General features: G+C 65.8%; 45 protein-coding genes, 1 tRNA gene and 5 pseudogenes (2 of these 51 running past the window's edge). 16 read left to right on the top strand and 35 right to left on the bottom strand.

The features are described from left to right. Positions 1-604, top strand: partial view of an HAD-IIB family hydrolase gene (locus OR16_RS09765; RefSeq protein ID WP_006157796.1) — the 3' portion only. 188 nt of this gene lie to the left of the window's left edge; only the last 604 of its 792 coding nucleotides appear in the window; the start codon falls outside the window, past its left edge; its stop codon occupies positions 602-604. A gap of 78 nt (positions 605-682) precedes the next feature. On the opposite strand, the gene ntrC is transcribed toward OR16_RS09765, so the two are convergent. The 4 genes from ntrC to OR16_RS09745 all read right to left on the bottom strand — a co-directional run bounded on the left by ntrC (position 683) and on the right by OR16_RS09745 (position 5,605). After that, positions 683-2,221, bottom strand: coding sequence for a nitrogen regulation protein NR(I) (gene ntrC / locus OR16_RS09760; RefSeq protein ID WP_006157795.1), 1,539 nt, complete (start codon positions 2,219-2,221; stop codon positions 683-685). Between the two features lie 115 nt (positions 2,222-2,336). Continuing rightward, entirely contained in the window at positions 2,337-3,488 is a 1,152-nt protein-coding gene (gene glnL, locus OR16_RS09755) for a nitrogen regulation protein NR(II) (RefSeq protein ID WP_006157794.1), read from the bottom strand. A gap of 4 nt (positions 3,489-3,492) precedes the next feature. Further along, positions 3,493-4,056, bottom strand: coding sequence for a hypothetical protein (locus OR16_RS09750; RefSeq protein ID WP_043419088.1), 564 nt, complete (start codon positions 4,054-4,056; stop codon positions 3,493-3,495). 133 nt (positions 4,057-4,189) lie between these two features. After that, the gene (locus OR16_RS09745; RefSeq protein WP_006157792.1) at positions 4,190-5,605 is read right to left on the bottom strand and encodes a 3-hydroxylaminophenol mutase; all 1,416 of its coding nucleotides are present in this window, start codon (positions 5,603-5,605) and stop codon (positions 4,190-4,192) included. Between the two features lie 560 nt (positions 5,606-6,165). Between OR16_RS09745 and OR16_RS09740 the strand changes: the two genes are divergently transcribed. Next, positions 6,166-6,630, top strand: coding sequence for a rhodanese-like domain-containing protein (locus OR16_RS09740; RefSeq protein ID WP_043419085.1), 465 nt, complete (start codon positions 6,166-6,168; stop codon positions 6,628-6,630). 74 nt (positions 6,631-6,704) lie between these two features. Here the strand turns inward: OR16_RS09740 and OR16_RS09735 are convergent, their stop codons facing one another. The 6 genes and pseudogenes from OR16_RS09735 to hrpA all read right to left on the bottom strand — a co-directional run bounded on the left by OR16_RS09735 (position 6,705) and on the right by hrpA (position 15,865). Beyond that, positions 6,705-7,538 (bottom strand): competence/damage-inducible protein A, encoded by an 834-nt coding sequence (locus OR16_RS09735; RefSeq protein ID WP_006157790.1) that lies wholly within the window; start codon positions 7,536-7,538, stop codon positions 6,705-6,707. 12 nt (positions 7,539-7,550) lie between these two features. After that, complete coding sequence (locus OR16_RS09730; protein WP_006157789.1) at positions 7,551-8,426, bottom strand: EI24 domain-containing protein; 876 nt, start codon at positions 8,424-8,426, stop codon at positions 7,551-7,553. Positions 8,427-8,587: 161 nt separating this feature from the next. After that, positions 8,588-9,578 (bottom strand): annotated as a pseudogene (locus OR16_RS09725) (sterol desaturase family protein). Further along, the gene (locus tag OR16_RS09720) at positions 9,578-10,459 is read right to left on the bottom strand and encodes a polysaccharide deacetylase family protein (protein ID WP_006157787.1); all 882 of its coding nucleotides are present in this window, start codon (positions 10,457-10,459) and stop codon (positions 9,578-9,580) included. The pseudogene OR16_RS09725 and the gene OR16_RS09720 overlap by 1 nt, the downstream one beginning before the upstream one ends. 98 nt (positions 10,460-10,557) lie before the next feature. Continuing rightward, positions 10,558-11,546 (bottom strand): annotated as a pseudogene (locus OR16_RS09715) (cytochrome D1 domain-containing protein). Positions 11,547-11,683: 137 nt separating this feature from the next. Beyond that, the gene (gene hrpA, locus OR16_RS09710; protein WP_043419081.1) at positions 11,684-15,865 is read right to left on the bottom strand and encodes an ATP-dependent RNA helicase HrpA; all 4,182 of its coding nucleotides are present in this window, start codon (positions 15,863-15,865) and stop codon (positions 11,684-11,686) included. Positions 15,866-15,888: 23 nt separating this feature from the next. Between hrpA and argA the strand changes: the two genes are divergently transcribed. Together argA and OR16_RS09700 are read left to right on the top strand one after the other, a co-directional pair. Further along, a complete protein-coding gene (gene argA / locus OR16_RS09705) occupies positions 15,889-17,325 on the top strand; it encodes an amino-acid N-acetyltransferase (protein WP_006157785.1) in 1,437 nt (478 codons plus the stop codon). Between the two features lie 111 nt (positions 17,326-17,436). Then, a complete protein-coding gene (locus OR16_RS09700) occupies positions 17,437-17,712 on the top strand; it encodes an oxidative damage protection protein (RefSeq protein WP_006157784.1) in 276 nt (91 codons plus the stop codon). A 288-nt stretch (positions 17,713-18,000) separates the two neighbouring features. Here OR16_RS09700 and rpiA read toward each other — a convergent pair whose 3' ends face one another. Continuing rightward, entirely contained in the window at positions 18,001-18,687 is a 687-nt protein-coding gene (gene rpiA, locus OR16_RS09695; RefSeq protein WP_006157783.1) for a ribose-5-phosphate isomerase RpiA, read from the bottom strand. A gap of 174 nt (positions 18,688-18,861) precedes the next feature. Here rpiA and tal point away from each other — a divergent pair, with 174 nt between their 5' ends. After that, entirely contained in the window at positions 18,862-19,800 is a 939-nt protein-coding gene (gene tal, locus OR16_RS09690) for a transaldolase (RefSeq protein ID WP_006157782.1), read from the top strand. A 36-nt stretch (positions 19,801-19,836) separates the two neighbouring features. Here the strand turns inward: tal and OR16_RS09685 are convergent, their stop codons facing one another. The 4 genes from OR16_RS09685 to OR16_RS09670 form a co-directional block, all read right to left on the bottom strand. Further along, complete coding sequence (locus tag OR16_RS09685) at positions 19,837-20,247, bottom strand: type II toxin-antitoxin system VapC family toxin (RefSeq protein ID WP_006157781.1); 411 nt, start codon at positions 20,245-20,247, stop codon at positions 19,837-19,839. After that, the gene (locus OR16_RS09680; protein ID WP_006157780.1) at positions 20,247-20,483 is read right to left on the bottom strand and encodes an antitoxin; all 237 of its coding nucleotides are present in this window, start codon (positions 20,481-20,483) and stop codon (positions 20,247-20,249) included. Before OR16_RS09680 ends, OR16_RS09685 begins: the two co-directional genes overlap by 1 nt. 247 nt (positions 20,484-20,730) lie before the next feature. Further along, the gene (locus OR16_RS09675; RefSeq protein WP_006157779.1) at positions 20,731-22,068 is read right to left on the bottom strand and encodes an MFS transporter; all 1,338 of its coding nucleotides are present in this window, start codon (positions 22,066-22,068) and stop codon (positions 20,731-20,733) included. 63 nt (positions 22,069-22,131) lie between these two features. Then, entirely contained in the window at positions 22,132-23,211 is a 1,080-nt protein-coding gene (locus OR16_RS09670) for a porin (protein WP_043419080.1), read from the bottom strand. A 291-nt stretch (positions 23,212-23,502) separates the two neighbouring features. On the opposite strand from OR16_RS09670, the gene paaN reads away from it, so the two are divergent. From paaN to OR16_RS09635, 7 genes are all read left to right on the top strand, one after another. Beyond that, on the top strand, positions 23,503-25,212 hold the full coding sequence (paaN, locus tag OR16_RS09665) for a phenylacetic acid degradation protein PaaN (protein WP_050982926.1): 1,710 nt from the start codon (positions 23,503-23,505) through the stop codon (positions 25,210-25,212). A gap of 52 nt (positions 25,213-25,264) precedes the next feature. Then, complete coding sequence (locus tag OR16_RS09660; RefSeq protein ID WP_006157776.1) at positions 25,265-26,710, top strand: carotenoid oxygenase family protein; 1,446 nt, start codon at positions 25,265-25,267, stop codon at positions 26,708-26,710. A 71-nt stretch (positions 26,711-26,781) separates the two neighbouring features. Next, on the top strand, positions 26,782-28,494 hold the full coding sequence (locus OR16_RS09655; protein ID WP_006157775.1) for a class I adenylate-forming enzyme family protein: 1,713 nt from the start codon (positions 26,782-26,784) through the stop codon (positions 28,492-28,494). Continuing rightward, entirely contained in the window at positions 28,491-29,021 is a 531-nt protein-coding gene (locus tag OR16_RS43465; protein WP_006157774.1) for an alpha/beta fold hydrolase, read from the top strand. Before OR16_RS09655 ends, OR16_RS43465 begins: the two co-directional genes overlap by 4 nt. After that, positions 29,018-29,776 (top strand): Bug family tripartite tricarboxylate transporter substrate binding protein, encoded by a 759-nt coding sequence (locus tag OR16_RS09645; protein ID WP_006157773.1) that lies wholly within the window; start codon positions 29,018-29,020, stop codon positions 29,774-29,776. The genes OR16_RS43465 and OR16_RS09645 overlap by 4 nt, the downstream gene beginning before the upstream one ends. A 52-nt stretch (positions 29,777-29,828) precedes the next feature. Further along, positions 29,829-30,857, top strand: coding sequence for an NAD(P)H-dependent flavin oxidoreductase (locus OR16_RS09640; RefSeq protein WP_006157772.1), 1,029 nt, complete (start codon positions 29,829-29,831; stop codon positions 30,855-30,857). Then, positions 30,854-32,089: an acetyl-CoA acetyltransferase gene (locus OR16_RS09635; RefSeq protein WP_006157771.1), complete on the top strand. Its 1,236-nt coding sequence runs from the start codon at positions 30,854-30,856 to the stop codon at positions 32,087-32,089. Before OR16_RS09640 ends, OR16_RS09635 begins: the two co-directional genes overlap by 4 nt. A 19-nt stretch (positions 32,090-32,108) precedes the next feature. Here the strand turns inward: OR16_RS09635 and OR16_RS09630 are convergent, their stop codons facing one another. The 4 genes and pseudogenes from OR16_RS09630 to rnr form a co-directional block, all read right to left on the bottom strand. Then, positions 32,109-33,092 carry a winged helix-turn-helix transcriptional regulator gene (locus tag OR16_RS09630; RefSeq protein ID WP_006157770.1) on the bottom strand — a complete coding sequence of 328 codons (984 nt, stop codon included), beginning with the start codon at positions 33,090-33,092 and terminating at the stop codon, positions 32,109-32,111. Between the two features lie 141 nt (positions 33,093-33,233). Then, positions 33,234-33,980 carry an SIR2 family NAD-dependent protein deacylase gene (locus tag OR16_RS09625; RefSeq protein ID WP_006157769.1) on the bottom strand — a complete coding sequence of 249 codons (747 nt, stop codon included), beginning with the start codon at positions 33,978-33,980 and terminating at the stop codon, positions 33,234-33,236. Positions 33,981-34,000: 20 nt separating this feature from the next. After that, positions 34,001-34,743 (bottom strand): annotated as a pseudogene (rlmB, locus tag OR16_RS09620) (23S rRNA (guanosine(2251)-2'-O)-methyltransferase RlmB). 88 nt (positions 34,744-34,831) lie between these two features. Beyond that, positions 34,832-37,425: pseudogene (rnr, locus tag OR16_RS09615) on the bottom strand (ribonuclease R). 69 nt (positions 37,426-37,494) lie between these two features. Between rnr and OR16_RS09610 the strand changes: the two are divergent. The 3 genes from OR16_RS09610 (at position 37,495) to OR16_RS09600 (ending at position 39,154) form a co-directional block, all read left to right on the top strand. After that, positions 37,495-37,581 (top strand) — tRNA-Leu (locus OR16_RS09610). A 458-nt stretch (positions 37,582-38,039) separates the two neighbouring features. After that, on the top strand, positions 38,040-38,474 hold the full coding sequence (locus OR16_RS09605; RefSeq protein WP_006157768.1) for an Rrf2 family transcriptional regulator: 435 nt from the start codon (positions 38,040-38,042) through the stop codon (positions 38,472-38,474). 68 nt (positions 38,475-38,542) lie between these two features. Then, positions 38,543-39,154, top strand: coding sequence for an NAD(P)-dependent oxidoreductase (locus tag OR16_RS09600; protein WP_006157767.1), 612 nt, complete (start codon positions 38,543-38,545; stop codon positions 39,152-39,154). 249 nt (positions 39,155-39,403) lie between these two features. On the opposite strand, the gene OR16_RS09595 is transcribed toward OR16_RS09600, so the two are convergent. The 16 genes and pseudogenes from OR16_RS09595 to ndk all read right to left on the bottom strand — a co-directional run bounded on the left by OR16_RS09595 (position 39,404) and on the right by ndk (position 57,213). After that, the gene (locus tag OR16_RS09595; RefSeq protein WP_006157765.1) at positions 39,404-39,964 is read right to left on the bottom strand and encodes a phosphoribosyltransferase; all 561 of its coding nucleotides are present in this window, start codon (positions 39,962-39,964) and stop codon (positions 39,404-39,406) included. Between the two features lie 158 nt (positions 39,965-40,122). Continuing rightward, the gene (locus OR16_RS09590) at positions 40,123-41,490 is read right to left on the bottom strand and encodes an adenylosuccinate synthase (RefSeq protein WP_006157764.1); all 1,368 of its coding nucleotides are present in this window, start codon (positions 41,488-41,490) and stop codon (positions 40,123-40,125) included. Positions 41,491-41,604: 114 nt separating this feature from the next. Next, a complete protein-coding gene (locus OR16_RS09585; RefSeq protein ID WP_006157763.1) occupies positions 41,605-42,768 on the bottom strand; it encodes an ATP phosphoribosyltransferase regulatory subunit in 1,164 nt (387 codons plus the stop codon). A gap of 236 nt (positions 42,769-43,004) precedes the next feature. After that, positions 43,005-43,913: a protease modulator HflC gene (gene hflC / locus OR16_RS09580; RefSeq protein ID WP_006157762.1), complete on the bottom strand. Its 909-nt coding sequence runs from the start codon at positions 43,911-43,913 to the stop codon at positions 43,005-43,007. 11 nt (positions 43,914-43,924) lie between these two features. Beyond that, a complete protein-coding gene (hflK, locus tag OR16_RS09575) occupies positions 43,925-45,331 on the bottom strand; it encodes an FtsH protease activity modulator HflK (RefSeq protein WP_006157761.1) in 1,407 nt (468 codons plus the stop codon). A gap of 104 nt (positions 45,332-45,435) precedes the next feature. Beyond that, a complete protein-coding gene (gene hflX, locus OR16_RS09570) occupies positions 45,436-46,695 on the bottom strand; it encodes a GTPase HflX (protein ID WP_006157759.1) in 1,260 nt (419 codons plus the stop codon). A gap of 296 nt (positions 46,696-46,991) precedes the next feature. Continuing rightward, positions 46,992-47,231 (bottom strand): RNA chaperone Hfq, encoded by a 240-nt coding sequence (hfq, locus tag OR16_RS09565; protein WP_006157757.1) that lies wholly within the window; start codon positions 47,229-47,231, stop codon positions 46,992-46,994. A gap of 207 nt (positions 47,232-47,438) precedes the next feature. Beyond that, the gene (der, locus tag OR16_RS09560; protein ID WP_006157756.1) at positions 47,439-48,782 is read right to left on the bottom strand and encodes a ribosome biogenesis GTPase Der; all 1,344 of its coding nucleotides are present in this window, start codon (positions 48,780-48,782) and stop codon (positions 47,439-47,441) included. Between the two features lie 224 nt (positions 48,783-49,006). Continuing rightward, positions 49,007-50,194 carry an outer membrane protein assembly factor BamB gene (bamB, locus tag OR16_RS09555; protein WP_006157755.1) on the bottom strand — a complete coding sequence of 396 codons (1,188 nt, stop codon included), beginning with the start codon at positions 50,192-50,194 and terminating at the stop codon, positions 49,007-49,009. Between the two features lie 104 nt (positions 50,195-50,298). Then, the gene (locus OR16_RS09550; RefSeq protein ID WP_006157754.1) at positions 50,299-50,931 is read right to left on the bottom strand and encodes a YfgM family protein; all 633 of its coding nucleotides are present in this window, start codon (positions 50,929-50,931) and stop codon (positions 50,299-50,301) included. Between the two features lie 97 nt (positions 50,932-51,028). Further along, complete coding sequence (hisS, locus tag OR16_RS09545; RefSeq protein WP_085961282.1) at positions 51,029-52,336, bottom strand: histidine--tRNA ligase; 1,308 nt, start codon at positions 52,334-52,336, stop codon at positions 51,029-51,031. Positions 52,337-52,456: 120 nt separating this feature from the next. Next, positions 52,457-53,771: pseudogene (ispG, locus tag OR16_RS09540) on the bottom strand (flavodoxin-dependent (E)-4-hydroxy-3-methylbut-2-enyl-diphosphate synthase). 50 nt (positions 53,772-53,821) lie between these two features. Continuing rightward, on the bottom strand, positions 53,822-54,811 hold the full coding sequence (locus OR16_RS09535; protein ID WP_006157750.1) for a RodZ domain-containing protein: 990 nt from the start codon (positions 54,809-54,811) through the stop codon (positions 53,822-53,824). Then, positions 54,804-55,583, bottom strand: coding sequence for a type IV pilus biogenesis/stability protein PilW (gene pilW / locus OR16_RS09530; protein ID WP_006157749.1), 780 nt, complete (start codon positions 55,581-55,583; stop codon positions 54,804-54,806). Before pilW ends, OR16_RS09535 begins: the two co-directional genes overlap by 8 nt. After that, complete coding sequence (gene rlmN, locus OR16_RS09525; protein ID WP_006157748.1) at positions 55,580-56,734, bottom strand: 23S rRNA (adenine(2503)-C(2))-methyltransferase RlmN; 1,155 nt, start codon at positions 56,732-56,734, stop codon at positions 55,580-55,582. The genes pilW and rlmN overlap by 4 nt, the downstream gene beginning before the upstream one ends. A gap of 53 nt (positions 56,735-56,787) precedes the next feature. Next, entirely contained in the window at positions 56,788-57,213 is a 426-nt protein-coding gene (ndk, locus tag OR16_RS09520) for a nucleoside-diphosphate kinase (protein ID WP_006157747.1), read from the bottom strand. Positions 57,214-57,552: 339 nt separating this feature from the next. On the opposite strand from ndk, the gene OR16_RS09515 reads away from it, so the two are divergent. Next, positions 57,553-57,671 carry the 5' end (the start) of a Bax inhibitor-1/YccA family protein gene (locus OR16_RS09515; RefSeq protein ID WP_006157746.1) on the top strand. 583 nt of this gene lie beyond the right edge of the window, so the window shows 119 of its 702 coding nt (coding positions 1-119); the start codon lies at positions 57,553-57,555; the stop codon falls past the right edge of the window.

Below are 57,671 nucleotides of genomic sequence, written 5' to 3'. Positions count from 1 at the left end.
CCTGACGCGGCTATGGCCGGTGGACGCCATCATCGGCGAGAACGGCGCCTTCTACTCGCACCTGCGCGCGGGCAAGCTGGTGACCCGATACCTGGACGATGCCGCCACCCGGGCCGACAACCTGTCGCGCATCCACGCCCTTGGCGAGCGCATCGTGAAAGAAGTGCCGGGCTGCGCACTGGCCTCGGACCAAGCCTGGCACGCCGCCGACCTGGCCGTCGACCATGCCGAGGACGTCGCGCCCTTGCCGCCCGCCGCGGTCGAGCGCATCGCCGGCCTGATGCGGGAAGCCGGCATGACCGCCACGGTCTCGTCCATCCACGTCAACGGCTGGTTCGGGGAGCACGACAAGCTCAGCATGAGCCGTTTGTGCGCCGCGGAATTGCTGGGCGCCGACCTGGATGCCGAGCGGGAGGCGTGGTTGTTTATCGGCGACTCCGCGAACGACGCCAGCATGTTTGCCCATTTTCCGCTGTCGGTCGGGGTTGCCAATATCCGCGACATCCTGCCGCAGCTGCCGGCAAAGCCCGCCTATATCACCGAGGCGGCCTGCGGCGAGGGCTTTGCGGAAATGGCGGCGCTGCTGCTTGCCGCGCGCGGCTGACCCCCAGCGGGCGCGCGGCCAATAAGAAAACAGCCGGGACAAGCCCGGCTGTTTTCTTGCGCGCTGCAACGGCCCGCATCAATCGAAGCCCAGCTCCTGCAGCTTGCGGGTAATGGTGTTGCGGCCGATGCCGAGGCGGGTGGCCGCCTCGACGCGACGCCCGCGGGTGACGCCCAGCGCGGCCTCCAGCACCGCCTTCTCGAAACGCCGCGTCAGCGCGTCCATGACTTCCGGCTGGCCGGACTCCAGCATGGCGCGGGCTTCCCCGGCCAACAGGTGTTCCCAGCCGGCCAGCGCGCTGGCCGCGGCCGAGCGGCCAGCGTAAGCCAGCGCGGTGTCTGGCTCCCCGCCCAGGGCGGAAGGCGCGGCGCCGTAGTCGACGGCGTCATGGCCGTCCGCATCGTCCGCCCTGCCCTCTGCCCGGAACTCCGCCTGGCGCGGCACATTGCCGCCGCGCGACGTACCGGTACCGGTCATCTCGGCCGGCATGTCCTTGACCTCGATGGTCTGCGCGGGCGCCATCACGGTCAGCCAGTTGCAGAGGTTTTCCAGTTGGCGCACGTTACCGGGGAACGGCAGCGTGCTGACATAGGCCAGGGCCTCGTCCGACATGCGCTTGGGCTCCACGCCCAGTTCCTTGGCACTCTTCTGCAGGAAATGACGAGCCAGCAGCGTGATGTCTTCCGGCCGTTCGCGCAGCGGCGGCAGGCGCAGGCGGATCACGTTGAGGCGGTGGAACAAGTCCTCGCGGAACAGCCCTTCCTTGACGCGCGTTTCCAGGTTCTGGTGGGTGGCGGCAATCACGCGCACATTGGCGCGCAGCGGGTTGTGGCCGCCCACGCGGTAGAAGTTGCCATCCGACAGCACGCGCAGCAAGCGCGTTTGCAGGTCGAACGGCATATCGCCGATTTCGTCGAGGAACAACGTGCCGCCCTCGGCCTGCTCGAAGCGGCCGCGGCGCATGGTCTGCGCGCCGGTAAAAGCGCCGCGCTCATGGCCGAACAGCTCCGACTCCAGCAAGTCCTTCGGAATGGCCGCGGTATTCAGCGCAATAAAGGGCCCATTGGCGCGCGGGCTATGCTTGTGCAGGGCCTGCGCCACCAACTCCTTGCCGGTACCGGACTCGCCGGTAATCAGCACCGTCACGTTCGATTGCGACAGGCGGCCGATGGCGCGGAACACGTCCTGCATGGCCGGTGCCTGGCCGAGGATCTCCGGGGCGTCGACCAGGCGGTCTTCGAGCTCCTCCTCGCGCAGGCTTTCCTGCAGCGCGCGGCGGATCAACTCGACCGCCTTGTCCACATCGAACGGCTTGGCCAGGTATTCGAAGGCACCGCCCTGGAAGGCCGCTACCGCGCTATCCAGGTCGGAGTACGCCGTCATCACGATGACGGGCAGCCCCGGGTGCCGCGCCTTGAGCGCTTGCAGCAAGTCCAGGCCCGAGCCGCCCGGCATGCGGATATCCGATATCAGGACCTGCGGCTCATCGTCTTCCAGCGCGGCCAGTACGTCGCGCACGTTGGTAAAGCTGCGTGAGAGCAGGCTTTCGCGGGCGAGAGCCTTCTCAAGAACCCAGCGGATTGATTGATCGTCGTCGACTATCCAGATCGGCTTCATGTGCGTCGCTTGTCTGCTCGGTGTCATTTGGTCTTCCGTGAACCTGGCCGCACACCGCCGGCAAGCCGGTCGGCAGCAATCATTGGGGCAGTTCCAATTGCTGTCGCCGATGCGATCAATGCAGGGGCAGCAGGATACGGAAGTCGGTACAGCCCGGCCGGCTCTCACATTCGATCAAGCCCTCGTGCTGCTGCACGAAGGTTTGAGCGAGTGTGAGACCGAGGCCGCTACCGCCGTCCCTGCCCGACACCAGCGGGTAGAAGATGCGTTCGCGAATATCCTCGGGGATGCCCGGACCGTTATCGATGACATGCAAGTCCAATGCCAGCTTGAATAATCGCTTCGCAATGGTGACCTGGCGGGCCACCCGGGTACGCAGGATGATCTGCGCATCGCCCCGCGCCACGCGCTCCGCGAGTGCCTGGGCAGCGTTGTGGACGATGTTGAGCACGGCCTGGATCAACTGCTCCATGTCGCCGCGCAGGTCGGGCAGGCTCGCGTCGTAGTCGCGCACGATATCCAGCCCGGAGGGAAATTCGGCCAGCACCACCGAGCGCACGCGCTCCAGCACCTCGTGGATATTGAGGTCGGACACGATATGCGGGTGGCGGTGCGGCTCCAGCAGGCGGTCCACCAGCGTCTGCAGGCGGTCCGACTCCTTGATGATGACCTGGGTGTACTCCCGCAGCGAACGGTCGGGCAACTCGAACTCGAGCAACTGCGCCGCGCCGCGGATACCGCCCAGCGGATTCTTGATCTCGTGCGCGAGATTGCGGATGAGTTCCTTGTTGGCCGAAGTCAGGTCGAGGATGCGCTCCTCGCGGTCGCTGCGGACCTTTTGCTCGTTGGGCAGCACTTCCACCAGCACTGTGTCGGCGGTGGCATCCAGCGCGCCAATCACCACGTGCGCGTGCATCGGCTCCTGCAAGGGCGGGTGCAGCACCACATCCTGCCGGCGCGCATCGAACTGCCGCGAAATCACGGTTTCGATCATGCTGCCGAGCTCTTCCGAAGCGCCAAACAGGTCCGCCAGCGACAGCTCCACCATGGCTTTGCGCGACACCGCGAAGCTCGCCTCGGCAGCGGGATTGGCATAGACGATGCGCAGGCCCGGCTGGCGCACCAGCAGCACGGGGTTGGCGACCACGTCCAGCCCCTGGTGGTAGGACACATCGCCCAATGGCAGCACCACGGCGCCGCCCTCGGCCGGCGTGCCAGCCCCGGCCGAAGCCACTTTGCGCGAGACGCTGCGAATCAGGCGACGCATGGTACTAGTCCTTCAAATTGGAGAGTTCGCGCCGCAGCGAAGCGGCATTGGCCTCGCCGCGCGCGATGTCGTCGCGCAGCGTGGCAGTGCGGTCAAGGTACTTCTGGTAGTTGCGCTCATTGCCCTGGCGCTCGGGCTGGCCGTTGTTGAACTCGGCGCGCAGCGCGGCCAGCTTGGCCTCCTCGCTTTGCAGCTCCTGCTCGAGCACGGCGCGGCGCTCGCCGTCGCGGCTTTTCTGGGTGGCGCTATCCACGCGCGGAAACGCGGCCGGCGCGATGGCGGGTGCGGCACCCTTGCCTGCCGGCGGGGCGCTGACGCGCCCGCCCGGCACCGTCGTGACTTCCGGCAGGCTGAGCCGCTTGCAGCCCTTGCCCCCGTTGCCGTTGCGGTATTCAGGCACGCCGTTGGGGCCGGCACAGACATAGATATCCGACTGCGCCGGGGCCGGCCGGCTCCAGCACAGCAGCACAAGCGCCAGCATGGCGCAGGCGGCCGCCGAACCGTGCACGGGAGCACCGAACCGGTGCATCGGTCGAAGCGAGGAAAGCGGGAATTCGAACGCGTCCATTGACATCAGCGGGGATGGTGGGAAAGGAGCCCCATTCTAGCGATCAAACCAGCGAACAAAACAAAAAGGGACAGCCGAGGCCGCCCCTTCCTGGTGCAACTGTTGCCCGGTCACAACCTGGCAACGCCTCGCCTTACAGCGAGTAGTACATGTCGAACTCGATCGGGTGAGTCGTCATGCGGAAGCGGGTCACTTCTTCCATCTTCAGCTCGATGTAAGCATCGATCATGGAGTTGGAGAAGACGCCGCCGCGCGTCAGGAACTCGCGGTCGTTGTCGAGGTATTCCAGGGCCTGGTCGAGGCTGTTACACACGGTCGGGATCTTTGCGTCCTCTTCCGGCGGCAGGTCGTACAGGTTCTTGTCGGCAGCTTCGCCCGGGTGGATCTTGTTTTGCACGCCGTCCAGGCCAGCCATCAGCAGCGCGGAGAAGCCCAGGTACGGGTTCATCAGCGGATCCGGGAAGCGGGTCTCGATGCGGCGGCCCTTCGGGTTGGCAACGTACGGAATACGGATCGATGCCGAACGGTTGCGAGCCGAGTAAGCCAGCTTGACCGGTGCTTCGAAGCCCGGCACCAGACGCTTGTACGAGTTCGTGCCCGGGTTGGTCAGGGCGTTCAGCGCGCGAGCGTGCTTGATGATGCCGCCGATGTAGTACAGGGCAAATTCCGACAGGCCGGCGTAGCCGTTGCCCGCGAACAGGTTCTGGCCGTCCTTCCATACGGACTGGTGCACGTGCATGCCCGAACCGTTGTCGCCAACGACCGGCTTCGGCATGAAGGTGGCGGTCTTGCCGTAGGTGTGGGCGACGTTCTGGATCACGTACTTTTGCAGCTGGGTCCAGTCGGCGCGCTGCACCAGCGTGCTGAAGCGGGTGCCGATTTCATTCTGGCCCTGGCCGGCGACTTCGTGGTGGTGCACTTCCACGGGAATGCCCAGCGATTCCAGAATCAGGCACATTTCCGAACGGATGTCCTGGAACGTGTCGATCGGGGCGACCGGGAAGTAGCCGCCCTTCTTGCCCGGACGGTGACCGCTGTTGCCGTGCTCGAATTCCTTGCCCGACGACCACGGTGCTTCTTCCGAGTGGATCTTGACGGAGCAACCCTGCATGTCAATGTTCCAGGTCACGCCGTCGAAGATGAAGAATTCGGGTTCCGGGCCAAAGTAGGCGGTATCGCCCAGGCCGGTGCTCTTCAGGTAAGCCTCGGCGCGCTTGGCGATCGAACGCGGGTCGCGGTCGTAGCCCTTGCCATCCGACGGCTCAACCACGTCGCAGGTCAGGATCAGGGTCGGTTCTTCGTAAAACGGATCAACGTTAGCGGTATTCGGATCCGGCATCAGCAGCATGTCCGAAGCCTCAATACCCTTCCAGCCGGCGATCGACGAACCGTCGAAAGCGTGGCCGCTTTCAAACTTGTCTTCATCGAAGTGCGACACGGGTACCGACACGTGCTGCTCTTTGCCTTTGGTATCGGTGAAACGGAAATCGACGAACTTGACGTCGTTTTCCTTCACAAGCTTCATCACATCTGCAACGCTGTGGGCCATGCCTATCTCCTGGAAATTCGGCTGAATCTAGAAAAGCCATTCTTGCGTCGAGCCTTGTGGTGCAGCGCCTGAGAGGCGATTGCGACAACACGAGGATCGGCCACGAAAGGGACGAGGAATGTTAGCAGAAAGCATGCCAAGGCAACCCCCTGGTTACCCCTGCGCTCCCGAAAAAAGTGCAGCCAGATGGCGCGATACGGGGGGCGAGGCGCGTTCTGGGTGCCGCATATGGCATACGCCAAAATCCAGCCACCTCCCGCCAGATCCCGAATACCGTGTGCGCCATCCCTGAGCGCGCGCAAAAACACCAAAATAGTGCATCCGCGCACTTTAGCGCCCTTGTTTGGTGCTATCGCACCAGTTTGGAACAATTTAACGCGGACCGAGCCGTGTTGCCTGCTTGCGGTGCAAAACGTGGCGGCCGGGAAGCCACAGCGCGTGGCCAAACCAGCGCATGCGACACCGTTCACTGCCGAACCCGCCGGCCAGCAGGCCCGGCGCGCTAGAATAGCCGGCAGGCTCTCCCTGACGCCATTTCACCTATCGATTTTGTCACCCAGATGACCACCCGAGACGATCTACTTCAAGTGGCGCGCGTACGCCAGCAGCAAGACCAACTGCCCTACTTCGGCGCCCTCTCCCCGCAGGAAGCGTTCGCGCTGCTGCAAACCGACCCGTCGGCCGTCATGGTGGATGTGCGCACCCAGGCAGAGCTGGACTGGATCGGCGCGCCGGACCTGCCGGAAGCCCAGTCGGTGCATGTGGAATGGATGAGCTATCCGGGCGGCGCGCAGAACGCTGGGTTCATCGCCCAGCTCAAGGCCCGCGTGCCCGCCGACGTACCCGTGCTGTTCCTGTGCCGCAGCGCGGCGCGCTCCAAGCATGCCGCCCGCATCGCGACGGAGGCTGGCTACCAGTTCGCCATGGACGTGCTGGAAGGCTTCGAAGGCAATCGCGACGAGCAGCACCATCGCAAGACGGTGGAAGGCTGGTGCGTACGCGGCCTGCCCTGGCACGGCGCCTGAACGCAGGAAACACCTGAATGGCAAAACGGGACAGCCACGCTGTCCCGTTTTGCATTGCCCTGCCGATCCGGCACTCAGTCCCCCGCCGGATCTCCCGGGCGCCGCGCGGCAACCTCCACCAGCTCGAAGCCCATCGCCCGCACGCCTTCGCGCAGCATCGCATAGGCCGGCTCGACCTGATCGGCCAGGCCCTTCACGCCGAGGTCGATATGGCGCCGCGCATAGAGCTCGCCGCGCTTGGCGTCGCCCACAGACGGCAGGCTGAACACCCGGATCCCTTCGAACGCGGCCTCGACCCGCTCCATCAACGGCGTCAGCGTGGATTCCGGCGCCTCGAACACCAGGAACGACCGCTCCACCTGCACCGCCTGATGAAACAAGTGCGCGTAGTAGGTATCCAGCACCCACTCCATCATCGGCCACGCCATGACCGGGAAGCCCGGCATGAAGTGATGGTCGGCCACGGAAAAGCCTGGGATGCGGTTGTAGCTGTTCGGGATGATGCGCGCCCCGGCGGGGAATTCGCCCATCTTGAAGCGATGCTGGTTCTCCGGCAGGTTCAGGTCGGCCTTGGCCAGATCGCCTGCCGCGGTCTCCGCGATCCGCAGGGCGATCTGCTCGCGGGCGTCGGGATGCAGCGCCAGCGGCACGCCGAGCGCGGCCGCGGCGCACTGCCGGGTGTGGTCATCGGGCGTGGCGCCGATGCCGCCGGTGCAGAACACGACATCGTTGCCGGCGAACGTACGGCGTAGCGTGGCGGTGATGCGCGCGCGCTCATCGCCCACGTACTCCGCCCAGTCCAGCGCCAGCCCGCGCGCCGCCAGCAGTTCGATGGCGCGGCGCATATGCTTGTCCTCGCGCCGCCCCGACAGAATTTCGTCACCAATGACGATCAGGCCGAAACCCATGATGCCCTCGCTTCAGGATTGTTCAATGCGCCGTACGTCGGACGGCGCCAGATCGATCACGTCCACCACCGGTGCCGCCGCGGCTGCCGCGGCGGCACGCTCGGCGCGCAATTGCTCCAGCGCGCGCAGGCAGAAATGGCCAAACCACAGTGCCGAGAAAATAAAGATCAGCACGTACAGCCACAGCGTGCCCGCGAGCACGAACGGGAACAGGAAAATCAGCGCCGCCGAAGCCACCCAGATCAGCGTCGGCGCAGATCCCAGCAGGCCCACCGCCACGCCGATGGAGAGCAACGCCATGCGATGGCGCTTCATCAGTGTCTTGCGCTCCTCCGGAGTGGCATGCTGCGCCAGCGCATCGTAGGTCATCACGCGGTAGGTCAGCCAGCCCCACAGCAAAGGCGGAATCAAGGCAAAGAAAGGCGGAATCAGCCATAGCGGCAGCGTCACCAGCGCCAGCAACAGGAACACCATGGTGCTGCCCAGCGCCTGGAACACGCTGCCCACCATGCTGCCGCCTTTGGCCTTGACCAGGTCCGGATAGCTGCGCTCCAGGTGCCGCACCGCGGCCGGCACCGAGAACAAGCTGATAAACACCAGCATGGATGCGATCACCAGCGGGATCATCAGCGCGATCACAAACAGCGGCGCCACCACCGTGCGCAGGGATTGCAGGCCGAACCAGTCGAGCGCGCCATAGATCCAGCTGGTCAGCACCGACGTCTCGAGCACGCCGCGTGCTGCCGTCATGATCGGCTCCCATCCCCACAGCAGCAGGCCGCCCCACAGCCCGGTGGCGAGCAGGAAAGGAATGACGGTAAGCATCAGCATGCGCGGATGCAGCTGGCTGATCAGGGCACGGCCTAGCGCGCGAAAAATATCGTTCATGCAGTAAATTGGGTTTCCACAAAGGCGGGGATAACTAGACTAGCACACGTCATAAGTGCCGCGGGGGACGCGTGCGCCGCTAGCGCAGGACGATCGCGCGCGGGAGCGCGCCTTGCGGGGAATGCGCGCCTCCGGGGCCGCCCCGGAGGCGCGCCGCCGCTTCAGCCGAGCCGCAACAGGCGCTTGATCCCGTACCACTGCTGGGCCAGGAAGCCGGCGCCGTAGTCGCGCCCCTTGCCTGCGGGTGGCGGCATCTGGTCGCGCACGCCGGTGGGGTAGCACGCCGGTGGGGTAGTAGGCGTCGGTGAACACGGCGGTGCGGAACAACATGTCCCACCAGGGAAAGATCACGCCGTAGTTGCATCCGCCCAGCTTGGTCGGCCGGCCGATGGCCTCGTGGCCAACGCCCACCGCATGGTGGGTGCGGTGAAAGCGCGGCGAGACCAGCAGCCGTTCGCCCAGTGCGCCAAAGTGCAAGCGCAGGTTGGCATGCTGCAAGCTCTGCAGCAGTTGCGACAGCGCCACCAGCAGCACGTACTGGGAAGGCTCCACGCCCACCGCCAGCGCCGCCACCGCAAACACCACGTCGCGCAGCATGTCGTCGAGCAGGTGGTTGCGGTTATCGCTCCACAGCGTCATCTGGCGCTGGCTGTGATGCAGCGAATGCAGGCTCCACCACCAGCGGTAGGTATGCGAGAGGCGGTGGTACCAGTAGTCGAGCAGGTCGAACAGCAGCAGGTAGATAAAGAAGCTGACCAGCGGGATCGACGTCACCGCCGGCCACCAGTCTTCCACATTGACCCGCTGCCAGCCAAGCAGGCGCAGATGCCCTTCCAGCCCGTCCATCAGCGGACCCAGCAGGAAGAACATGGCCAGCCGGAACAGGCCGAGGCGATGCACGACGGTGTAGAGGATATCGGTGCGAATGGCGGCGCGGTCGGTCACGGCTTCAACCGGGCGGAGCTTTTCCAGCGGCCCGAGGATCAGCACCATCACGACGATCTGCACCAGCCCGACCAGCAGCCATTCGGTGCCGGTGAAGGCGTCCTCGGCATAGCCGCCCAGGCCAAGCTGGTAGACCACCGGCAGGATCACGTCCTGAAACAGCGTGGCTTCAATCTGGCCGATCCAGCCGTTGAGCAGATCAAGCATCAGCGGCTCCCGGCTGGTTGCCCGGCCACGGCCGCGGACTGCCCGCGCAGCCAGTCGCGATAGGCGGGATGCTCGCGCAGCGTGGCAAAGCAGAAGCCCTTACGCTCCAGGCCGCTGAGCAGCGGCTCGAGCACGCCGGGCGCCCAGGGATCCTTGCGCGACCAGATGCCGAGGTGCGCCATGGCGATGTCGCCATCGCGCAAGTCGCGCAATGCGCGCTCCAGCAGCACCTTGTTCGGGAAACGCTCGGAGGAAAGCTCGTCACCCAGGAAGCCGGCCGGCGCCCAGGCCACGTGCTTGAACCCGCACTGCTCGGCCCATTGCACCGTCTGCGGCGCGGTATGCCCGCCCGGCGCCCGCCACAGCGGCGACATGGTCGCGCCGCTGAGGCTCTTCAGCGCCTGCGCGCTGCGGTTCAGCTCGCTGCAAAAGCTCTGCTGGTCCATCGCCACGTCCTGCCCCGCCTGCGCGCCGAACTGCGGCCGCATGGTGACCTTGCCGTCGCGTACGCCGCGCAGGTAGACGTGATCGAACGTATGGCTGCCAAAAACATGGCCATCGGCGGCCAACGTCTTCCAGTACGCGGCCCAGCCTGGGTCGAGCGAACTGTCCTTGTTGATGGTGGGTTCGTTGGCGAGGAAGAAGGTGGCCTTGATATGGTGCCGGCGCAGCGTATCGGCGATCAGCGCCGCCTGGCTCATGCTGCCGGTGTCGAAGGTCAGGTAGAGCGTGCCGGCGCGGCAGGCCTGGGGCGCGGCTGCAGGCACCGGGCCCGCCGAACTGGCCGGCCCGGCGGCCAGCGCCAGCCCGGTGGCTGCAAGCCCGGCAGCCACCGCGCGGATCACTGCGCGGGGCAACCGGGGCTGCGAATGCTTGCTCATGATGCCTGTCCTGATTGCCTGTGACTGCATTGGAGTGGTGGCAGCCATGCTAGTTCGATGCCGCGCCCGCCGCGGCGTTCCCGCACGGGCGCCCTCTCTCAATAAAGCGGTGCGCGGGTACGGAAATAAATGCCGTGCGGCGAGCGGCCCACGCGGATGGTCTTGACCAGCTTGCGGCTGGCCACGTCGATCAGGCCCACCGAACGCGCCCAGCGGAAGCTCACCCACAAGGTCTTGCCGTCGGCGGTCAGTTCCATGTCGTCAGGTCCGGCCGGCAGGCCGGTGATGTCGCCAACCTTGGTCAGGGTCTGCTGGTCGATGATGCTGATGGTGCCGGAGACCCGGTTGGACAGGAACAAGTGGCGCTTGTCGCCGACCGCGCGGAAATTGTGGGCGCCCTTGCCGGTCTGGATCTGCTTGACCACGGTGCGGGTATGCCAGTCGATCACGGCGACATAGTCGGCGCCGGTCATGCCCACCAGCAGGTATTTCTGGTCCGGCGTAACCCACACGCCCGCCGGCGCCGAACCGGCGTTCATGCGCCACATCACGGTCTGCGTGGGCAGGTCGATGGCGACCACCTCGTTGGAGTCCTGCAGCGTGACGAAGGCGACGCGGCTGTCGGCGGTAAAGGCGATATGGCTCGGCGTCTTGGCCAGCGGCAATTGCTTGGCGATCTTGAGCGCCTTGCCGTCCCAGCGATACACGTCGACGCGATCGAGGCGGTTGCCCGTGGTCAGGAACCACTTCTGGTCGGGCGAGAAGCCGATCTGGTAAGGATCGTCGATATTGGGCACGCGCTGCTGGACCTTGCCGGTGACCGGGTCGAGGAACACGAGGTCATTGCCGACCGCATTGGCGACGATCAGCGATTTATCGTCGGGGTTGGGGTCTGGTGTGGTTGCGGTTCTTTCCCGACCGGGAACGTCTCCAGCACCTTCTGGGTGTCCTTGTCGATCAAAGTGACTGTGGCATCACCCGAATTGAGCACCACCACCACTTCCGCCAAGGCCGGCGCCGCTACCATCCCCAGGGCCAGGGTGCCGATGGCGGCAATCCCGGAAACTACACGACGCAATGCGAGCATAAGACTGTTAAACAATGACTTAATCGACCATTCTAACGTTTCCGGACTGCGATCCGATGACCTAGCGCAACAAACTAACATTTGGTCACAATCTCCGCGCGGGCCATTGCTCAAGCGAAAACCAGGCGGCACCCGCCTCAGCGCTGCATCGCCTCCCACACCTTCTGCAGACGCTTGACCGACATTGGCACCGGCGTGCGCAGCTCCTGCGCGAACAGTGCCACGCGGAGCTCTTCCAGCATCCAGCGGAACTCGTCCAGGCGCGCGTCTTCCACGCCCCGCCCCTGCTGCCGCAACTGCGCCTCGGCCCGCTGCCATTGCTGCAGCAGCGGCGTGATTTCCTGCAGCCGCTGGGTGTCGCGCGCCGGATCGCCCTTGATCTTGTCGATGCGCATGGCGATGCCCTTCAGGTAGCGCGGGAAATGCACCAGCTGCTGGTATGGCGTATTGGCCACAAAGTTCTTGCCCATCAGCCGCGTCAGTTGCGCCTGCATGTCGGCGTGCGCCGCGGCGAACGGCTTGGCCTGGATCAGCTTGCGCGGCAGCGCCGCGTACTCGGCCAGCACCGCCCCCACCAGCCGGGCGATCTCCTGCGCCAGCAGGCTCAGGCGCGAGCGTCCTTCTTCCTTGCGCGCGGCAAATTCAGCCTCGTTGCGCGGCAACGGCGCCTGCAGGCAGGCCCGCTCCAGCGCCAGCATCACGATCTGGTCGCGCAGCATCTCCTGCGTGCCCAGCGTCATGTACTGCATCGCCATCTGCTGCATGCCGGCAATGTTCTTCTCCAGGAACTTCACCTGCTCGCGCAACTGCAGCGCAAACAGGCGGCGCAGCCCGGCTTGATGGATGCGCGCGGCTTCCTGCGGATCGGCGGCTTCCTGCGGATCGTCGAACACCTCGACGTCGCAATGCGTGGTGTGGTCGACCAGCGCCGGATAGCCGTACAGCGTCTGGTTGCCCTTGCGGACTTCCAGCAACTCGGGCAGCTCGCCGAAGGACCAGCTGGTCAGGTTCTCGTATTGCCCCGCCTCTGCCGCCGGCACGTCGCGCGCAGCGATGCTCTGGAACGACTGCTGCGCCTGCCCGCCGAACTCGGCGCGCAACTGCGCCAGGTTGCGGCCCATGTCCAGCTGCCGGCCATGCTCGTCCACCACCTTGAAATTCATGGCGTGGTGGGCGGGCAAGGTCTCCAGCTTGAAATCGGCGCGCTTGACCATGGTGCCGGTCTGCTCGCGGATGTCAGCGATCAGCACATCCAGCAACTCGCCCTCGCCGAAGGCATGGCGATCGACGAAGCCCGCCGCGTAGTCCGGCAGCGGCACGCAATGGCGGCGCAGCTTCTGCGGCAACGACTTGAGCAGCAGGTGCACCTTCTCCTTGACCATGCCCGGCACCAGCCAGTCCGCGCGCTCCTGGCGCACCTGGTTGAGCGCGTACAGCGGCACCGTCAGCGTTACGCCGTCGCGATGGCTGCCGGGCTCGAAGTGGTACGTCAGCGACATATCCACGCCCGCCACCGGCATCAGCTTGGGAAACAGGTCCGTGGTAATGCCGGCCGCTTCGTGCCGCATCAGCTCTTCGCGGTTCAGGTAGAGCAGCTTGCGGTCGCGCGCGCTCTCGGCCTGGTACCACTGCTCGAAGGTGGCCTGCTGGTGAATCTCGGCGGGGACCAGGCGATCGTAGAACGCGAAGATCAGCTCGTCGTCGACCAGCACGTCCTGGCGGCGCGCCTTGTGCTCGAGGTTTTCGATCTCGCGCGTCAGGCGCTGGTTATGGGCGAAGAACGGCAGCTTGGTATCGAACTCGCCCTCCACCAGCCCGCGGCGGATAAACAGCTCGCGCGCCTCGGCCGGGTTCATCGGCCCGTAGTGCACGCGCCGGTGCTGGTAGACCACCAGCCCGTACAGCGTGGCGCGCTCCATCGCCATCACCTGGCCGGATTTCTTCTCCCAGTGCGGATCGCTCCAGCTCACGCGGAGCAAATGGCGGCCTACCTGCTCCAGCCATTCCGGCTCGATCTTGGCCAGTGTGCGCGCAAACAGCCGGCTGGTCTCGATCAGCTCGGCGCCGATGATCCAGCGGCCGACCTTGCGGGCGATCAGCGAGCCCGGCCACAGGTGGAACTTGATGCCCCGCGCGCCCAGGTACTCGCGCCCGCGGCCGTCTGCGTCTTCAATCTTGCAACCTACGTTGCCGAGCAAACCCGTGAGCAGCGCCTTGTGCACCTGTTCATAGGTGGGCTCGCTCTCGTTGAGCTTCCAGCCCTGCTCGGTGACGGTAGTCAGCAGTTGCGAATGCACGTCGCGCCATTCGCGCAGGCGCACATGCGACAGGAAACTGGCGCGGCACTGGTCCTGCAACTGGCGGTTGGTCTTCTTGTGCGCCACCGCGTCCTCGAACCACTTCCACATCTTGACCCAGCCCAGGAACTCGGAACGCTCGTCCATGAACTTGCGGTGGGCCTGGTCGGCGGCCTCCTGCGCCTCTTGCGGACGGTCGCGCGGATCCTGCACCGACAACGCGCTAGCGATGATCAACACCTCGCGCAGGCAATGGTGCTCGCGCGCGGCTAGCGTCATGCGCGCCACGCGGGGGTCCAGCGGCAGGCGGGCCAGCTGGCGGCCAACCTGGGTCAGCGCGTTGGCGTCGTCGCCCACGCTTTCCACGGCACCCAGTTCCTGCAGCAACTGGTAGCCGTCAGCGATGGCGCGGCCCAGCGGCGGCTCGATAAAGGGGAATTCCTCGATCGCCGTCAGCTTCAGCGCCTTCATGCGCAAGATCACCGCGGCCAGCGACGAGCGCAGGATTTCCGGATCGGTAAAGCGCGCCCGGCTGATGAAATCGGCCTCCTCGTACAACCGGATGCACACGCCATCGGCCACCCGGCCGCAACGCCCGGCACGCTGGTTGGCGGCGGCCTGCGAGATCGCCTCGATCTGCAGCTGCTCGACCTTGTTGCGGTAGGAATAGCGCTTGACCCGCGCCATCCCGGTATCCACCACATAGCGGATGCCCGGCACGGTCAGCGAGGTTTCGGCCACGTTGGTGGCCAGCACGATGCGCCGCGCGTTGGACGGCCGGAACACGCGCTCCTGCTCCTGCACCGACAACCGCGCGAACAGCGGCAGGATCTCGGTATGGGGCGGATGGTGCTTGCGCAGCGCCTCCGCGGCCTCGCGGATCTCGCGCTCGCCGGGCAGGAACACCAGCACATCCCCCGGGCCGAGGCGGCACAGTTCGTCCACGGCCTCGACAATACCGTCGAACAGGTCGCGGTCCTTCGCTTGCGCCGACTTGGGCGCGCCCTCGCCGGGCGCCGCCTTGTCCTTCTCGATCGGCCGGTAACGGACCTCCACCGGGTACAGGCGTCCGCTGACCTCGATCACTGGCGCTGGCTTGCCACCCTGCGCGAAGTGCTCTGCAAAGCGGTTGGCGTCGATGGTGGCCGAGGTGATGACCAGCTTGAGGTCCGGCCGCCTCGGCAGGATCTCCTTCAGGTAGCCGATCAGGAAATCGATATTGAGGCTGCGTTCGTGCGCCTCGTCGATGATGATGGTGTCGTAGGCGCGCAGCAGCGGATCGTTCTGCGTCTCGGCCAGCAAGATGCCGTCGGTCATCAGCTTGACCGACGCGCCCGCCGACATGGTGTCGTTGAAGCGCACCTGGTAGCCCACGTGTTCGCCGAGCGGCGTGCCGATCTCCTGCGCGATGCGCTTGGCCGTGGAAGTGGCGGCAATCCGGCGCGGCTGCGTATGGCCGATCAGGCCACCGCTGCCATCCGTGCCCGGGCCACGCCCGATCGACAGGCAGATCTTGGGCAACTGGGTGGTCTTGCCGGAGCCGGTCTCGCCGGAGACGATCACCACCTGGTTGGCCAGCAGCGCCTGCGCGATCTCCTCGCGGCGGCCGGATACCGGCAGCGCCTCAGGAAAGGTGATGGGCGGCAGCGGGTTGGCCTGACGCACCGGGCGGCGTGCCTCGCGCGGCGGGCGTTCGGCGCGTTCGGTGCGCTCCGGGCGCGGCGGCCGGAGCGCACCGTCCGCGGGCTGCGGCCTGGCTTGCCGGTTCTGGCCGGGCTGGCGCTCGGCCGCCGGGCCGGAGCGGGCGGCGCCGGGTGCCCCCTGAGGCGGGCGGCGGCCTACCAGGCGTGCGTCCGGGCGCTGGCCGGTGGCCGGCGCCGTCGTTACGGCCGGCGCGCGCGCCGGCCTGGCGACGGGCTGGACAGCAGGCTGGGCTGGCGACGGGGCGGCCTTGGGCGCGGGGCGGCCGGCATCGGTTTTCCGATCCGGCGACAAAGGTTTGGCGGGGCGTTGTGCTGACATTGGCCGGGATTATAATCCGCGGCATGAATGCGAGAACCGACACGCCAGCCGACGCGCCCGCGCCGTCCGAAATGGACGAGCCCCTGCCCGTCACCGACCCTTCCGCGCTCCCCGCGCCTGCCACCAGCGCCGACCCAGTCGAGCGCGGCGGCCCTGACCACCAGCAGTTCGTCGACTGGCTGCGAGCGGTCGCGCCTTATATCCACGCTTTCCGCGGCAAGACCTTCGTGATCGCCTTTGGCGGCGAACTGGTCAAAGCCAACATCCTCAATGCGCTGGTCAATGACGTGGCCCTGCTGCATGCCATGGGCATGCAGATCGTGCTGGTGCACGGCTCGCGCCCGCAAGTGGAAGAGCAACTGGCGCTGCGCCATGTCGAGTCGCAGTTCGCCGAAGGCGTACGCGTTACCGACAACGCGGCGCTGGAGTGCGCCAAGGAAGCCGCCGGCGAGCTGCGCCTGGATATCGAGGCCGCGTTCAGCCAGGGCTTGCCGAACACGCCCATGGCGGGCGCCCAGTTGTCGGTGATCTCCGGCAACTTCGTCACCGCGCGCCCGCTCGGCATTGTCGATGGCATCGATTACCAGCACACCGGGCTGGTGCGCAAGATCGACGGTGAATCGGTTCGCATGTCGCTGTCGCACGGCAAGATCGTGCTGCTCTCGCCGCTTGGCTTCTCGCCCACCGGCCAGGCCTTCAACCTGTCGATGGAAGACGTGGCCAGTGCCACCGCCATTGCCCTGAAGGCCGACAAGCTGGTCTTTATCACCGAGGTCCCCGGCGTGCAGGACCCGGTCGGCAAGCTGATGCCGGAAATGTCGCTGCGCACCGCCATCGAGCGGCTGCAGAACAACCACCTGCCACCCGACGTCTCCTATTACCTGGAACACCTGGTCAAGGCGCTCAAGGGCGGCGTGCCGCGCGCCCACCTGATTCCCTTCGACCTGGACGGCTCGGTGCTGCTGGAACTGTTCCTGCACGACGGCGTCGGCACGATGATCTCCGACACCGACCTCGAGAGCCTGCGCGAAGCCACGCTAGATGACGTCGGCGGCATCCTGCAGCTGATCGCCCCGCTGGAGCAGGACGGCACGCTGGTGCCGCGCGGGCGCCACCTGATCGAGCGCGATATCGCCAACTTCTCGGTGATCGAGCACGACGGCGTGCTGTTCGGTTGTGCCGCGCTCTACCCCTACCCACGCGAAGGCATGGCCGAAATGGCCTGCCTCACGGTGTCATCCGAAGCCCAGGGCACCGGCGACGGCGAGCGCCTGCTCAAGCGCATCGAGCGCCGCGCCCGCAGCCTGGGCCTTGACCGCCTGTTCGTGCTCACCACCCGCACGGAACACTGGTTCCTCAAACGCGGCTTTGTCCACGCCACCGTGGACGACCTGCCGGAAGACAAGCGCAAGCTCTACAACTGGCAGCGCAAGTCGATGGTGCTGATGAAGAAACTGTGACGGCTGTGGGGGTAGCCTGAAGGCCGGCCCCCGCTTCGTTACAATAGCGGCACCACAACGGCCGGCCCCTCGCCGCGCCGGCTACATCACACGACAACAAGGAGTTCCCCCATGGCCCGCATGGTTCAATGCGTCAAGCTCAACAAAGAAGCCGAAGGGCTAGACCTGCCGCCGCTGCCGGGCGAACTCGGCAAGAAGATCTGGCAAAGCGTGTCAAAGGAAGCCTGGGCCGGCTGGCTCAAGCACCAGACCATGCTGATCAACGAAAACCGCCTGAATATGGCCGACACCCGGGCTCGCCAGTACCTGCTCAAGCAGACCGAGAAGTACTTCTTCGGCGAAGGCGCGGACCAGGCACAGGGCTACGTGCCGCCGCCGGCTGCCTGATCCTGGCTGGGCGCGGCCTTGCGCCGCACGGCGCGCAAGCCGCGTGAAGCGTTCGGCCGCCCGTATGGATTGCGAAAAGCCCCTCGCCTAACGGTCGAGGGGCTTTTTGTTGCCGCGATGTCCTCCATATAGCGCGGAATGATCGGAATCGTGATTCAAGACCCGTTTCGAGCCAAGAGTGATCTGCGATGGCCCCAAAACAAAAAAGCCCTCGAAACCTCGAGAGCCCTTCATGCAATCCGGCTGGACGGTCCGGCTGCCTTGGTCGGCAAGCCAGCCCGGCCATACTCAATAGTCGCTACGCTTGACGCCATCCGGCGTGCCCAGCAGCAGCACGTCCGCGCCGCGCAGGGCAAACAGCCCCACCGTGACCACGCCGGGCATGTGATTGATGGCTTCTTCCATGCCCTTCGGGTCGCCGATCTTCAGGCCGGCCACATCGAGAATCACATTGCCGTTATCGGTCTTGAAGATGCCGCCTTCCTTGGTCATGCGCAGGCGCGGCTGGCCGCCCAGCGCCGCCAGCTTGCGTGCGACTGCAGCGCGTGCCATCGGGATCACCTCCACGGGCAGGGGAAACGCACCCATCACTTCCACCAGCTTGCTGCCGTCGGCGATGCAGACAAAGCGCTTGGCCACCGAGGCCACGATCTTCTCGCGCGTCAGCGCGCCGCCACCGCCCTTGATCATGGCGCCGCTGGCATCGATCTCGTCCGCGCCGTCGACGTACACGGGGATCTCATCGACCTCATTGAGGTCCAGTACCGTGAAACCGTGCTGCTGCAGGCGGCGCGTGGAAGCCTCCGAGCTGGAGACCGCGCCGGAAAAGCGTTCCTTGAACGCCGCCACGGCATCGATAAAGAGGTTGGCCGTGGAGCCCGTGCCCACGCCTAGCACCGCACCCGCCGGCACCACCTCTTTGACATAGTCGGCCGCGGCTTGCGCCACCAGCGCCTTGAGTTCATCCTGTGTCATGACAACAGCCCGTCTGCTTTGGGGGAAACCGCATAGTGTACCGGAATGCCGTGACATCACCGGCGTGGGCGCGAGCCGACGGTACAATGGCCCGAGGCATGCATCAGCGCGGCGCCCAGGGCCTGCCGTTTTGGTCCTGCGCCATCACCAACCCTTAAAAGCAACTCACTGACCATGAACCAGCTCGATCAGCTCAAGCAGTTCACCACCGTGGTGGCGGACACCGGCGATTTCCAGGTGATGAAGCAGTACACGCCGCAGGACGCCACCACCAATCCCTCCCTGATTCTCAAGGCCGTCCAGAAGGCCGAGTACCGTCCTCTGCTGGAAAAGGCCGTGCGCGGCAATGAAGGCACCGACGCCGTGATGGACGCGCTGCTGATCGCCTTCGGCTGCGAGATCCTGGCGATCGTGCCTGGCCGTGTGTCGACCGAGGTCGACGCCCGCCTGTCCTTCAACACCGAAGCCACGGTGGCCAAGGCACGGCACCTGATCTCGCTGTACGAGCAGCGCGGCGTGGCCCGCGAGCGCGTGCTGATCAAGATCGCCTCCACCTGGGAAGGCATCCGCGCCGCCGAAGTGCTGCAGCGCGAAGGCATCAGCTGCAATATGACGCTGCTGTTCTCGCTGGCCCAGGCCGTTGCCTGCGCCGAGGCCGGCGCGCAACTGATCTCGCCCTTCGTCGGCCGCATCCTGGACTGGCACAAGAAGCAAGCCGGCGACAAATGGGATGCTGCCGCCAACGCGGGCGACAACGATCCCGGCGTGCGTTCCGTGCGCCAGATCTACGACTACTACAAGAAGTTCGGCCACCCCACCGAAGTGATGGGTGCCAGCTTCCGCAGCACCGAGCAGATCCTGGCGCTGGCCGGCTGCGATCTGCTCACCATCAGCCCCGACCTGCTGGAGCAGCTCGCCGCCAGCGAAGGCACCGTGGAGCGCAAGCTGTCGGTCGACCAGGCGCAGGCCGGCAATATCGCCCGCATCGAGTGCGGTGAGGCGGCTTTCCGCTGGCAGCTCAATGAAGACGCGATGGCGACGGAAAAGCTGGCTGAGGGGATCCGCGCATTTGCCGCGGATGCGGTCAAGCTGGAGGCGTTGATCACGGCCTGATGGGCGTGGCGCCGGATGGCACCGCCACGGACTGGCTCAGAGCCCCGGTGGCGCGGACCAGTCCTCTACGCGCACACCAGGATACGCGGCGAAATCCCGCACGTTGTTCGTTACCACGATCACGTTTTCCGCGACCGCGTGCGCGGCGATCAGTTTGTCCAGCGCGTCGGACTTGCGCTCCCGCGTCGCCGCGCGAATCGGCCCGTAGGCTTGCGCCGCCGCGCTTGACAGCGGCAGTACCGGGACGCGGGCCACTAGTGCCTGCAGCGCCCGGCGGGCCGCTTCAGGCTCGCGCGACACGGCAACCCCGTACTCCAATTCCGCAAGCGTCACCGACGACAAGACCACGTCTCCCTCGAAGCAGGATGCCAGCCGCTCAGCAACATGAGGCGGCTGGTTCTTCATGAGATAGATGCACATGTTGGTGTCGAGCATGTACTTGGCCATCAGAGTGCGTCTCGCTCGGCCTGCCCCTGGTCGCCGCGCCCTTCGGCCAGGAAATCCTTCGGGAACGAGGCGAACACATCCAGCAGGCCAGTCAGGCGCTTGCGCGCCGGACGGATGCGCAGTTCATCGCCGACGCGCTCGATCTCGACAGACATATCGCTATCGGGATAGGCAAGTTCAGCCGGGATTCGCACAGCCTGTGAGTTGCCGTTCCGGAAGATGCGGCTTTGATGCATGGCGAGTTCAAGATGTGTGTACTGGATGTACAGAGTCTAGCACAAGACCACGCGGCCTGAAGATGTACATCCGGGATGCGCGCACATCGACGCGGCGCACCCTCCCAGCGCGAAACGTGAACGACTTTGTGGATTGCGGAATCGATATCGTCGATCCGTGGGGGACATCAGCCCGGACCTGTTGGAGAAGCTCACCGCCAGCGAAGGGACCGCGGAGCGCAAGCTGTCGCCAGCGCTCCCCGCCGCGTCAATCCGGCCCCGCTCCGAAGCCGATCGGCTTGCGATACCGCGCCGCCGCCGGCGCGATCGCCGCGGCCAGCAAGCCCAGCGCGGCCGGCACATAGATCATCGCCCAGCGATCGAAATGCGCGAGCGAGGCCATCAGCACCGGCAACAAGCCGCCCACCAGTGCCTGCGCCACGTTGTAGGTCAGCGCGATGCCGGTCACCCGCACTGGCGCGGTAAAGCTGCGCACCAGCAGGTTGTACATCATCGGCGTCAGCCCGGTACCAAAGCCGATGATGGCAAACCCATAGCGCAGCGTGGCCGGATCCGGCGCCACATAGGTAAATAGCAACCCTGCCAGCAGGATGGCCGCGAACATCCCGGTCGCCTTGAACCAGCCCAGCACATCGATCAGGTAGCCACCGGCCAGCGTGCCGGCCAGCATGCTCGCCAGCAACCACAGCTGGGCCTGGTTGACCACCGCGCGCGCAAAGCCCAGTTCGACCTGCAGATAGGTCATCGGATACAGCGCCGCGCTTGCCAGCACCCCGGCCGTCGACGCGCTCGCCAGCAGGCACAGCACCACCTCGACTGGGTAACGCCGGAACAGCGTGCGAAAGGGCATGGCCTGCGATAGCTGCTTGCGCTGGCGCATCTCCTCGAACACCGGCGTCTCGCTCACATAGCGCCGCAGGTAGGCCGAGAGGAAGCCGAACACGCCGCCGGCGATAAACGGCAGGCGCCAGCCGAACTCCTGCAATGCCGCGCCGGGGAACGCCGTGCTCACCCCGATCACCGCCAACAAGCCGGCCAGCGAGCCTACCGTGAACGCCGCGCCGAGAGACCCGGTGGCCAAGCCCAGTCGCCGCGTGGGCACATGCTCGGCGATAAACGTCAGCGCGATCGGCAACTCCCCGCCCATTGCCAGTCCCTGGCACATACGCAGCAACAGCAGTAGCAAGGGCGCCGCCACCCCGACCTGCGCGTAGCCCGGCAACAGGCCGATCGCGAAGGTAGGCGCCGCCATCAGAATCAAGCTGACCGCGAAGATGCGCTTGCGCCCGACCCGGTCGCCCAGCATCGACAGCAGGATGCCGCCAAAGGGCCGGATCAGGTAGCCGGCGGCGAAGATGCCCAGCGTCTGCAGTTGCCGGATCCACGCCGGCACCTCGGCCGGGAACATCACGGCGCTGAGTACCGGCGCCAAGTAGATGAAGATGATGAACTCATAGAACTCGAGCGCACCGCCAAGGGTGGACAGGCCGAGCACCCGAAGGTGCTCGCGGCCTAGCCTGGGCAGCGCGGCTTCGGTTTCGGCGGGAGGCACGGCGCCTCCCGCCCGCGCTGGGATCTCTTGCATAGGGTCTCTCCGGAGTCAGGCAATTGTCAGGTGAGCATCAGGCAGGCAATGCGGCGCGGACGCTCAGAACAGGTGTTTCATGCCGAGGTAGAACATGCGGCTGCGCGCACCGGCATCCTGCGCCGCCAGTTGCGGGGAGCCGTTGAGCGCGCCGCCCCAGAAGTTGTAGCGGCCCTTGCTCTGGTTGCGCAGCTCGATCGCGGACACGTCCAGCGAGGTCCGCTTGCTGAGCCGGTACTGGTAGCTGATCGAGAGCATTCGTGCGCCGGTGCCACCGACCGTCTGCCCACCGTCTTTCATCGACAGCGCCTGGCCATACGTCAGCGCCACGCCATGCGGGCCAGTGTTGTAGTTCAGCGGTACAGCGAAAGCGTAGCGGCTCTGGGTCCGGCCGCTGGCGCGATCCTGCACGCGATTGCGGTCGGCCAGCAACCCGAAGCTGAAGCCCTGCCAGGTATATCCCAGCGCCAGCCGGTCCGCGGTCTGGTCGAGCTGGCCGACCGTCTGCGCCGGCAGCACGCCCTGGCTGTCCCGCTGCATATGGAAGAAGCCGGCTTTGAAAGCGCCACGCGTGTAGGTCGGCGCGATGTACCAGGTGTGGTTGCGGCCGGCCCCGGGCTGCTCGGCATCGAAGGAGTACGACGCCATGCCGCTGAAGCCGTAGATGTCCGGCGCCTCGTAACGCACGGTGTTGTTGAGGAAGTTGCCGGCGAAGTACGCGCCGTTGACGGTGCCCAGCACGTTGAGCGAGTTGGCGGCCAGCGGTGCGGCGTCGAAGGCGCCATGCGGATCGTTGATAAACCAGTGGTGGCTGAAGTACACGGATTGCCGCCCCATTTGCAGCCGCCCCCAGCGCTCACTGTCCAGCCCCATGTAGATGCCGCGTCCCGCGCCTTGCACGCCGGTGTCGGCGCTGAAATTCCACTCCAAGTGATAAAAGGCCTTGAGCCCCCGGCCCAGGTCCTCCTTGCCGTCAAAGAAAAAATAACTGGTGTTGTCCGTCAACCGCGCGGCGCGATTGCCGCCGGTCGAGGTGGAATCCAGGCCGAGCTTGATCTGTCCGCCCAACAGTACGCTCTGCGCCTCGCCCCGCCCGGGGACCGACAACAACACGGCCAGAACGGCCGGGACCATCACTCTCATCTTGTCTCCTTGTTGACATGCGACCCGCGCCCCTCGCCCCTAGCCGGGAGCGTTTTGACGGTGCGAATCTTGTTCGCCTTCTTCTTTTTCACTTTCTATATTAGCAATGACAGGATGCATGATGGAATACCCGCATAAATCAGCAGAATTATGCGATTTTCCACGATCACGCCAAGCGCAACAACCGCTTGCAACCAGATCGCATCGTCGCTAACATAAGTCCATCATACGAAGTAATATGCACGGCACCCGGCAAAAATCCGGCTGCAGGCAAACAACAAGGAGACCGCGTTGACCACCCCACTCCCGGACGCTCTGTTCGCCCGGCATGCGCCCCGGCTTGAACGTGCGTGGCAAGCCTGCCGCGAACGCCATTGCTGGAGCCCTTTCCCCGAAATGCCGGCACGCTATCCGGACAGCGAAGCCGCCCAGGCCGCAAGCCAGGCCGCGTTGGACGCCATGCTGGACCAGCCCTTCACGCTGGCGCAGCCCGGCATCACTGGCTGGCTGGGTTATCCCGACCTGCCCGAGGTATCACCCTATACGCGCCGCCCGCTTGGTATCCGTTATCCGCAATCCGATCCGGACGCTCTGTTCGAGGCAGCCAGCGCCGCCATCTCCGCGGGCTGGCGGCAGGCCACGCCGCAGCAGCGCGTCGGCGTGCTGATGGAGATCGTCGAGCAGCTCTATGTGCAGTTGTTCGACACGGTCCAGGCCGTGTTCCACACCACCGGGCAGAGCTTCAACATGAGCTACGCCGGCTCGGGCGTGAACGCGCTGGACCGCGCCATCGAAGCCATTGCCCACGCGTGGGACGCGATGCGCCAGGTGCCTGCCAGCGCGACCTGGGAACGCCAGTTCGGCACCACCCCGATCGCGCTGGACAAACGCTATCGCTTGATGCCGCGCGGCGTGGCCGTGTGCTTTGCCTGCGCCAGCTTTCCCACCTGGAACGCCTGGCCTTCGATCATGGCGAGCCTGGCCACCGGCAACGCGGTGATCGTCAAGCCGCATCCGGCCACGGTGTTGCCCATGGCGCTGACGGTGCGGCTGATGCGCGCGCAACTGGCTGCTGCCGGCTTCGACCCCAACCTGGTCACGCTGGCGCTGGACACGCCCGCCGCGCCGCTGGGCAAGGTGCTGGTCAGGCATCCGCGCGCGGCCATCGTGGATTTCACCGGCAGCGCGCGCTTCGGGCAGTGGGTGGAACGCAACGCCCATCCCGCGCTGTGCTTCACCGAGACCAGCGGCTGCAATACCGTGGTGCTGGAATCCTGCGACGACCTCGATGCCGTGCTGCGCAGCCTGGCCACCACGCTATGCATGTTCTCCGCGCAGATGTGCACCAGCCCGCAGAACCTCTACGTGCCGCGCCAGGGCGTGCGCACGCCCGCGGGCGTGGTGCCGCTGGACGTGGTCGCGCAACGCCTGGCGCAGGCAGTCGCCACGCTGATCGACTCGCCCGCGCGTGCGGCCATGATCCTGGCCGCCATCCAGTCCGATGAAACGCTGGCGCTGCTCGACACGCTGCAGGCCCAGGGCGCGGCGCGCGGCAAGGTATTGCTGGCGCCAGCGCCCTACCCGCACCCGCACTATCCGCAGGCACGCACGGCCACGCCGCTGATGCTGCAACTCACCACCGCGGAGCGCGACCTGTATGCGCAAGAGCGATTCGGGCCCGTGTCTTTCGTGATCGCCTGCGACGATGCCGCCGACGCGCTGAAGCAAGCCACCAGCGACGTCCGCGTGGCCGGTGGCCTGACTGCGTTCCTCTACTCGACCGACGCTGGTTTCATTGCGCGCGCCGAGGACGCCTATGCCGAGGCCGGCGCGCAGCTGACCATCAACCTGAGCGGGCCGATGCCGCTGAACTTCGCCGCGGCCTATAGCGATTACCACGTCAGCGGGCTGAATCCCGCTGGCAACGCCAGCCTGACCGACCACGCCTTTGTCGCCTCGCGCTTTCGCATCGCGCAGGCACGCTGGCCACGGCAGGCCTGATCGGCTCACTCTGACACGCTTCCCCATACCAAACCCAAAGGAGAGCATCACCATGGGCATCAACGACGTTCCGGTCCTGCATGGCGGCTATGGCCCCATCGACCATGAAGTGATCTGCGACGATCTGCAGGTGATCGGCGAAATTCCCGCCGACCTGAACGGCCTGTACGTGCGCAACGGCCCCAACCGGCGCTTCGAGGCGGAGGGCCGCTATCACTGGTTTGACGGCGACGGCATGCTGCACTCGGTGCGCTTCGAGCGCGGGCGCGTGCAGTACCGCAACCGCTGGGTCATGACCGACTCGCTGAAGGAAGAGATCGCCGCCGGCCATGCGCTATGGAAAGGCGTGAAGGAACCGCCGCGGCGCGACCGGCCGGAGATGCCGCTGAAAAACACCTCCAACACCGACGTCAAGTTCCACAACGGCAAGCTGGTATCGATGTGGTATCTGGGCGGCACCGTGTACCAGTGCGACGCCGGCACGCTCGATACGCTGGGCAAGCTGGAGCCCGATCCGCGCCTGGCGGGCCTGCCGGTCTCGGCGCACTCCCGCGTCGACGAGCGCACCGGCGAGTTCCTGTTCTTCGCCTACGGCAAAGAACATCCCTATATGCACTACGGCGTGATCGGCGCCGACGGCGCGCTCAAGCACCTGACGCCGGTGGAACTGCCCGGGCCGCGCCTGCCGCACGACATGGCGATCACGCCCAACTACAGCATCCTGCACGACTTCCCGCTGTTCTACGACATGGACGCCCTGTCCGCAGGCCGCCACAAGCTGGAGTTCCATCACACGCTGCCCAGCCGCTTCGCCGTGGTGCCGCGCTACGGCGACGCCAGCCAGATCCGCTGGTTTGAGGCCGAGCCAGCCTACATGTATCACGTATCGAACGCGTGGGAAGAAGTCAACGCGCGCGGCGAGACCGAGATCGTCATGACCGGCACGCCGTTTCGGCTGCCGCGCGACCGCGATGGCTACATCGACGCCGCGCGCGTGCCGCGCATGCCGGCCAGCCTGGAGCACGACTTCCTGTTCTACGAGTGGCGCTTCAACCTCGCCACCGGGCAGACGCGCGAACGCCTGCTGGACGACATCGTCAACAGCGAGTTCCCGGTCATCAACTCCTGGATGCAGGGACACCGCACGCGCTACTCGTGGAACGTGCTGATGGGCCGTAACCGCATGCCCGAAGAACCACGCTTTTGCGGACTGACGCGCTTCGACCTGCAGACCGGGTCGGTACAGGCGTATTCGGGGGGCGTGGACTTCTGGTACAGCGAGGCGCCCTTTGCCCCGCGCGACAACTGGAAGGAAGAGGACGACGGCTACCTGGTGGGATTCGTATGGAACGGCCGCGACGAGCGTTCCGAAGTGCATGTATTCGATGCCAGGGACGTCGGCCAGGGGCCAATAGCGCGCGTGCTGCTGCCACAGCGCGTGCCGCATGGTTTCCATGCGACCTGGGTCAGCCAGGCGCGGCTGGACAGCGGGCGCTAGCCAGCGCCAGCGCCGCACCCGTCACCGGCCCCGACAAGCCGCGTGAATCAGAACGATAACAAGGAGACAGCGTGATTCTCGTACCACAAGACAAGATCGACGCCTGCACCGCGCGCGGCTGGTGGGGCACGCAGACGCTATGGGACCTGTTCCAGCGCAACCTGGCCGCGCACCCGGAACACGAAGCCGTCGTCGACGCGCCGAACCGCCAGCTCCACATGGAAGGCGCGCCGCGCCGGCTGACCTATGCGCAACTCGCCGATGAGGCGCTGCGCATGGCGTCGGTGCTGAGCGGCGCCGGCCTGGCCAAGGACGACGTGATCGCCGTCCAGCTCCCCAACGGCGTGGAACAGTTCGCCGTCTATCTCGCCTGCGCGCGGCTTGGCATCATCGTCACACCCGTGCCGGTGCAGTACCGCGAGCATGAGCTGGCATACATCCTCAACCATGTCTCGGCACGCGCCATCGTCACCGTCACGCAGATCGGCAAGCATGCGCACGCGGACATGGCGCTGGCGCTGCGCCAGCAGACGCCTTCGCTTGCCCACGTCTTCGCCTATGGCAGCTCGCCGCCTACCGGCGCGCGGGCGCTGGAGCGCCTGCTGCGAGAGCCCGCCGACGCGGCCCGCGTGGAACAAGCCACGCAAGTCGCCGCGGTCACAGCCAACGACGTGTTCACCATCTGCTGGACATCGGGCACCGAGGCGCGGCCCAAGGGCGTGCCGCGCAGCCACAACGAATGGCTGATCATCGCACCGTCGATCATCGAGGCCGCGGGCCTCGCGCCTGGCAGCCGGTTGCTCAACCCCTTTCCCTTCGTCAATATGGCCGGGCTGTCCACCAATTTCGCCGCCTGGCTGCAACTGGGCGGCACGGTGGTACAGCATCATCCGTTCGACCTCTCCGTATTCCTGCAGCAATTGCGCGAGGAGCGCATCGACTACACCGTGGCGCCGCCCGCGGTGCTCAACATGCTGCTGCAGAACCCGCCGCTGCTCGAAGGCATCGACTTTCAACGGCTGCGCAGCATCGGCTCCGGCTCGGCGCCGCTGTCGGACTGGATGGTGGAAACATTTCATCGCCGCTTTGGCGTGCAGATCGTCAACTACTTCGGCTCCAATGAGGGCGCAGCGCTGTCGGGCAACGCCACCGACATCCCCGACCCCACGCAGCGCGCGGCGTTCTTTCCGCGCGCCGGCGTCAAGCGCTTCACCTGGTCGGTCTCGACCGCGCAGAAGATCGAATCGCGCCTGGTCGATCCCGCCAGCGGGGAGATCATCGAGCAAGGCGGCGTGCCGGGCGAACTGCGCTTTCGCGGCCCGACCATCTTCAGCCGCTACTGGAATGCGCCCGAACTGACGCGCGGCGCCTTCGATGCCGACGGCTTCTACAAGACCGGCGACCTGTTCGAGATCGCCGGCGAGAACCAGCAGTTCTATCGCTATGTCGGGCGCTCCAAGGACGTGGTGATACGCGGGGGCATGAATATCTCGCCGGAAGAACTCGAGGGTCTGATTGTCGGCCACCCGAAGGTACGCGAAGTGGCAGTGGTGGGCTATCCGGACGGGCTGCTGGGCGAGCGCCTGTGCGCTTGCGTCGTGGCGCGCGCGGACACGGCGCCAACCCTGCCGGAACTCGTGGACTACCTGCGCGAGCAGCATCGCATCGCCACCTTCAAGCTACCCGAGCGCCTGCTGGTGCTCGATGCCTTGCCGCGCAATCCCGTTGGCAAGATCGTCAAGCATGCGCTGCGGGACCTGCTGGCCAGCAAGGAGGCGGCATGACGCGCCCATCCTTGCTGCTGGTGCCGGGCATGCTCAACGACGCGCGCGTGTGGGATGCCGTGCGCGGCGCGCTCGAACCGCTGGCCGACCTGCATGTTGCCGCGGTGGACCGCCACGACCGCATTGACGCCATGGCCACCACTGCGGCCGCCGGCATGCCGGCGCGCTTTGCCGTGGCGGGCTTTTCGATGGGCGGCTATGTGGCGCTGGAAATGGCCCGGCAATTGCCAGGCAGGATCAGTGGCGTGGCCTTGCTGGGCACCTCGTGCCGCGCGGAGCATGCCGACGCCGCGCCCCGGCGGCGCGCGCTGCTGGAAAGAGCGCGCGCGGATTTCGATGGCGCCGTCGACAGCGTGCTGCCCTATACCATCCATCCCTCGCGCCAGCAGGATGCGGCTTTCACGGCTGGCCTGCGCGCCATGATGCTGGCGACCGGCATCGAGGGCTACGCACGGCAGGTGCAGGCCCTGCTCCACCGCCACGACCAGAGCGCCACCGCGCGGCATTTCCCGGCGGCAGCGGCGTGATCGCCGCGCGTGCCGGCGCCACAGCGGCGCCCGACGGCTATACGCTCCTGCTGGCCAATACCGGCATGCTGACCATCAATCCCCACACCTTCGCGAGCCTGCCCTACGACGCGGTGCGCGACTTCAGGCCAGTCAGCGGCTTCCTCGGTTCGTCCCTGGTGTTTGCCGTGCATCCCTCGGTGCCGGCCAGCACGCTGCCGGCATTTGTCGCCTGGGCCCGCGCCAGGCCCGGCAAGCTGTCGTTCGCCTCGTTCACGGCAGGCAACAGCTCGCATCTGGCCGGCGTGTTGCTGAACCAGCGCGCCGGGCTGGACATGGTGCACGTGCCCTACAACGGCACCCCGCCGGCCGTGCAGAACCTGGTCGGTGGCCAGGTGCAAGCGGCCTTCCTGCCGCTGCTGGCGGTGCAGCCGCACCTGGAGGCCGGTCGCCTCAAGGTACTAGCTACCACCGCCGCGGCACGCTCGCCGCTGGCGGCGTCGGTGCCGACCTTCCGCGAGCTGGGCTACCCCGACTTGGAGATCGACATCTGGGCCGCGCTGGTCGCGCCGGCAGGCACACCGGATGCCGTGGTCGCCCGCCTCAACGGCGACTTCGCCGCCATCCTGCGCGGCGCCGACCTGCGTCGGCGCTGGCAAGCCTGGGACTTTGTCGCGCAGCCCAGCACGCCACAGGCGCTGGCAGCGCGGATCCAGGACGAGTCCGGCCGCTGGGCCGAGGCCGTCAGGCTGTCCGGTTTCCGCGCCACCCAGTAACGCTTTGCCTTGCTTTGCCTTGCCTTTGTCCAACTCCCGATCGAACCTGCCCATGCAACCAGACCCCTTTTACAACACGCTGCGCCTGCCTGTGTTCGCCGCGCCGATGTTCCTGATCTCCGGCCCTGAGCTGGTGATTGCCGCGTGCCGCGCCGGCATCGTCGGCTCCTTTCCCACGCCCAATGCGCGGCCCATCGAGACGCTGGACGCCTGGATGCGCGACATCACCGAAGGCCTGGCCGCGGCGCGCGCCGCCGATCCCGCCGCGCGCATCGCGCCGTGGGCGGCAAACCTGGTCACACATTCGTCCAACCAGCGCTTGCCGCAAGATCTGGAGCTGATCGCCCGCTACCAGCCCCCCATTGTCATCACCGCGCTGGGCAGCCCCAAGCCGGCGCTAGAGGTGGTACACGGCTATGGCGGCCTGGTCTTCGCCGATGTCGTCAATATCGGCCTCGCCAGGAAAGCGGCGGCGGCAGGCGTCGATGGCCTGGCCTGCGTCTCAGCCGGTGCCGGCGGGCATACGGGAGCGCTGTCGCCTTTCGCCTTTGTCTCGGCGGTGCGCGAGTTCTTCGACGGCTACCTGGTGATCGGCGGCGGCATTGCCGACGGCTGGGGCGTGGCTGGCGCGCTCGCGGCCGGCGCGGATTTCGTCTACATGGGCACGCGCTTCATCGCCACCGACGAAAGCCTGGCCCCCGAGGCTTACAAGCGCATGCTGGTCGACAGCGATGCCGACGATGTGCTGGTCAGCGACTGCATCACCGGCACGCCGGCAAGCTGGCTCAAACCCAGCTTGGTCGCCAACGGGCTGGATCCTGCCAACCTGCCGCCGCCGCCCGGGCGCAACTACGACAGCAGCCAGTCCTTCGCCGGCAAGCGCTGGACCGAGGTGTGGGCCGCGGGCCAGGGGCTGGGCGCCATCCGCCGCGTCGAACCCGTGGCGGCCGTGGTGGACCGCCTGGAGCACGAGTACCGGCAGGCGGCACGGCGGTTTGGCGGCGCGCCCTATCCCGTCCATGACGCGCGCACCGCGGTTGCCACCGATGCCGTCAACCACCCTGCGGGAGCCACGGCATGACCCATAGCGTCTATATCCTGGGCGGCTACCAGACCGATTTCGCGCGCGCATGGTCGCGCCAGGGGCTGGACATCAGCGACATGATGCGCGACGCCACGCTGGGTGCGCTGGCCGACTGCCAGCTCGACCCTGCCGCCATCGAATCCATCCACGTTGGCAACGCGTTTGGCGAGATGCAGCGCCAGCAGGCCCACCTGGGCGCCATGGTGGCGCAGGTGGTACCTGAGCTCTGGGGCGTGCCCGCCATGCGCCATGAAGGCGCGTGCGCGTCGTCATCGCTGGCAACGCTGGCTGCCATGGCAGAGATCGAGGCCGGGCGCTACGACTGCGTGCTGGTGCTGGGCGCGGAGGAGTTCAAGAACCTGCCCGGCGACGTCGCTTCGCGTAACCAGAACGGTGCTGCGTGGCAAGGCCGGGAGGAGATCGAATGCACCTATATGTGGCCCGCCGTGTTCGGCCGTCTGGCCGGCGAATATGCGCGCCGCTACGGGCTGGACCGCCGCCACCTGAATCGCATCGCCGAGATCAACTACGGCAACGCGCGCCGCAATCCGCTGGCACAGACGCGCAACTGGCGGTTCGAGGCTGCCAGCTTTACCGACGACGACCAGGCCAACCCGCTGATCGAACCTGGCACCCGCCGCCAGGATTGCGGCCAGGTGACCGACGGCGCCTGCGCCATCGTAGTCGCCTCGGCGCGCTTCGCGCAGGCGCATGCGGCGCGGCGTGGCGTGCGGCTGGCTGACCTGCCGCGCATCCTCGGCTGGGGTCATCGCAATGCCGGCATCCGCTTTCTCGACAAGCTCGAACGCAGCCGGGACGCGCAGTACGTGTTCCCTCATGTGCGCGACACCATCACGGACGCGTGGCGGCGCGCGGGCATTGCCGGCCCGCGACAACTCGACGGCATCGAAACCCATGACTGCTTCACCACCACCGAGTACATGGCGATCGACCACTTCGGGCTGACCCCGCCGGGGCAGAGCTGGCAGGCCATCGAGTCCGGCCTGATCGAGCCGGACGGCGGCCTTCCGCTAAACCCGTCGGGGGGCCTGATCGGCTGTGGCCATCCGGTGGGCGCCACGGGGGCGCGCATGCTGCTCGACGCCGCGCGCCAGGTCACCGGCCGCGCCGGCGATTGCCAGGTGGGCGGCGCGCGCACCTTTGCCACGCTCAATATCGGTGGCTCGTGTGCCACGGTGGCGAGCTTCGTGGTTGGCGTGAGGGATTAACCTGAAAAGCCGGCCGGCCTCAGGACCGGCCGGGATAGCTCACGTCCTGGGGTAGCAACGCGACTTCGCAGCGATCGCAAACCACCGTGGGCACCAGCGGCGCCCCGCAGCTGCGATGAACCAGGCGCAGGCTGTCCGGGCAACCCGGCAGATGACTGCGCGCCCAATATCCCAGCGTGGCGATATACGAGAACAGGTCGCGGCTGCGCGGCGTGAGCCGGTAGACAAAGCGGCGCGCGTCGTCGCGCGAGGCTTCGCGGCTGAGCATGCCCGTGTTCGACAGCATCTTCAAGCGCGCGGCAAGCACGCTGGAGCCGATGCCCAGTACCGACTGCAGCGCGTCGTAGCTATGGCAGCCGACCATCACGGCAGCCAGCAGCAGCAAGACCCAGCGGTCGTTGAGCAGCTCCACGATGTTTTCCTGCGATTGCCCTGCCTTGCCCTCGCTCAGCGCCTGGCCCGCCCAGCGGCGCGCCCGTGCCGGCTGGCCTGCCTGCGCCGCGTCCGTGTCCGTGTCCGTGTCCGTGTCATTGCGCAAGCCGTCCAGGTTATAGGACGGCATCACATCCTCCACCAGCACCTCGGCACGGCAATGCGCGCATACCATCAGCGGGGTCATCTGGTGACCGCAGGCGCGATGTGTCAGCCGGTCCGGCAACGCCGCGCTCGGCCGCCCCCAGCGCTTCTCCCAGCGCCAGCTCATCAGCACGCATGGATACATCGCCAGCCCCATCCCGGTCAGCCGGTACTCCAGCCGCAGCGCGTGCTCTTGATAGGGGCGCGTGCGCAGCATGCCCAGCTCCACCAGGGCCTTGAGCCGTACGCTCAGGGTCTGGCGCGGAATGCCGAGCTGCTGCTGAAAATCGTCGAAACGGCTGGTGCCGAGGAATGCGCGCAGCAAAATGGAAAGCGTCCACCTGTCTCCCACATGCTGCATGGCGTGGTTGACAGAACTGTTGAGCAGGACCAGGTGGAGTGCGGCGGTATCGATAGGCTGCGGCATTGCTAGGGATGAAGTGGCTGCAACTCCGCCATGTTAATCCCTTCGCAACATTTCACTTCGATAACTGGACGATAACCAGATGATTTTCTCGGCGCGCTGAATTTCTCGGCGCGCCGCCTAGCCGCCCGGGGGCCAAGGGATTCAGGCGGGCATGCCGCCCCACAGCATAGGCAAGACCACCCCGGCCGGTCCGCGCAGCACCAGATCGGCAGTCTGGTCCAGCGCCGAAGGCTCGGGATTGACCACGATGACATGCGCGCCCTGATCCTTGGCGGCGCCGGGCAAGCCGGCTGCCGGGTAGACCAGGCCAGAGGTGCCCACCACGATGCACAGATCGCACTGCTCGGCCGCGTGCTCGGCGCGATAGCGCGCCACGCGCGGCAGTTCCTCGCCAAACCACACCACGCCGGGGCGCATCATGGCGTTGCAAAGCGAGCAGCGCGGCGGCTTGCCCGGCACGGCGGTCGCCGCATCGCAACGGCCGCAGCCGTCCAGCCACTTGTTGGCGAACAGATTGCCGTGCAACTCGATCACATCGCGGCTGCCGGCGCGCTGGTGCAGGCCATCCACGTTTTGCGTGACCAGGGTGACGGCTTTCTGCGCGGCGAGCGCCACCAGCGCGATGTGCGCCGGGTTGGGATGCGTGGCCGCCACCAGCTCGCGCCGGTGCAGGTACCACTCCCAGACCAGCGCGGGCTGGCGCCGGTAGGCGTCTTCCTGGGCCAGCTCTTCAGGATTGAAGCGCGACCACAAGCCGGTCATGGCATCGCGGAACGTGGGCACGCCGGACTCGGCGGATACGCCCGCGCCGGTGAGCACCATGATGTTGGTCGCTTCGCCGATCAGGCGGCGCGATGCCGCGAGCGCCTGCGCGTCGATATCCGCCATCACGGATTGCTCCCCAACGTTCAGCGCTTAAGGCGGCGCTGGCGCACCGCCTCATACAGGCACACGCCGCTGGCCACGGAAACGTTCAGGCTTTCCACGCCGCCGGCCATCGGGATGCTGACGAGCTCGTCGCAGGTTTCGCGGGTGAGGCGGCGCATGCCTTCGCCTTCGGCGCCCATTACCAGGGCGATCGGGCCCTTGAAGTCGACGTCGTAGAGCGTCTTTTCCGTGCCATCGGCAGTGCCGATCACCCAGATGCCGCGCTCCTGCAACTCGCGCAGGGTGCGCGCCAGGTTGGTGACGGTGATGTAGGGGACGGTTTCCGCGGCGCCGCTGGCCACCTTGGCCACCGTCGTGTTCAAGCCCACGCTGCCGTCCTTCGGGGGGTCACGGCTTGCGCGCCGGCGCCATCGGCCACGCGCAGGCAAGCACCCAGGTTGTGCGGATCGGTGACACCGTCGAGCACCAGCAGCAAGGGCGTGCCCTCGATGCCGTCGAGCAGCTCGTCAAGATTGAGGGCCAGCGCCACATCTTCGGCGCGGGCGACCACGCCCTGGTGACGGTCGGTGCCGGCCATGCCACGCAGGCGCTCGGCGTCCACCGGATGCAGGCGGACGTTGAGGCTTTCGGCAAGGCGGATGAAGTCCTGCATGCGGCGGTCACGCCGCGCGGATTCTACGTAGACATCGGTGACGCCAGTGGCGTCCTGGCGCAGGCGCGCGGTGACGGCGTGAAAGCCGATCAGGAGTTTTTGTTTAGCCATGGCGAGATTGTACATTCCCGCCGGGGCTTGCCTGGCGTCTGCAGCGCGAGAGCCGGAACCGGACAAACCGGCGCCGGCTCCCTGGCCATCAGGTGCGCTTGCGCGAAGCGCGGCTGCTCTTGCCGGCCGGCTTGGCGCCGCCCTTGTGCGTCGAGCCCAGATGCTGCGGCTTGGGCTTGGCGGCGTGCTTGGCTGGCTTGCCGCCGGCCTTGGCGCCCTGCCCCACGTGCGGCTTGACCGGCGTCATGACTGCCTCGAACACCGGCTGCTCTTCGATCACGCGATCCAGCGTCTCGTCGAACGACTCTTCCGGCTTGGAGCTGCCACCCAGCAGCGCGGCCAGCTGACGGCCCTTCTTGCGCGCGGGCACGGCATGCGCTGCGGGCACGCGCGGCGCAGCGTCGGCGGTCGGGGCGCGCCCACGCAGGTTCTTGGCCGAGGGCTCCTGCACCAGGCGGAAGTCGATCTTGCGCGCATCGAGATCCACGCGCGAAACCTGCACGCGGACGCGATCGGTCAGGCGGTAGCGGATGCCGGTACGCTCGCCACGCAGTTCATTGCGCGCTTCGTCGTACTGGAAGTAATCGCTGCCCAGCTCGGTGACATGGACCAGGCCTTCGACGTAGAGCTCGTCGAGCTGCACGAAGATGCCGAACGAGGTGACCGAGCTGATGGTGCCCGAATACTCGCTGCCAAGCTTGTCGCGCATGAAGTAGCACTTGAGCCAGGCTTCCACATCGCGCGAGGCTTCATCGGCGCGGCGCTCGTTGGCCGAGCAGTGCAGGCCGAGCTCGTCCCAGATGGCTTCGTTGCGCTGGGCCCGCGCTGCGCTGCGCTCTGCCTTCTCGGCGGCATCCTTGGCCTGCATGCGGCGCGCCTTGGGCGCGATCGCGGTGTTCAGCGCGGTGCCCGGGGGGCAAATGCCGGCCTGTACTTGGTATGTGCCAGCACGGCCTTGATGGCGCGGTGCGTCAGCAAGTCCGGGTAACGGCGGATCGGGCTGGTGAAGTGAGCGTAAGCCTCGTACGACAAGCCAAAGTGGCCAATGTTGTCCGGGCTGTAGACCGCCTGCTGCATCGAGCGCAGCAGCATGGTCTGCAGCATCGGCGCGTCGGGACGGCTCTTGATCTTGTCCATCACATCGGCGTAATCGCCTGCCTGCGGCTTGTCGCCACCGGCCAGTGAAAGCCCGACGGTGCGCAGGAACTCGCGCAGATTCTTCAGCTTTTCCTCGCTCGGGCCGGCGTGGATCCGGTACAGCGTGGGATGCTTGAAGCGTTCGAGGAAGTCGGCGGCGCACACGTTCGCGGCCAGCATGCATTCCTCGATCAGGCGGTGGGCATCGTTGCGGGTGCGCGGCAGGATCTGCTCGATCTTGCCCTGCGCGTTGCAGACGATATAGGTCTCGGTGGTGTCGAAATCGATCGCGCCACGCTCGCGCCGCGCCTTGAGCAGGACCTGGAACAACTCGTACAGGTTCTGCAGGTGCGGCACCAGGTCAGCGCGCTTGTGCGCCTCCGGGCCCTTGGTATTGGACAGCACGGACCAGACCTCGTTATAGGTCAGGCGCGCCGCCGAATGCATCACGGCGGGATAGAACTGATAGCCCTTGAGTTCGCCCTTGGCGGTAATCACCGCATCGCACACCATGCACAGGCGGTCGACTTGCGGGTTCAGCGAGCACAGGCCGTTGGAGAGCTTTTCCGGCAGCATCGGGATGACGCGGCGCGGGAAGTACACCGAAGTGGCGCGATCCAGCGCATCGGCGTCGAGCGCCGTGCCCGGACGCACGTAGTGCGACACATCGGCAATCGCCACCACCAGGCGCCAGCCCTTCGAGCGGCCAATCTTGACGGGTTCGCAGTAGACGGCGTCGTCGAAGTCGCGCGCGTCTTCGCCGTCGATCGTCACCAGCGGCACGTCGCGCAGGTCGATGCGGTGCTCCAGGTCGGACTCGCGCACCTCGTCGGGCAGTTTGGCGGCTTCATTGGCGCACGCATCCGAGAATTCGTGCGGCACGCCGTACTTGCGCACGGCGATCTCGATTTCCATGCCGGGATCGTCGAAGTCGCCCAGCACTTCCACCACGCGGCCCACGGGCTGCACGTAGCGATCGGGGTAGTCGATGATCTCGACGCTGACCACCTGGCCGACTTGCGCCTTGCCTTGCGACTTCGGCGGGATCAGGATGTCCTGGCTGATGCGCTTGTCTTCGGGCGCCACCACCAGCACGCCGCCTTCGCTCAGCAGGCGGCCGATCACGTAGCGGTTGGCGCGCTCGAGGATCTCGACGATCTGGCCTTCGGGCCGGCCGCGCCGGTCATAGCCGATCACGCGCACCTGGGCGCGGTCGTTGTGCATGGCCTTCTGCAGCTCGCGCTCCGGCAGGAAGACGTCGTCATCGCCATCGTCGCGGATCAGGAAGCCGAAGCCATCGCGGTGGCCCTGCACACGGCCGACCACAAAGTTAGGCTGGTTGGCCAGCTCGTAGCGGCCCTTGCGGTTCAGTTCAATCTGGCCGTCGCGCTCCATGGCGGCGAGGCGTTTCTGGAAGCCGTCGTGTTCTTTGCGCGTGACGGCGAGCGCCTTGGCGATATCGCCGCCCGACAACGGCGACCCCGACGTCCTCAGGACGCCAAGGATTTCTTCCCGACTAGGGATCGGATAGTTATTCTGATTCAATTTTTTCTAGAATTATTTGACAAACGATTTGCGGTCGCTATAATGAGCGCTTCGGTTGTTTCGACGCCCGCCCAGGTGGCGAAATTGGTAGACGCACTAGGTTCAGGTCCTAGCGGTGGCAACACTGTGGAGGTTCGAGTCCTCTCCTGGGCACCAGATCAAACGGGAAACCCGCAGCGCTTTCGAGCCCTGCGGGTTTTTTGTTTTCCGGCGTCTGATCTTGCAACTTGGTACTCCCGATTCGATATTGGCGCGACTGCGCGACTTAACTAAATACTAAATACCAGTCGCAGCAACGACCGCTCCGGGGCTTGGAGTCCGCTCTTGCCTGCTGAGGCAGAGACATCCACACGGCCTGGCGCTCACACGAATTGCCAGGGCGCAGCCGGAGCAGCAGCCGACTGCTGCGCTGCGGGTGAGTGTATCAGTTTCAGTGGCGCTCCCGGCATTCTTCCGCCACTCACATGCCGGAATGTCGCGTTTTCCGACGTTTTCAGGCGCAAACCACCCTATTGCTGCAGGCGCATGTCACACCGGCACGCCTGCGTGGCCCGCTCGTCGCTTGACGCGACCGCCATCTGTAACTAAGATAGTTCCATATTGCCTCACCCACCATGACCACCAGCAGCCGATTCGCCGTCGCCGTTCATATCCTCACCTTGCTGGCCAGCGCCGCCGAGCCCTTGCCGTCGTCGCTGATCGCGGGCAGCGTGGGTACGAACCCGGTCCTGATCCGCCGCCTGGTCAGCCAGTTGGCGGAGGCGGGACTGGTGAGCACGGTGATGGGAAGCAACGGCGGCGCCTCGCTGGCGCGTGCGGCGACATCGATCACGTTGCTTGACGTGTTCCGCGCGGTGGAGTCGGCCACGCTGATCGCGCCGCACCACAGCGTGCCAAACCCGGCGTGCATGGTGGGGCGGGAAATTACCGGCGCGCTGAAGCACGCCGCGGACCGCGCCCAGGCCGCGATGGATGGCGCGCTGGCCGGGATCACGATTGCCGGCATGCTCGCCGATGTGGAGCGCGCGGCCCGGCAACGCAAGCCGTAAAAATTTTTGTCCCAATATGTAACCAAAATGGTTTCATATATATTCAACAGCGCAACAAAGGAGTCAACATGAAAATCGCCATCATCGGCGCCACCGGCCGTGTCGGTACCCGCCTCATCGACGAAGCCCTGAGCCGCGGCCACACGGTCACCGCTATCGCGCGCCAGGCAGACAAGCTGGCCGCGCGGCCAGGCCTCGCCACTGCCAACGTGGACGCGGCAGACACCAAGGCCCTGGCAGCCGCCCTCGCCGGCCATGATGTCGCCATCAGCACGGTGCGCTTCCTGCAGACCAGCGCCGCGCAGATCGTTGGCGCGGTCAAGGCCGCTGCCGTGCCACGCCTGCTGGTGGTCGGCGGCGCCGGCAGCCTCTTCGTTGCACCGGGCGCCCAACTGGTCGACACGCCGCAGTTCCCGGAAGCCTACAAGGCGGAGGCCCTGGCCGGACGCGACTTCCTCAACGCCCTGCGCAACGAAACAGCGATCGACTGGAACTTCCTGTCCCCCGCCGCCCTGTTCGAGCCGGGCACGCGCACGGGCAAATTCCGCGTGGGCGAGGAAACGCTGCTCTCCGACGCCAGCGGCAAGAGCTGGATCTCGATGGAGGACTATGCCATCGCCATGATCGATGAAGTGGAAAAACCGGCGCACTCGCGCCAGCGCTACACGGTCGCGTACTAAGCAGGAAACGGGCGGGCATCTCCGAAACATGCGTGCCATGGCGCGTGGCCATCGCGGGAAGCACGACGGAGGGCATAAAGAATAATGGCCGCCCTGCTGGCGGCCATTTGCGGCGAGTCACGAAGGCGCAGGCCAGCCGAAGCGCCTCTCGCCGCTGCGAGGCGTTGCGCACTGCCTGCTCGAGCCGCTCGGTAGTGAGCCGGGTCACCTCGGCGCGGCCATCTTCGCTATGCGCGGGCCGCCCGCGGATCAGGCCTGCGAGCTGCCGGCGGCGTGCTTGCCGCGCTTGAGCCAGGCCGCCAGGTTGTGCGGACGCAGCGTGTCGTATTCTTCGAACGGCTGGTGAATCCAGGGGTTCGTCGGCAGGAAGGTCACGTGGTAGTCCGGCTTGACCTTGGAGCAGGCCTTGTACCACAGCACGGACGAACGGACTTCCGTCACGGCGGGATAGCGCTCCTGCAGATGGCGGCCCACGCGCTCCAGCGTGACGCCGGAATCCACCAGGTCATCGACCAGAAGGATCTTGCCGGAGAGGTCACCCTTGGTCATGGTGATGTACTGCGCGATATCAAGGTCGCCTTGCTGGGTGCCCGCCGCCTCGCGGTAGCTGCTGGTGGCCAGGATGGCAAGCGGCACGTCGAAAATACGCGACATCTGGTCGCCAACGCGCAGGCCGCCGCGGGCCAGGCAGAGTATCTTGTCGAACTTCCAGCCCGACTCATGGACGGTCAGCGCCAGGCGGGCGATCAGGCTGTGGTAGTCGTCCCACGAGATCCACAGGTTCTCTTCGTCGTTCGATGGCAGGGTCATGATTGTTTTAGCTCTTCGGCTTTAGGCTTAAGGCATAAGGTCTGTCGACCGATAAAGTTTCGGCCCGCTTGCGCGGGCCGATTTGCTCTTGTTCTGCTGCCCTCTTCTGCCGGCGCGGCTTCGTTCAGCCGCGCGGCGCCATTACGGGCAAGACAACATCAGGCTACGTACGGGTGACGCAGCAGGATGGTTTCGTCGCGGTCCGGGCCGGTCGAGATCATGTCGATCGGGATGCCGACCACTTCCTCGACGCGCTTCAGGTAGGTGCGAGCCTGTTCCGGCAACGCAAACGCGTAGATCTGTTCCGGCAACGCATCCCAGGCTTTCACGCCGAAGGTGGACTCGTTCCAGCCCGGGAATTCCTCGTACACCGGCACGCAACGCGCCACGGCATCCGAGCCACGCGGCAGGATGTCGACGGTCTTGCCGTCCAGCTCGTAGCCCACGCACAGCTTGAGGGTTTCGAGGCCGTCCAGCACGTCGAGTTTGGTCATGCACAGACCCGACACACCGTTGATCTGCACCGAACGCTTGAGCGCGGCCGCATCGAGCCAGCCAGTGCGGCGCGGGCGCCCCGTCACCGAGCCGAATTCCTTGCCGACGTTGGCCAGGCGCACGCCCACCGGGTCCTGGCGCTTGGGGTTGTCGTTGTCGTACAGCTCGCTGGGGAACGGGCCTGCGCCCACGCGGGTGCAGTAGGCCTTGGTGATGCCCAGGATGTAGTTCAGGCGGCCCGGGCCAACACCAGCGCCAGCGGCGGCCGCACCGGCCACGCAGTTGCTGGAGGTGACGAACGGATAGGTGCCGTGGTCGACGTCGAGCAGCGTGCCTTGCGCGCCTTCGAACATCAGGTTGCCGCCGGCGGCGTTGACCGCGTACAGCTCGGCCGACACGTCGGCCACCATCGGGGCCAGGCGCGGCGCGTACGCCAGCATTTCGTCGAGCGTCTGCTGGTAGTCGACCGCTTCTGCGCCCAGGTACTGGGTCAGCATGAAGTTATGCAGGTCGAGGTTCTCGCGCAACTTGTCGGCGAAGCACTTGGGATCGAACAGGTCCTGCACGCGCAGCGCGCGGCGGGCCACCTTGTCTTCATAGGCCGGGCCGATGCCGCGGCCGGTGGTGCCGATCTTGTCGGCGCCACGGCGCACTTCACGGGCCTTGTCGATGGCAACGTGGTACGGCAGGATCAGCGTGGTCGCTTCGGAAATGCGCAGGCGGCTCTGCACCTGCAGGCCGGCGCTTTCCAGTTCCTCGATCTCACGGAACAGCGCCTCCGGCGACAGCACGACGCCGTTGCCGATGTAGCAGATCGTGCTTTCACGCATGATGCCCGAGGGGATCAGGCGCAGGATGGTCTTCTTGCCGCCGATGATGAGCGTATGGCCAGCATTGTGGCCGCCCTGGAACCGCACCACGCCCTTTGCATGATCGGTAAGCCAATCGACGATTTTTCCCTTGCCTTCGTCACCCCATTGGGTGCCGATCACGACGACATTGCGTCCCTGGCTTACTGCAGAAGCGGACATGTTGATTTTGGTCAGTGGGTTAAAAACGTATTTTACTCTCGTTGCAGGTCAACTCCCCGATTTTGGGGAGATCGGCCTGCAACGCAGGGGAATTCCGCGGCCCGGAGCTTGCGCTCAGGCCCCGGCGCTGCGCGGAATCACCGTCCAGCCGCCGTCCTGGCGGACCAGCTGGCGGTCGCAGTTGAACTCGTCGAGCTGGTGCGTGTGCCCCGGCAGCGACTGGATGACGATCTCGCCGGCGGCGCGCAGCGCGGTAATCGCGGCACGCAAGGCAGGATCCGCATCCCACGGCGCGAAGATGGCAAAAGCACGCACCTCCAGCGGCGAAAGCGAGGCAACTTCTCGCAAATCCAGTGAGAAACCGGTTGCCGGCCGCGCGCGGCCAAAGGCCTCGCCGACCTTGTCGTAGCGGCCACCGCGCGCCACGTAGTTGGGCAAGCCGGCCACATAGGCGGTGAACATCACACCACTGTGATAGTGGTAGCCGCGCAGATCGGACAAGTCGATATTGACGGTCGCCCCGCTCACTTCCGCGGCCAGCGCGGCCAGTTCGTCCAGCGCACGGCCAATCATCGGGCTCGCCGGCAGGGTCGCGCGGGCGCGCTCGATCACCTCCACGCCGCCGTACAGCGTCGGCAGCGCCAGCAGCGCCTCGCGCTCGGCCTGCGGCATGCCTTCGGTCAACTCGCGCAGCGCCGGCACATCCTTGGTTTCCAGGGCCGCAAACAGCGCGTCCTCGATCTTGCGGCTGGACGGCAGGCCGTCCAGCAAGGCTTCCAGGATGCCAGCGTGGCAAAGGTCGAGGCGGATCTCGGTCAGCCCGGCAACCTGCAGCGCGGCCAGCATCAGGGCCTGGATTTCCACGTCGGCTTCCAGGCCGGCATGGCCGTAGATCTCCGCGCCAACCTGGATCGGCTCGCGGGTTGCGCGAAAGCCAGCCGGGCGGGCATGCAGCACATTGCCCGCGTAGCACAGCCGGGTCACGCCGGAGCGGTTAAGCAAGTGGGCGTCGATGCGGGCGACCTGGGGCGTGATGTCGGCGCGCAGGCCCATGGTGCGCCCGGAGAGCTGGTCGACCAGCTTGAGGGTACGCAGGTCAAGATCGTGCCCGGTCCCGGTGAGCAGCGATTCCAGGTATTCCAGCATCGGCGGCATGACCAGTTCGTAGCCGTAGGTGCGGAACAAGTCCAGCATGCGGCGGCGCAGTTCTTCGATCTTGCGAGCCTCCGACGGCAGCACGTCGGCGATGTTTTCAGGCAGGAGCCAGTGATTGGACATGGTAAATCTCTTCACTTCACACAGTTGCCGGGCGGCCTGGAGCCACCCGTTGAAATTCGATCCCGCCGCGCGCCGTGCCGGCGGGCACCGGCCGCAAGCGGGGAGCCAGTCACCTGGCATGGTGAATGAGACGGCAGCGACGCCCCTCTGGAGCCTCCCTTGCCGCCCCTCCAGCCGGACAAAACCCCGGCAAGCCGGGGTTTTGTCGAAGCGCCTGGCGGACTGAGCCGCCTGGCTTAGCGACGGCTCGCCGGAGGCGCTGCCGCCGGCGCCGCGGCGCCGCCCGACGACCGCATATAGCGGAAGAAGTCGGAATTCGGCTCCAGCACCAGCACGTCGCGCTTATCGCGGAACGTATTGCGGTAAGCCTCCATGCTGCGCCAGAACTGCGCGAACTGGGGATCGCGGCCAAACGATTCGGCGTAGATCTGCGACGCCCGGGCGTCGCCCTCGCCCTTGATCTTCTGCGCATCGCGGTAGGCCTCGGCCAGCACGACTTCCCGCTGACGGTCGGCATCGGCGCGGATCTTCTCGCCTTCGGCCGCGCCGGTGGAGCGCAGCTCATTGGCCACGCGCTTGCGCTCGGCCTCCATGCGGCGATACACCGATTCGCTGATCGCGGGCAGCAGGTCGACACGCTTCAGGCGCACATCGATGATTTCGACGCCCACGGACTGGGCGTAGTCGGCCATCGCGGCGCGGATATTCTGCATTACCTTCTCACGCTCGCCGGCCACCAGCTCCGCCACCGTGCGCTTGCCGAATTCCTCGCGGGCAACGGAGTCGATACGCTGGGTCATGCGGTCCTGCGCGCCACGGATGTTGCCATTGAAGGCCACGTAGAACTTGCGCGGATCGGTGATGCGCCATTTGACGAACCAGTCCACCACCATGCTCTTCTTCTCGGCCGTCAGGAAGCGCTCCGAAGCCGCCACGTCGATCGTCAGCAGGCGGCGATCCATGAAAATCACGTTCTGCAGCGGCGGCGGCAACTTGAAGTGCAGGCCTGGCTCGTTCACCACTTGCTTGATCTGGCCAAAGGCGAACACCACGGCATACTGCCGCTGGTCCACCACGAACACCATCGAGGAGCCGATCGCCAGCACGATGAAGAGGCCGATTACTACGGAAATCAGTCGGTTCATGTCGGGGCTCCTCAGCGCGAATCGCGGTCACGGTTGCGCAACAGCTCGCGCGACCGGTTATCGCCGTTGGCATCGGGCGCGGGAGACGTGCCGCTTCCCGCGGCGGGGGCCTGCGCGGTGCCGGCAGCCGGCGCGCGCGCATCCACGGCCGATTGCGACATCAGCTTGTCCAGCGGCAGGTAGAGGAGATTGTTACCCTGGCGTGAATCCACCAGCACCTTGGTCGAATTGGTATAGATCTGCTGCATGGTCTCGATATAGATGCGATCACGCGTCACCTGCGGGGCCTTGGCATACTCGGCCTGGACCTGGCGGAAACGCGAGGCATCGCCTTCGGCCTGGGCGGTCACCCGCGCCTTGTAGGCTTCGGCTTCTTCGTTCAGGCGCGCGGCAGTACCCTTGGCGCGCGGAATCACGTCATTGGCGTAGGCCTGGCCTTCGCTGATGGCGCGTTCGCGGTCCTGGCTGGCCTTGTTGACATCGTCAAAGGCGGCCTGGACCTGCTCGGGCGGCTGCACGCTCTGCACGTTGACGGAAATCACGCGGATACCGGTCTTGTACGCGGTCAGGATCGACTGGATCGACTTGGCCAGGTTCTGGGCGATCTGTTCGCGGTTCTCGTAGAGCACCGCGTCCATCTTGTTGCGCCCGACGATCTCGCGCACCGAGGTTTCGGCAGCCTGGGTCACCAGCTCTTCGTCGCCACCGCGGTCGGTCTTGTTGTAGAACAGGAATTCGCTCGCGTCCTGGATGTCGTACTGCACCGTGAAGCGGACGTCGATGATGTTCTCGTCCTGCGTCAGCATCGACGCGTCCTTCAGGTTGCTGTCCTTGATCGAGGTGGAACGGCCCACTTCAACCGAGCGCACGCCCGACAGGTTGACGATCTCGGCAGACTGGATCGGGTATGGCAGGCGCCAGTTGATACCGGGGCCCGTGGTGTACTTGAACTTGCCGAACTGGAGGATGACCGCGGTCTGGCCTTCCTGCACCATGAAGAAACCGCTGGCCAGCCAGATGCCGAGCGCTGCGATCACCACCACGCCGGCGCCAATCCCCGAGCCCTTGCCCGGCGTGCGCGCGCCGCCGCCGAAGCCCTGGTTGCCGCCACCGCCATTCTCCTTGCGGCCAAGCAGGCCGTTCAGGCGACGGTTGAAATCGCGCCAGAGCTCGTCGAGGTCGGGAGGGCCATCCTGGGGCGGACGCTGGTTTTGCTGGCGATTGTTATCGCGACTGTCCTTGTCCTTGTCTTTGTCTTCGTCATCCGGGCCGCCCCGACCCCAACGTGGATCGTTCAACGACAGGATCGCGCGCAAACGCTGCCAGGCCGTTCGCGACGGCGCATGGCCGCCGTTGCGGCCACCTGCGCGGCTGCCAAAGGCATGGCTCGATTCAGAATTCCGGGGAAACAGGGGCATGAAGTGCACGGGTCCGGGATAGTTGGAACAAGGGGATTCTAACAGTCATCGACGCCACTTTTGCCCATTTGGGGCAATCTGGCCGTGATTTCCATCGAACTGGCTCACTGCGTGTCGGGTTCTTCCGGATCCACCCGGGTGGCATCGCCGTCAAAATCGTCGTCAAGATCGCTGTCGAGATCTTCGTCTTGGTAAGGCTGCGCGCCGGCCAGGCGCGGATCCAGCGGGGGGCGCTCTGGCGGGCGCTCGGCCAGCCAGCGCGCCACTTCCACCAGCGCCTCGCGCAAGGCATCCAGGCCAATGCCGTCGCGCGCGCTGACGAACACGCGGGTCGGCACGCCCTGCTCGTTGCGCTCCACGCGGGGGCCCTGCTCGAGCAGCTCCGGCGACGCATCGATCTTGTTCATCACCACGATCTGCGGGATGTCGTCGGCATTGATTTCGGCCAGCACGCGATTGACCTGCTCGACCTGCTCATGGCGCACGGGGCTGGAGGCGTCGACCACATGCAGCAGCAGGTCCGCATGCACGGTTTCCTCCAGCGTGGCGCGGAATGCCGCGACCAGCTGGGTCGGCAGGTCGCGGATGAAACCCACGGTATCCGACAGCACCACGTTGCCCACGCCTTCCAGGTAAAGCCGGCGCGAGGTGGTATCCAGCGTGGCGAACAGCTGGTCGGCAGCGTAGGCACGCGCCTTGGTCAGGGCATTGAACAGCGTCGACTTGCCGGCATTGGTATAGCCGACCAGCGAGATGCTCAGGGTGTCGTTGCGCGCGCGCGCGCGCCGCTGGGTGCTGTGCTGGCGCTGCAACCGCGTCAGGTCAGCCTTCAGTCGCTTGGCCCGCTCATCCAGCAGACGGCGGTCGAGCTCGAGCTGACGCTCGCCCGGGCCGCCGCGCATGCCGATACCGCCCTTCTGCCGCTCCAGGTGGCTCCAGGCCCGGACCAGCCGCGAAGCCTGGTACTGGACCTGGGCGAGCTCGACCTGCACCTTACCAACGTGGCTCTGCGCCCGCTGGCCGAAGATGTCCAGGATCAGCCCGGTGCGGTCGATGACGTGACGTTGCAGGAAGCGCTCGAGATTGCGTTGCTGGGCAGGACTGAGCGAGTGGTTGAACACCACCACGTCGGCATCGAGTGCATCGGCGGCCTCCTTCAGTTCCTCCGCCTTGCCGGAGCCGATAAACAGCGCCGGATCGGGCCGCGACCTGCGCCCGGTCAGCGTGTGAACCGGCGTGGAGCCCGCAGTCGACGTCAGCAACGCCAGCTCGCTCAGGCTTTCCTGGAAATCATGCTTGCCGAAATCGACACCAACGAGGATGGCGCGGGAAGACTCGGAATTGGAGGTGGCTCTAGATTGCAAACGGGAGGGTCGCGAAACGCGAGAAAGGAAAACGGGTTGGAGGCGACTGGGAGGCAGTGGCTGGTGCCGTGAGGCAGGAGCCTTGGCCTGGGAAGACGCTTGAAGCTGGGATGCCGTCCGTGGCGGAATGCACCAGGGTGAAGCATGTTCGTGCCCTTGGCCACTTTGCAGCCAGGATGGGCTGGCATCTTTTGGTGTCGCGCCGGCGCATCTGGCCCCGGTGCGACACCGGCAACTGGCGGCCGTGTCGTGGTAAGACTAGCCTGCCGGAAATCTGCGGAGCTATCCGCGAATGATCAGCCTTCAGCCGTTTCGTCCACGCGGAAATTCACGGCGCGGGCCGGCACGACAGTGGAAATTGCATGCTTGTAGACCATCTGCGTCACGGTGTTGCGCAACAGGACGACGTACTGGTCGAACGACTCGATATTGCCTTGCAGCTTGATGCCATTGACGAGGTAGATTGAAACCGGTACGTGCTCTTTGCGCAGCGCGTTCAGGAACGGGTCTTGTAGCAATTGCCCTTTGTTGCTCATGGCACACTCCAAATTTATAGATTTAGTGATAGATGATGGGGACGGTAATCCCCGATTCAAGTCAAACGGCGCAAACCGCGCCAAAAAAAGATCAAAACGGTACCAAGCTAGCATCGCCTCGCAGGGAAGCCCCTGCTACCGTGAATTTAGCCTCAGTTCCAAACGAACGCAAACGAAACTTGCCCGCCTGGACTCCCGCTGCCTGACTCAATCCTTCGAGTCCGCATATGGGTTTTTGTTCGTACGAAATTCGATGCGAAGCGGTGTGCCCTTCAGTTTGAAAGCCGAGCGGAAACGGTTTTCGAGATAGCGCCGATAGGTGTCGGCGATGCCGGAAAGCGAATTGCCGTGCACGATGATGATGGGCGGATTGGAGCCGCCCTGGTGCGCGTAGCGCAGCTTGGGCCGGGTGGCGCCGACACGCCGCGGCTGCTGGAACTCGACGGCTTCCTGCAGGATCCGCGTGAGCTGCGGCGTAGGCAGCTTGACCATCGCCGCAGCGTACGCGTCATCCACCGAGCGCAGCAGCGCGCTGATGCCCGTGCGCTGTTGCGCGGACACAAAGTGGAAGTTGGCGAAGTCCAGGAACTGCAGCTTGCGCTCCAGATCATGCTTGATGCGGTCGCGGCTGTGGCCGTCGAGGCCGTCCCACTTGTTGACGCCGACCACCAGCGCGCGCCCGGATTCCACAATGAAGCCCGCGATGTGCGCATCCTGCTCCGACACGTCCTGCTGCGCATCGAGCAGCAGCACCACGACGTTCGCATCGGCGATCGATTGCAGCGTCTTGACCACCGAGAACTTCTCGATTGCCTCGAACACCTTGCCGCGCTTGCGCAGGCCGGCCGTGTCGATCAACGTGTAGGGCTTGCCGCCGCGCTCGAACTCCACGTAGATGGCGTCGCGCGTGGTACCGGGCATGTCGAACGCGATCACGCGCTCTTCACCGATCAGGGTGTTGACCAGGGTGGACTTGCCCACGTTGGGCCGGCCCACGATGGCGATCTTGACGCCGCGCTGGTCGCCCTCGTCTTCCTCGGCGAGTTCCGGGCGTTCCTTCACCGCCAGCTCGAGCGCCTCGTCGACGAGCTCGCGCACACCGTCGCCGTGAGTCGACGAAATGGCATAGGGGTCGCCCATGCCCAGCTCGTAGAACTCCGACACCACGTTGGTGTACTTCATGCCCTCGGCCTTGTTCACGGCCAGCATGACGCGGCGCCCGGTCTTGCGCAGGTAATCGGCGATCACCCGGTCCTGGGGCGCCAGCCCGAGGCGGCCGTCGACGAGGAAGATCACCACGTCGGCCTCGACCACGGCCTGGCGGGTCTGCTTGGCCATCTCGGCAACGATGCCTTCCTTGGCCACCGGCTCGAAGCCGCCGGTGTCGATGGCGATGAACGGACGTTCACCGATGCGGCCTTCGCCATAGTGGCGATCGCGCGTGAGCCCGGGCAGATCGGCGACAAGCGCGTCGCGCGACCGGGTCATGCGGTTGAATAGCGTCGACTTGCCCACATTGGGACGGCCGACCAGAGCGATAACTGGTTTCATGCAATAAACGGAAATGGGGGCCGGCAGATGCCGCCCCCCAGGAACTCCGGAGTGATATGGGTCCGACGGCCGGGCGTCGCGCGCCTGGCCACTTTTCCTGTCGGGCGGCCGGGTTAGCGTTGCAACCCGACCTCGTTCACCTGCACGACCAGGAGGATCGTGCTACCGGACTGGCGCCACCCATGCCGACAGGTGCACGGGCAGTCGCCATGATGTTGACCGCCTCAGTCCGGCACGAAGCCGTAGAGGTTGCCGTCGCGCGTCTGCACCACCAGGGACGCACCCGCCACCACCGGCGCAGCGGTAATCTCGCTGCCATCGGTCTTCATGCGGGCCACGAACTGGCCGTCGTCGCGCGAGAGGAAGTGTACATTGCCTTCAAAATCGCCCATGACAACCGAGCGGCCCAGCGCCAGCGGCGCGCCCAGGCGACGATACAGGAGCTGGTCGTTCTTCCAGCGCTCCGTGCCGTTCTGGCGATCGAAAGCATGCACCACCGAGCGCTCGTCGCTGGCGTACAGCGAGCCGTCATCCTGAGCGGGGCCGGTCGGCGACGAGAAATCCTTGCCCCATTGCGGCTGGCCATTGGCAAGCTCCAGGCAGGCCACACGGCCCTGGAACGTGGTGGCGCAGACCTGGCGCCCGTTGACCATGGGCTGGCCCGTGACGTCGTTGAGCCGCTCGATCTCGGACACACCCTTGGGATAGGACACCGTGCTTTCCCAGCGCAGCACACCGTTGCCGGGAGCGAGCACGCCGAGCTTGCCACCGGGAAAGCCCATCACAATGCCGTCGCCGGCAAACACCATGCCCATCGACGCGCGCAGGTTGAGCGCGGTCTGCGAGCGCTGGTAGATCCAGCGGCGCTCGCCGGTCTGCGCATCCAGGCCAAGCACACGGGTGTCGGTCGTGCGCACGACCACCAGGCCGTTGCCGACCAGCGGCGCGGAGAGGACTTCGCCGTTGACCTGCTTCTTCCAGATCTGCTTGCCGCTGGCGTCAAAGGCAAAGACCGCGCCCTTCTCGCCAGCCACCGCCGTGACGGTGCCGTCGCTGCCCGGGCCGGTGGTCAGGTCCGTATCGGTCTTGGCTTCCCACAACGTACGGCCGGTGCCGCCATCGAACGCCAGCACCTTGCCACCGTTCGAAGAGGCATAAACCGTGCTGCCGGAGACGCCCGGCTGCAGCGAGTACGGGCCGCTCTTGCCGACGCTGGCCTTCCAGGCCTGGCGCACCGACAGCGTCTGGGTGATCGGCTTGAGTTCGACCGGCGTGCGCTTGTCAGCCTTGCTGAACAGCGAGCAGCCGCCCAGGCTGGCGACGCTGGCCGCACAAGCGGCGGCCACCACCAGGCCGCGGACAAATTTGCCGTGTTGCTGGTTCTGGGCCGTGCCGGAAAACAATGACTTCATGAGGTTCCGATCCTGATTTAAGTTGAGGCGCAAGAGTGCGGGCATGCGGGGCATGCATGGCATGCGAATCCCGCGGGCCTGCCAGCGAGCCGGGCCAACCGCCTTCAGGCGGTGCCCAGCGCGTCAAGCTTGAACTGAATGATCTGGCGCATGGCCGCGTCGTTGGCGCTCAGCTTGTCGAGCGCCTTCTGGTAGGCCGAGCGGGCTTCCGCGCGCTTTTCCTGCGCGGCCAGCAAATCGCCGCGGCGGTCCGCATACAGCGCCACGAACGGTGCCGGCGGCTCGTCCTTGAGCAATGCCAGGCCTTGCTCGTAGGCCTTTTCGTCAAGCAGCACGCCGGCCAGGCGCACGCGTGCGAGGTGAGCATACTCGCCTTCGCCATGGTCGATCGCCCATTGCAACTGAGTCTTCGTAGCGGCCAGGTCGCCTGCATCGTACAGCACCTTGGCCGACACCAGCGCGGTCATGGGGCCATAGGCCGTCTTGCCGAACTTGTCCTCGAGGTCGCCCGCAGCGCGCTTGATGCGCTCGACATCGCGGCTCTCGGCGGCCTTGACCACCTGTTCGTACAGCAGCGCCGCTTCTCCGGCCTGCTTGCGCTGCCAGTAGTTCCAGCCGCTCCAGGCAGCGAAAACCAGCAAGCCGGCGATCAGGGCCCAGGTCACGGTATTGCCGTACTGGCGCCACCAGGCCTTGAGGCTCTCAAGCTGTTCCTGTTCTTCTAGATCGTAAGCCATGTCGAGGGATCCACCCGCGTTTGTTTGTCTGAAGGACCGCGCTCTTGCGGTCCCTGGTTCCGGTGCTGCCGGCGTACCTGCCTGCGTACCTGCCTGATTACTCGCTGGCGCCAACCATGGCGTCGATGATGTGGTCAACCAGCTTTTCAGCCGCCACCGTCACCTGCGCGCCACCGCCTTCGCCCTGGGTGCCCTGGCGCAGGTCCTTGACCTGTGCCGTGCCCGCCACGACTTCGTCCTCGCCAATGATAACGGCATAGGCCGCGCCGCTACCGTCGGCGCGCTTCATCTGCGACTTGAAGCTGCCGCTCTTGCCGTCCGGCGTGGCATGCAGCAGCACATCGAGGCCCGCATCGCGCAGGCGCTCGGCAATCATCATGGCCTGCTGGCCGGCTGCTTCGCCCTGGTGGACGAGGTACACGTCGGCGCCTTCGGCCTGCGGCACGAGATTCTCCTCGCGCAGCAATTCGATGATGCGCTCGATGCCCATCGCCCAGCCGCAAGCCGGTGCCGCCTTGCCGCCCATCCGCGCGATCAGCGGATCATAGCGGCCGCCCCCGGCGATGGTGCCTTGCGCGCCGAGCTTGTCAGTGATCCACTCGAACACGGTCAGGTTGTAATAGTCCAGCCCGCGCACCAGGCGCGGATTGATCTTGAACGGGATGTTGTTGGCCTTGAGCAGACGCTGCACGCCGTCGAAGTGAGCCAACGACTCCGCTCCCAGGAAGTCGATCAGCTTGGGCGCGTTGCTTGCCATTTCCTGCAACGCGGGATTCTTGGTATCCAGCACGCGCAGCGGGTTGGTGTACAGGCGGCGCTGGCTGTCTTCATCAAGAATGTCCTGGAAGCCCTCCAGGTACTTGATCAGTTCTTCGCGGTGCGCGGCGCGCTCTTCCGCCTGGCCCAGCGAATTGAGTTCGAGGCGCACGCCGACCAGGCCGAGGTCGTCCCACAGGCGCTGGCACATCATGATGATCTCTGCGTCCACGTCCGGGCCGGCAAAGCCGAGGGCCTCGGCGCCGAGCTGGTGGAACTGGCGATAGCGCCCGCGCTGGGGACGCTCGTGGCGGAACATCGGGCCGGTGTACCACAGGCGCTTGGGGCCGTCGTACAGCAGGTTGTGCTCGATGGTGGCGCGCACCGCGGCCGCCGTGCCCTCGGGGCGCAGCGTCAGTTGCTCGCCGTTGAGCGCGTCGGTGAAGGAATACATTTCCTTCTCGACGATGTCGGTCACTTCGCCGATGCCGCGCACGAACAGTTGCGTGTGCTCGACGATGGGCGTGCGGACCTGCTGATAGCCGTAGGCGCGCAGCATCGCGCGCGAGGCATTCTCGAAATGCTCCCACAGCGGCGCATCGGCGGGCAGCATGTCGTTCATGCCCTTGACGCCCTGCAGTGCTTTCATCGCCTTGCTCTTGCTCTCTGCCTTGCTGTCGGCAGCCTTGGCGCCATCGCTGGCGGCCGCCGGATTCACGGGTTGGTTCATTGTCTCTTGTCTTTCCCTGTGGCGCCTGGCCGCAATGGCTCAGGCTGCCACCTCATTGCTGGCGCTCCCGGCCTTGTTGCCGTAGCGGGTGCGCACATAGTCATCCACAATCGCCTGGAATTCCTCGGCGATGCGATCGCCGCGCAGCGTCTTGACCTTGACGCCGTCGACAAACACCGGCGCCGCCGGCGATTCGCCCGAACCTGGCAGCGAGATGCCGATGTTGGCATGCTTGCTTTCGCCTGGCCCGTTCACGATGCAGCCCATCACGGCCACGTCCATTTCCCATCACGGCCACGTCCATTTCTTCCACGCCGGGGTAGGCGGTCTTCCAGGTCGGCATCTGCTCGCGCAGGTAGCTCTGGATGCTCGACGCCAGTTCCTGGAAGGTCGTGCTGGTGGTACGGCCGCAGCCCGGGCAGGCAATCACCATCGGGGTGAAGTTGCGCAGGCCCATGGTCTGCAGGATCTCCTGCCCCACATAGACCTCCTTCTCGCGCGCGGCGCCGGGCTCCGGCGTCAGCGAGATGCGGATCGTGTCGCCGATGCCTTCCTGGAGCAGCACCGACAGCGCGGCGGTAGAGGCCACAATGCCCTTGCTGCCCATGCCGGCCTCCGTCAGCCCGAGGTGCAGCGCGTAGTCGCAGCGCTTGGTCAGCTCGCGGTACACCGCGATCAGTTCCTGCACTTGCGAGACCTTGCACGACAGGATGATCTGGTCGCCCGAGAGGCCGATTTCCTCGGCCTTCTTCGCTGACTCGATGGCGGAGGTGATCAGCGCCTCCACCATCACGTTCTGCGCCGGCCACGGCTCCGCGCGCAGGGCGTTTTCGTCCATGATGCGCGCCAGCAGCGACTGGTCCAGGCTGCCCCAGTTCACGCCGATGCGCACCGGCTTGTCATAGCGGCAGGCCATCTCGATCATCTGCGCGAATTGCGTGTCGCGCTTGGCGCCCTGCCCCACGTTGCCGGGGTTGATGCGGTACTTCGACAGCGCCTGGGCGCAGTCTGGATAATCGTGCAGCAGCTTATGGCCGTTATAGTGGAAATCGCCCACCAGCGGCACGTTCACGCCCATGCGGTCGAGTTGCTCGCGCAGGGCGGGCACGGCCGCCGCGGCTTCCGGCGTGTTGACCGTAATGCGCACGATCTCGGAGCCGGCACGCGCCAGTTCCTTGACCTGGATCGCGGTGCCGATGGCGTCCACCGTGTCGGTGTTCGTCATCGACTGCACGCGCACGGGGGCGTCACCACCGATGGTGACCACGTTGTCGCCCCACACCACGCGCGCCTGGCGCGTCTTGCGGCGGGGCAACGGGCCGGGCAGCACCGGCATACAAGCCTGTTGGTTCATAGCATTACCACCTTGCAATGCGGCGTCGCGCATGGCTGGAGAAACAATGTTCAGGGCAGCGTCAGGCGCGCCACATTATTGCGGTTGGCCGCCCGCAGGTCGACCGGCGTGCCGTTGCGCGTCAGCGACTCGACGCCCTTGACGTTGCCGATCACGATTTTGTACGGCGGCGTGCCGCCACCGCTCAGATCCTGGCCGGCGCGCGCGGTACCGCCGAGCACAACCTTGCCACTACGGTCGCGGATCTCGTACCAGGTATCCGAGGCAAAACGGATACGTAGTTCGCCCGTGCCCGCAGCCGCCACAGGCACTGGCACCGACGCAGCCATGGTGGCCGGAACCGGCGCGGCCGCCACGGCGGGTGCAGCGGATGCAGCGGGCGCTACCGCCTCCACCGCCGCCGGGCCGCTGGCAGGCAACGCCTCGGAAGGCGCGGGGGCGTCGGACGAAGCCATCACGGGCGGCAGCGCCGCCGTGACGGTACCAGGCTCTGCGCCCTGCACCGTGGCTTGTGTCACCGCAGGCGCCGTGAGGGTTTCCTTGCGCGCCTCGATCCATTGCTTGAAATGGTCCAGCCCGAACAAGGCCCCGCCGCCGATGCCGGCGACCACCAGGGCCAGCCAGATCCACCGGCCACCGGAGCCGCCGGAGCCAAAGCGGTTACGATCGTCGAAGCTCTCGTTCAGGCCGCCTTCGCGGCGCATGCCGATTTCCACCACCGGCACGGCCTGCGCGTGGAATCGCGCCAGCAAGGCATCGATGTCGATCTGGAGCATGCGCGCGTAGGCGCGCATCACGCCCTTGGCAAAGGTCACGTCGGGCAGTGCCGCGACGTCACCCTGCTCGATGGCGGCCAGCTTGTGCGAGGCGACCTTCAGCCGCGCGCTGACATCGTCCAGCGAGAAACGCTGATCCTTGCGCCCTTGCGCCAGGCGCTCGCCAATCTCGCGCGCCACCGCCTCGCGCCCGGCATCCGCGGGGCTACCGCCCGCATGACCCGTCGCCGCAGTCTGGCCTTCGGCGCGCTCGTGCTCACTCATCCCATGCTCCTTGTTCGTATGCGGTCAACTCACGCGAATCGGGGAAACGGCTGCGCAACTGTGCCACCAGGGCATTCTGCGCGGCGACGTCGCCCTGACGGCGGGCAATGCGCGCACCCAGCCAGAGGGATTGCGCGCTGACGAAATTGCTGCTGTTGATGCGGCCGACATACTGCTGGGCCCGCTGGTAGTCCCCGCGCCGGTAATACAGCAGCGCCAGGTTGTTGTTTGCTACCGGGTTGTTGCGATCGAAGCGCAACGCGCCGAACAAGCTCTTCTCGGCTGCCTCGCTGTCGCCATTGCGCAGCTGGCAGGCGCCAAGGCTCGTCAGGGCCTTGCCCGGCCCATTGGCGGAGGGCGCGTTGACCGCGCGCTCGAGGTAAGGCACGGCCTCCGCATAGCGCCCGTTCACGCACAGGAACCAGCCGAAGTTGTTCAGCACGTCGCCGTCGTTGGCGCGCATGGCCAGCGCACTGCGAAAGCTCTCTTCGGCAAGCGCCCGCTCATTCATGTTCATGTAGACCAGCGCACGGATATGGTACGCATCGACCAGCGCCGGATCGATCGCGATCGCCTGCTTGGCCTCGTCCAGCGCGACGCTGTACTGGCCAGCCTCCAGGTAGCTGGTCGCCAGCTGGAGACGGATCGTGGCACGCCGGCTGACGTCGGTCTGGTCCGATGCCGTCTGCAATTCGGGCTTGAGCGGCGGCGGCAACTGGCACGCGGACAGCAGCACCAGCCCCATCAGGACCGCAACGATCAGACGGGTCATGCAGGCCGGGCCTCTTGCGGCTGGCCGGCCGCGGGCGCCGCCACGATCGGCGTGATCTTGCCGAACTTGCCGCGCTGGGCCAGCCGGGTGCGGTCCTTGACCTCACCCGCCAGCTGGCCACAGGCTGCGTCGATATCGTCGCCGCGCGTCTTGCGGATGGTGGTGACGATGCCGGCATCCATCAGGACCTGGGCGAAGCGGCGGATCTGCTCGTTGTTCGAGCGCTTGAGACCCGACTCCGGGAAGGGGTTGAACGGGATCAGGTTGAACTTGCAAGGCACGTCGGCCACAAGCTTCAGCAGTTCCCGCGCATGCTCGACGCCGTCGTTGACGCCATCCAGCATGCAGTATTCGAAAGTGATGAAATCGCGCGGGGCGAATTCCAGGTAACGACGGCAAGCCGCCATCAGCTCGGCAAGAGGGTACTTCTTGTTGAGCGGCACCAGCATGTCGCGCAACGGATCGTTAGACGCGTGCAGCGATACCGCCAACGCCACAGGCAAATCCTTGGCCAGGCGGTCCATCATCGGCACCACGCCGGACGTGGACAGTGTCACGCGCCGGCGCGACAGCCCGTAGGCATGGTCGTCCAGCATCAGGCGCATGGCCGGCACAACCTGGTCATAGTTGAGCAGCGGCTCGCCCATGCCCATCATCACCACATTGGAGATGACGCGGTCGTCCTTGGCACCACGGCCTAGTTGGGCACGCATGGCAAACTCGGCCATCCACAGCTGGCCGATGATCTCGCCAGTGGACAGGTTGCGCGAGAAACCTTGCTTGCCGGTCGAGCAGAACCGGCAATTGACGGCGCACCCCGCCTGCGAAGACACGCACAGCGTGCCGCGCGTCTCCTCAGGGATGTACACCGTCTCCACCGCATCGCCGGCGCCAACGTCAAGCAGCCACTTGCGCGTGCCGTCGGCCGACAGGTTGTCGGTGATGACGGCAGGCGAACGGATCTCGGCGCGCGTGGCGAGCTTTTCGCGCAGCGACTTGGCGAGATCCGACATGGCATCGAAACGGCTGGCGCCGAACTGGTGAATCCAGCGCTGCAGCTGCCGCGCACGAAACGGCTTCTCGCCGAGCTCTCCACAATAAGCGGTGAGCGCGTCCGCATCCAGGTCGAGCAGGTTGACGAGAGTGTTCATGACGGCAGTATCAACTTCTAAATCAGTCTAGTCTTGAGGAATAGACCAGACAATCAGCGGCTGTAAACGTTCATGCCGGGGAAGAAGAAAGCGATTTCGACGGCAGCGGTTTCTGCTGCGTCCGAGCCGTGAACGGCGTTGGCGTCGATGCTGTCAGCGAAGTCAGCGCGGATCGTGCCGGCTTCAGCCTTCTTCGGGTCGGTTGCGCCCATCAGGTCGCGATGCTTGGCGATGGCGTTTTCGCCTTCCAGGGCCTGGATGATGACCGGGCCGGAAACCATGAAGTCCACCAGGTCCTTGAAGAACGGGCGGGCAGCGTGCACTGCGTAGAATTGCTCGGCTTCGCCGCGCGACAGGTGAACCATCTTGGCAGCCACGATCTTCAGGCCGGCGGCCTCGAAACGAGCGTAAATCTGGCCGATGACATTCTTTGCCACGGCATCCGGCTTGATAATCGACAGGGTGCGTTCGATCGCCATAAAAACTCCGAAAAATGAAGGGGTTACAATTGGAATAAACGTGCAATTCTAGCACGAGACGGTTATGGTTTCGAGAATGCCCATGGCTGCCGGTCCCCGGGAGTCAGCCGAGGCATGGCGCACACCACAAAGATGCTTGAAAGCCACTTAGAATGGCATGCCGCGTGCAGGGAACGCACGAGGCCGATTGCGATCAAATCATCACTGACAGCGCGGATTTTGCGGAAAAGTGGCTGATACGTTCCCTCAACCCTTGCAATTCCCCTACTGCGATGCCACATTGGCGTTGTGCCCGCCTGGGTTACCCCGGCGCCTCACCGTTTTGAGACAGGAGTCACCATGGATAACAAGCTGAACACATACAGTTTCGGCAGCGGCACCGCGACGAGCGACGTCGTGGTGCGCAATCGGGTCATGCGCAACACCTACTGGTTGCTTGCGATTTCGATGATTCCCAC

It is taken from the genome of Cupriavidus basilensis OR16, from assembly GCF_000243095.1.
GTDB lineage: Bacteria > Pseudomonadota > Gammaproteobacteria > Burkholderiales > Burkholderiaceae > Cupriavidus > Cupriavidus basilensis_D.
This window is presented reverse-complemented; position numbering and strand designations above follow the sequence as displayed.

Excerpts from the sequence above, each read along its gene's own strand:
- ntrC (WP_006157795.1), bottom strand. The coding sequence starts at position 2,221 with ATGAAGCCGATCTGGATAGTCGACGACGATCAATCAATCCGCTGGGTT.
- glnL (WP_006157794.1), bottom strand. The coding sequence starts at position 3,488 with ATGCGTCGCCTGATTCGCAGCGTCTCGCGCAAAGTGGCTTCGGCCGGG.
- OR16_RS09750 (WP_043419088.1), bottom strand. The coding sequence starts at position 4,056 with ATGGACGCGTTCGAATTCCCGCTTTCCTCGCTTCGACCGATGCACCGG.
- OR16_RS09745 (WP_006157792.1), bottom strand. The coding sequence starts at position 5,605 with ATGGCCCACAGCGTTGCAGATGTGATGAAGCTTGTGAAGGAAAACGAC.
- OR16_RS09740 (WP_043419085.1), top strand. The coding sequence starts at position 6,166 with ATGACCACCCGAGACGATCTACTTCAAGTGGCGCGCGTACGCCAGCAG.
- OR16_RS09735 (WP_006157790.1), bottom strand. The coding sequence starts at position 7,538 with ATGGGTTTCGGCCTGATCGTCATTGGTGACGAAATTCTGTCGGGGCGG.
- OR16_RS09730 (WP_006157789.1), bottom strand. The coding sequence starts at position 8,426 with ATGAACGATATTTTTCGCGCGCTAGGCCGTGCCCTGATCAGCCAGCTG.
- OR16_RS09720 (WP_006157787.1), bottom strand. The coding sequence starts at position 10,459 with ATGAGCAAGCATTCGCAGCCCCGGTTGCCCCGCGCAGTGATCCGCGCG.
- hrpA (WP_043419081.1), bottom strand. The coding sequence starts at position 15,865 with ATGTCAGCACAACGCCCCGCCAAACCTTTGTCGCCGGATCGGAAAACC.
- argA (WP_006157785.1), top strand. The coding sequence starts at position 15,889 with ATGAATGCGAGAACCGACACGCCAGCCGACGCGCCCGCGCCGTCCGAA.
- OR16_RS09700 (WP_006157784.1), top strand. The coding sequence starts at position 17,437 with ATGGCCCGCATGGTTCAATGCGTCAAGCTCAACAAAGAAGCCGAAGGG.
- rpiA (WP_006157783.1), bottom strand. The coding sequence starts at position 18,687 with ATGACACAGGATGAACTCAAGGCGCTGGTGGCGCAAGCCGCGGCCGAC.
- tal (WP_006157782.1), top strand. The coding sequence starts at position 18,862 with ATGAACCAGCTCGATCAGCTCAAGCAGTTCACCACCGTGGTGGCGGAC.
- OR16_RS09685 (WP_006157781.1), bottom strand. The coding sequence starts at position 20,247 with ATGGCCAAGTACATGCTCGACACCAACATGTGCATCTATCTCATGAAG.
- OR16_RS09680 (WP_006157780.1), bottom strand. The coding sequence starts at position 20,483 with ATGCATCAAAGCCGCATCTTCCGGAACGGCAACTCACAGGCTGTGCGA.
- OR16_RS09675 (WP_006157779.1), bottom strand. The coding sequence starts at position 22,068 with ATGCAAGAGATCCCAGCGCGGGCGGGAGGCGCCGTGCCTCCCGCCGAA.
- OR16_RS09670 (WP_043419080.1), bottom strand. The coding sequence starts at position 23,211 with ATGAGAGTGATGGTCCCGGCCGTTCTGGCCGTGTTGTTGTCGGTCCCC.
- OR16_RS09660 (WP_006157776.1), top strand. The coding sequence starts at position 25,265 with ATGGGCATCAACGACGTTCCGGTCCTGCATGGCGGCTATGGCCCCATC.
- OR16_RS43465 (WP_006157774.1), top strand. The coding sequence starts at position 28,491 with ATGACGCGCCCATCCTTGCTGCTGGTGCCGGGCATGCTCAACGACGCG.
- OR16_RS09640 (WP_006157772.1), top strand. The coding sequence starts at position 29,829 with ATGCAACCAGACCCCTTTTACAACACGCTGCGCCTGCCTGTGTTCGCC.
- OR16_RS09635 (WP_006157771.1), top strand. The coding sequence starts at position 30,854 with ATGACCCATAGCGTCTATATCCTGGGCGGCTACCAGACCGATTTCGCG.
- OR16_RS09630 (WP_006157770.1), bottom strand. The coding sequence starts at position 33,092 with ATGCCGCAGCCTATCGATACCGCCGCACTCCACCTGGTCCTGCTCAAC.
- OR16_RS09625 (WP_006157769.1), bottom strand. The coding sequence starts at position 33,980 with ATGGCGGATATCGACGCGCAGGCGCTCGCGGCATCGCGCCGCCTGATC.
- OR16_RS09605 (WP_006157768.1), top strand. The coding sequence starts at position 38,040 with ATGACCACCAGCAGCCGATTCGCCGTCGCCGTTCATATCCTCACCTTG.
- OR16_RS09600 (WP_006157767.1), top strand. The coding sequence starts at position 38,543 with ATGAAAATCGCCATCATCGGCGCCACCGGCCGTGTCGGTACCCGCCTC.
- OR16_RS09595 (WP_006157765.1), bottom strand. The coding sequence starts at position 39,964 with ATGACCCTGCCATCGAACGACGAAGAGAACCTGTGGATCTCGTGGGAC.
- OR16_RS09590 (WP_006157764.1), bottom strand. The coding sequence starts at position 41,490 with ATGTCCGCTTCTGCAGTAAGCCAGGGACGCAATGTCGTCGTGATCGGC.
- OR16_RS09585 (WP_006157763.1), bottom strand. The coding sequence starts at position 42,768 with ATGTCCAATCACTGGCTCCTGCCTGAAAACATCGCCGACGTGCTGCCG.
- hflC (WP_006157762.1), bottom strand. The coding sequence starts at position 43,913 with ATGAACCGACTGATTTCCGTAGTAATCGGCCTCTTCATCGTGCTGGCG.
- hflK (WP_006157761.1), bottom strand. The coding sequence starts at position 45,331 with ATGCCCCTGTTTCCCCGGAATTCTGAATCGAGCCATGCCTTTGGCAGC.
- hfq (WP_006157757.1), bottom strand. The coding sequence starts at position 47,231 with ATGAGCAACAAAGGGCAATTGCTACAAGACCCGTTCCTGAACGCGCTG.
- der (WP_006157756.1), bottom strand. The coding sequence starts at position 48,782 with ATGAAACCAGTTATCGCTCTGGTCGGCCGTCCCAATGTGGGCAAGTCG.
- bamB (WP_006157755.1), bottom strand. The coding sequence starts at position 50,194 with ATGAAGTCATTGTTTTCCGGCACGGCCCAGAACCAGCAACACGGCAAA.
- OR16_RS09550 (WP_006157754.1), bottom strand. The coding sequence starts at position 50,931 with ATGGCTTACGATCTAGAAGAACAGGAACAGCTTGAGAGCCTCAAGGCC.
- hisS (WP_085961282.1), bottom strand. The coding sequence starts at position 52,336 with ATGAAAGCACTGCAGGGCGTCAAGGGCATGAACGACATGCTGCCCGCC.
- OR16_RS09535 (WP_006157750.1), bottom strand. The coding sequence starts at position 54,811 with ATGAGTGAGCACGAGCGCGCCGAAGGCCAGACTGCGGCGACGGGTCAT.
- pilW (WP_006157749.1), bottom strand. The coding sequence starts at position 55,583 with ATGACCCGTCTGATCGTTGCGGTCCTGATGGGGCTGGTGCTGCTGTCC.
- rlmN (WP_006157748.1), bottom strand. The coding sequence starts at position 56,734 with ATGAACACTCTCGTCAACCTGCTCGACCTGGATGCGGACGCGCTCACC.
- ndk (WP_006157747.1), bottom strand. The coding sequence starts at position 57,213 with ATGGCGATCGAACGCACCCTGTCGATTATCAAGCCGGATGCCGTGGCA.